Origin of the sequence: Thermoanaerobacter sp. CM-CNRG TB177, assembly GCF_018588165.1 — a bacterium.
GTDB classification, from domain to species: Bacteria; Bacillota; Thermoanaerobacteria; order Thermoanaerobacterales; family Thermoanaerobacteraceae; genus Thermoanaerobacter; species Thermoanaerobacter thermocopriae.
On sequence record NZ_JAFCAC010000018.1, the window covers coordinates 13,538 to 71,208 of the forward strand.

Here is a 57,671-nt window from a genome sequence, read left to right on the forward strand (position 1 = left end):
GTTTTCTTTTTCTGTAATTATGAGGAGTGTGAAGTACTCAGAAGAATTCCCAAGCCCAAAAAAGATTAATAATAAAATGAAAATTCCCTTTTGTTATGGTATAATTTATATAAAAAGACAAGCAGGAGAAGGATATGTTTAAAAAAGCTTTGTGGTTTGTACTGACTTTGTGTATATTTTCCTTGCCAGCTTCTACTTACAATGAAAAATTTACAATGCCAAAAGAAGACATAATTTTTATTCCTCTTGACAGCCGGCCTGTAAATACCCAAAATGTAAGCCTTTTGACAAATATGTGGGGGAAAAACTTGATTTTGCCTCCACAAGATGTACTTGATGACTACACAAAGCCGGGAAACTTTGAAGCGCTTAATGAATGGCTTAATGAGGTTATTCCTAGAAGTAACGTTTATGCTGTTGTAATATCACTGCAACAGTATTTGAATGGAGGCCTTATAGCATCCCGTGATATCAAAAACTATAAAGATTATGAAGAAAGACTTTCGCTCCTTTATAAATTTTTGACAGAGAGTGAAATCAAAAATATAATCATATTTTCAATAATACCTCGCATTACACCTACACAATTTTCCGACTACCAGTATGTAAAATACAGTGACAGACTAAAAGAATTTTCAGAGTTATCTGATAAAGTTGACCTTTTTAATCAAGAAAAGGATAAAGCCAGCCTTGAAAAAATAAAAAAAAGCATACCAGCTGATGTGCTTGCTAAGTACACTGAACTTTTTGAGTTAAATAAAGGAATAAATGAAAAGCTCATTGATTGGACAAAAGAAGGATATATAAAAACATTAGTAATAGGCATTGACGACACACAGAAGTTTAGCATGTCAAATATGGTGGCGCGAAAACTTAACCAATATGCGAAAACACAGCAAATATCGAATAAAGTATACGTACTCCATGGCGCTGATGAAATTGGCATGGAGATAACGGCAAGGCTTGCAAATGAGTACTACAAGCAAATTCCTCGTTTTAATGTCGTTTATGACGTAAAAGACCCTGATAAAGTTATTTTGCCTTATGAAGGAGCAGACCTTAAGAAAATTGTAGAAGAAAAAATTAATTTTATAGGAGGAAAAACCGATTCAAGTGGCGAATGTATATTATATGTCCATACACATGAAAATTTAGGAATAAAAAACGACATACAAAAATATAAAAGTAAAGGACAAATTTTCGGAATAGCAGATGTTGCATATGTTAATATGGCGGATAAAAAGCTAATCAACGTGCTCTTTGACTTAAATCCCTTAAGCTTTCTCTATGCGGGCTGGAATACTCCTAGTAACACAATAGGGACAGTCATATCTGAAATGTCTTTAAAAATGGTCCTTGACAAAAGCGTACTTCCTTCTTACAAAGAAGAAGACGCTATAAAAAGCTTTATAGCTTTCTCCTTTATACGTTATGCGGACGACTTTGCCTATCAAGCTGATGTAAGAAATAAAATGTACAAATGGGCAGAGTCAAACCACATGGCAAAAGATAACATAGACAAAAAAACTGCAGATAAAGAACTTTCAATAAAGATGAAGCCCCTTATTAATACAATAAAGGGAAAATATATTGGAGAACTAGTAAAGGCGGGAAATAGCTCTGTTGGCATAAAAGATATAGAAGTGAAAGTAAGATACCCTTGGAACAGAATGTTTGAAATAGAAGTTTTACCTGATGTAACTTTACAAATCCAAAGATAAAGTTGTGGAGGTTTAAGATGAGAAAAATTAAACAGATTCTACTATTGATTTTAATTTTTACTTTTACCTGCTCTTCTTTTACCCCTGCAAGAGCAGAGCAATTACTTAGCAAAAACTCAAATGTGAGAGTTCTAATTGAAGTAGATGACTATAAACTGTCAAAATATGAGCCTGCAAAAGGTACATATCTTGGAGCTTATGTATATCAAGACACATTAATAAATGGGGACATGAAAAAATTTAATGAGCTTACAGGTAAAAAGCATGCATCCTTTTTCATTTACGTCGGATACAAAAGCCCATTCCCTCAAAAGTGGATTGACCAGTTAAAAGAAGTAGGTGCGGCTGCTCATATAGCATTTGAACCTAATGGTGGCTTAGACCAAGTAAAAGATGATGAATATTTAAGAAGTTTTGCAAAAAAATTAAACGAAGCTGGCATACCAGTATTCTTGCGATTTGCATCTGAAATGAATGGAGACTGGACAGCCTATAGCGGCGATCCTAAAAAATACATAGAAAAATGGCGACTTGTCCATGATGTGATGGAAGAAGAAGCACCAAATGTCATGATGGTGTGGACTGTATTTACATTCCCACAATCAAATATATTGTCATATTATCCAGGGGATGATTATGTAGATTGGGTTGGAGTAAATATATACAACGTAATTTATCACAATGGCAATATAAACCTAAGAGCAGACCAAGAAGACCCGTTGGAGTTATTAGATTATGTTTACGACACATTCAGTGAAAGGAAGCCGATACAGATTTCTGAATTTGGCGCTACCCACTATACCATAACTGACGGGAAATACTATGAAGACTTCGCAATTGAAAAGATAACCCGCATGTACAATGGCTTAAAGACAAAGTATCCGCGGGTTAAATCTATATTTTACTTTGATGTGAATAACTTGGTAAATGCGCCTGAAGGAAGAAAAATAAACAACTATGCTATAACGGACAACGAAAGAATTTTAAAGACCTATTCTAATCTAATCAGTGACCCATACTTTTTAAGTGATGTAGGGCCTAATCTTGAAGGAACTGTAAACAATGAGTTTATGGTGGTAAAAAACGGAATTTTAGTATTAAATGGAAAAGCTTTTGTATCCTCTGTTGTATTGCAAAAATACATGAAAGCGAGAGTATTTTGGGATTCTCAAAACAATAAATTAACTGTTTCAAAGGGTAGTAACGCCATTACAGTTGATATAAAATCCTATAAAGACATAGCGAATGGTCAAAAAGGAGCCTTCCTCTCAAACGGCACCTCCTACTTCCCTTTAACAGAAATAGCTCAACAAATAGGCTATGCAGTGAAATGGGATGGGAATGAAAAATTGATTAAGGTGGAATTCAATAAAGACTCAAAAGAAATGTTAAATTAATATTACAGAAATATTACAAATTGGTAACATTTATTGACTCATTAAATACCTAATGCTATAATATAATCAGGTTGTTTGCCAATGTTGGAAGAATTAACGATATAAAACCATAATATTTCAGGAAGCATCTACAAAATTATTAAAGATTTATTACAGTTTTATTACAAAATAGTAACATTTATTGACTTGTAAACATTGCATTGCTATAATTACTTTGTGAGAGGGAAATAATTCATATGTAGCCTTTCTGATGGCTACAGAAGAAACCTTTTACAAAAAGAGGTTTGTTCTGTGGTCACCTTTCACAGGTTGACTACAGTCTTAAACAAAAGCTATCAAGCAGTTTAATCAAAATAAGGAATCTTAAAAGGGAGGGATGTAAGGGGAAAAGAGGAGGATGATTTTCAAAAACGACAGAATGTGAAAAACTACATAAAAAATAGGAGGTAGAGTAAATGTTAAAGAGAAAGTTATTGGCTTTCGTAATTGTTGTTGCTATGCTTATGAGCATAATGGCACCAGGATTTGCGTTCAATTACGTGACTGCACCTGGTACAACACCATCTTCTTCTAATACTGTGTTTAGCCCTGGAACTACAACGCAAAGTGATTACACAGTAGTTTTTGAGAAAAACACAGCAAAAGTAGGAGATATGGTTTCATTAGTCATTAAAGTTCTTGACAAAGAAGGAAAAGTTGTAACAGATAAGAAAGTGTTAGAAACTATCTATAAGAGTGGACTTACATTAAATGCAGATCCTCGCACATTAGTTTTTGACACCAACAGGAGTGGCTGGATCGATACAAATGATGGTTCTTTAATAAGTGCAACTGTTAATGATGCAGTATATCAGACAGCATATCCTGTAAATAACATTACAACCACTGATATAAGAATTCTACCCAGTTCTGATGTGACAGGCTTTGTAGTTGCATCTCCAGGAACAGTACAATTTGGTTTTATAAGTGCAGGACAGATGTCCTTCTATGTAGCTAATTATGGTAGAGTATGGGTTACTGGTAGCCCGTCAATAATAATAGATGGACAAAGCAAAAGTGTGAACTACGATGATGCAAGACTCTATTTAAGCGGTGCAGCACCAAATGTCAGTTATTTAAGTGGTAATACAAATCCGCTTGAAACATATCCTGAAACTGTATTGATTACTGTACCCGGAGCTAATTACAATTCTGCTGCAAAAGCTGTTTTAACTAAAGATGATAAAGTACTAGCAATAATTGATTTAGTAAATAGCGCTAAAAATATTAACAACGCTAAAGATATTAACAACGATGGTATAGTAGATGGATATAAAGTAGTATTGCCACCAATGTCTGCAGGTCACAAATATGTTTTGACAGTATACAATGAGGTAAATTATTCTAATTGGGAGTTTGGATATGGAAGAAATTACTATTCAGTAGGGGCTGTAAATATTACACCACAAGCTGCTAAATTTGAACTGGTAGCTCCTGCTGATAAGGTACTTGCTGCAGGTATTAGCGATCCTGTAACTTTTACATTAAATGACAAATTACCTAATGGCAATACAAGTGCTGATAATAAGAACCTGGCAGTTGATTTTGCTAAATTTGTAAGATTCACAGTATTAAAATCTGATAATAAAACAAAAGATACAGAGGTAAAATATGTTGACGCCAATGAAAAGATAGCAAATGGTTCATGGTATCTGGTAACTGATGATGGCTTAAAAGCTGTTTCATTAGATACCAATAACAATATTGTGTTAGGCGATCCTGTAGCTAATAGCTATGAGAAGGATTCAGGCAAAATAACTGTAAAAGCTAAAATTCCTAATGGAGATTATCTCAAAATAGAAGCCGCTTATACTGACTATGTAGGTAACTTGTATGAGGTTAAAAAATTGCAAGATTTCGAAGAGACATTTGTAGTGGCTAATTTAGAAGCTAAGCCAGGAACTCTCACAATGGAACCTTCTACAATAAACGCTAATGAATACAGAAATGTCAAATTCACAGTAAAAGATGTACATGGCAATCCGGTATCTGGTGCAGAAATTAAATTCAGCTCACCAATCGTATATCTTGGTGGTACAGGTTCTACAGCAGTTGGTAACGTTGGAACTGCAGTGAAGACTGGTGATGATGGCACAGTAACAGCAACATTGTTCTCAGCATTTCCAACAAGCATAGCAGTTTCAGTAAGTGTACCTGTTGAAAAAACACTCACATTAACAATTAATCCAAGCCAGCAGACTGGTGCAACAGTTGTATTCACAATAGGCTCTGACAAATACACCGTAAATGGTGTAGAGAAGACAATGGATGCAGCTCCATATGTAAAAGATGGAAGAACATTAGTACCTGCAAGATACATTGCTGACGCTATAAATGCTCGGTCATACTATGATCAGGATACAAAAGTAGTAACCTTCGTAAAAGGCGACACAATAGTTAAGTTCACTCTTGGCAGCAACAAGATGCAGGTAATCAAGAATGGAGTAGTAGTTGCAACACAGACAATGGAGACAAAAGCTACAACAGTAGATGCATCTGGTAAGGATGTAGGAAGAACCTTCATACTTGCAAGATACTTAGCAGAAGCATTTGGATATAAAGTAGATTATGCAAAAGATGCATCAGGGGTAGAGACAGTAACAATCTACTAATAATTGTAAAATGAAAAGCCCGACGCCTTTAGCGTCGGGCTTTTCATAAGGAGGGGTAGTTAACTATTGAGACTAAATAAAACTTTTTTGGCATTTGCATTGATTTTTATATTTTCTTTCTCTTTGATAAAAGTAGATGCAGCTAATAGCTTTTCTGATGTACTGGCTGATTCTCCTTATTATAATGCTGTTATGAGACTAAAAAGTCTAGATATCATAAGTGGAAAAACTGAAGGCACTTATGGGGTTAATGATCCTGTTACAAGAGCTATGATGGTAGTATTTATAAACAGGATATCTGGATACAGACAGGAAGCTGAAAAGTACAAATACCTGCCACCTGCCTTTAAAGATGTACCTAAAAATTATTGGGCAATAGGAGATATAAATCTTGCCGCAAAGTTAGGCTTTGCAAGTGGAATAGGAAATGGTCTATTTGACCCTAATAGTAAGGTCACTTATGTGCAGGCCCTTGGCTTTGTGTTAAATGTCCTGGGTTATAAAAACTTAAAATGGCCTGAAGGCGTTTTGGAAAAAGCAAAAGAAATTGGACTTACAGAAGGCATAAATTTAAATCCTAACGACATTATAAAAAGAGGCGATTTAGCTCTTATTCTAAACAAAGCATTGGACTGTCAGCTTGTAACTCCTAAATAAAATCCATCTATTTATTTAAACAGGCTTTATGCCTGTTTTATTTTTTACCCATTGACAAATCAAAATCGGTAGTATATAATCAAAATTAAGCAAAAACAATCACATTTGAGCGGGATAATATTGAATGGATGTGAATGAATATGAGTATATCTGATAGGATGTTTGGTGAGGAGAGACGCTTAAAGATTGCAGAAATTATAAGCAAAGATAAAAGTATCAGTGTTTCTGAGCTTAGCAAACTTTTTAATGTTTCTGAATCTACAATAAGAAGGGATTTACATGTGCTAGAGGAAAAGGGTTTCATACAGAGGACTCACGGTGGAGCGATATTGAATGTTGGCACTCACTATGAGCCTACATTTTTTGAAAAAGAAGATGTAGAACTTGAGGCAAAAAGGAAGATAGGTAAAATTGCTGCATCAATGATAGAAGAAGGAGATTCTATAATTTTAGATGCCGGTACTACTACTCTTGAGATAGCGAGAAATCTTAAGAATATGAAACTTACTGTTGTTACAAATTCTCCTCTTATCGCGATAGAGCTTTCAAAATACGAAGATATTGAGCTTATTGTCACAGGTGGTATACAGAGGTGGAAGACTAAGGCTTTAGTCGGTCCTATTGCTGAAATGGTGATAAGACAGTTTAAAGTGGATAAGGCTTTTATAGGTACAAATGCTATATCTTTTGAGGACGGGCTTATGACCCCAGACTTAATTGAGGCCAATACCAAAAAAGCGATGATTGATGCAGCAACCGAAGTTTATGTAGTGGCTGACCATACTAAATTCGGTAAAAAGTCTTTTGTTAAATTTGCAGATATAAAGGACATTACGGCAATAATAACAGATGATGAAATTGACTATGAGATAGTGAGAAAATACGAACAGGCAAATATAGATATAGTAAGCTTTGGAAAGGATGAAAATAATGATAACGACAGTAACAGCGAATCCGGCGATTGACAGGACAATAATTGTTGAAAACTTAAAAGTCGGTTCTGTAAATAGGGTAATCCGCTCAAGAGTGGATGCTGGGGGAAAAGGTATAAATGTGGCTAAAAACCTTAAAAATTTAGGAGACGATGTTATTGCACTCGGTTTTATAGGACCTAATGCTAAATATATAATCGATTGTTTAGAAGATGAAGGTATAAAAACTGATTTTGTAAAGATAAAAAACGAGACAAGGACAAACATAAAAATTTCTGATATTTCAAGGGGAGAAGTCACAGATTTAAATGAATATGGTCCTCATGTAAGCGAAGAAGAAATAGAGCTACTTAAAAAAAGTATATTTAAATATGCTAAAGAGTCAAAAGTGCTTGTGCTCTCAGGAAGTTTACCACAAGGAGTGCCAAAGACTTTTTACAAAGACATAATTAGAGAAGTAAAAAGCGGTGATTTGAAAATAATTCTTGATGCTGACAAAGAAGCGCTTTTGTATGGTATAGAAGAAAAGCCTTACATGATAAAACCTAATGTGCAGGAGTTAGAAGATGCAGTAGGCAAAAAGCTTGAAAGTTTAGAAGAGGTTATTGAAGAAGGGAAAAAGTTGAAGGATTCAGGCATAGAAATAGTTGCGATTTCTATGGGAGGCCGCGGTAGTGTTGTGATAACAAAGGAAGGGATATATAGGGTAAAGCCTGTAAAAGTTGAAGTAAAAGGTACAGTTGGGGCAGGAGATGCCTTTGTTGCAGGCTTTGCCCATGGAATATATAAAGGACTTCCGATTGAGGAGACTATAAAAATAGCTGCAACTTTAGCTACATCAGTTGTAATGAAAGAAGGGACAAGGGCAGGCACTATTGAGGAAGTAAATGCATTAAAAGATAAGATTGAAATAGAGAGGATAGAAAGGTGAGGGAAATGGAAATAAAAGATGTATTGGATGAAAAAATGATGGTTTTTGACCTAAAAGCAAAGGACAAAAATGGGGTATTAAAAGAGTTAGTAGGTGTTTTAAAAGAAAATGGAGTTGTAGAGGATGAAGAAGGATTTTTAGAAGTGGTGAAAAGAAGAGAAGAAGAGTTTTCTACAGGTATAGGCTATGGGGTGGCAATACCACATGGTAAAAGTAGGCTGATAAAAAAGGTCTCAATTGTATTTGGCAAATCTCGTGAAGGAATTGATTATAACTCAATGGATGGTAAACCGGCACATTTATTTTTCTTAATTGCTGTGCCAGACAATTCTGATGAGCTGCACCTTAAAGTTTTGGCTGAGCTTTCAAGGTCATTAATGCATAAGGAGGTGAGAGAGGAGTTAGAAAAAGCTTCGACACCTGAGGAAGTCATAAACGCTTTTAGAAAATAATTTTTAAAGAAAGGGGATTAGTTATGAAAAAGGTAGTTGCTGTTACGGCCTGCCCTACAGGTATTGCCCATACCTATATGGCAGCGGAAAATCTTCAGATGGCAGCCAAAGAGATGGGAGTAGACATAAAGGTAGAGACGCAAGGTTCAATAGGTGCAGAAAATCAGCTTACTGAGGAAGATATAAAAGCTGCAGATGCTGTAATAATAGCAGCGGCAACTAAAGTTGACAAATCGAGATTTGCAGGAAAACCTATACTTGAGGTACCTGTCGAAGAGGCTATAAAGAATGCGAAAGGACTTATTGAAAAAGCTCTGAAGATGGAAAAACCAAAAGACTATGTGGAAAAAGTAGAAGAAATTCATAGAGAGAGGTCAGCTCAAAGAACAGGCGCATACAAACACTTGATGACAGGCGTTTCTTATATGATACCTTTTGTAGTTGCAGGCGGTATTTTAATTGCGCTTTCTTTCTTCTGGGGATATAAAGCCTTTGAGGTGGAAGGAACTCTTCCTTGGGCTTTGATGAAAATTGGCGGCGGCTCAGCCTTTGCATTGATGGTTCCGATTTTGTCAGGTTATATAGCATTTTCTATAGCAGATAGACCTGGCCTTGTACCCGGTATGGTAGGCGGTATGCTAGCAGTATCTACTGGAGCAGGATTTTTAGGCGGCATAATTTCAGGATTTTTAGCAGGATATACGATAGTTTATCTGAAAAGGTTAATAAAGCTTCCTAAAACATTAGAAGGTTTAATGCCAATACTCATATTGCCGGTATTATCGACTTTGATAGTAGGATTACTAATGATATATGTAATTGGTTCTCCAATGAAAGCTATAATGACATCTTTGACTGCCTGGCTTACAGGAATGAGCTCTACAAATGCAGTTATTTTTGGAGCAATATTAGGACTTATGATGGCTTTTGATATGGGTGGTCCTGTAAACAAGACAGCTTATACTTTCGCAACGGGTCTTTTAGCATCAAATGTTTTTGCTCCAATGGCAGCAGTAATGGCAGCTGGTATGACTCCTCCACTTGGACTTGCTCTTGCAACAGTTCTTTTTAGGGATAGATTTACAAAGGAAGAGATAGAAGCAGGTAAAGCAGCATGGGTTTTGGGTGCTTCCTTTATAACAGAAGGTGCTATACCATTTGCAGCGGCAGACCCCTTAAGAGTGATACCTTCTATAATGGTGGGTTCTGCTGTAACAGGTGCTCTTTCAATGCTTTTCCACATTGAACTTCGAGCTCCTCACGGAGGTATATTTGTAATACCAATAGCCGTGTCAAACCCCCTTCTTTACATTGGAGCAATAGCAGTAGGAACTGTGGTTACTGCTCTTATGATAGCCTTGCTTAAAAAGAAAGTTCAATAAAAAATAAAAGATTAAGGGGTAAGCAAGAGCTTGCCCCTTAATTTTTTATTTGCATACAGTTTAGGTATCGCTATGATAAGCATTAAGCAAGATATAAAAATAAAAAACTTAGAAAGAAAGTCAAGCTTGGCCAAGTGCGGTGGTGGAAAAATAGGAATACTCAAAAGTCATTGCCTAAGGAAAATGGATTTTGTACTTTTACTTTGCTAAAATACAGGCCTGAATTTAAATCTTCGCTCCATATTATATTACAATCCAGGTTGATTGCACTAACGATTATAAGCGAATCCCAGAAAGAAATCATGTAGCGTTGTGAAACTTTAATTGCGTCAAGTATATCTTCAAAATCTATTATATTTAGTTTCCAACTCTTAAAAGCTGAAATAATTTCTGCTGCTTCAGCTGGAATCAAAGGTTTTTTTACTTTTCTTGTAATTGTTACATAAAATTCTTGAAGCACTTGTGTGCTTAAGCATCCATTTCTTTCGTACCATAATTCTTTTAGTAGTTCTTTTGCAATTTCATGTTTTTTACCAGCAGATACATCATGAGCGTAAACTAAAATATTTGTATCTATGAACTGCAAATTTCTATTATCTTTCATATAAATCTTCTCTCCTCCAGGTAACTTTTCCCTGTGTACCTAAATCAAAACCTTTTTCTAATATTTTTATATGATATAACCTGGCATTTTCATAAGAGTCTTCTTTTTTTACTATTTCTTCTAACGTTTCTGTTAAAAGCCTAGATACAGATGTATTTTTATCTATAGCTATATGTTTTATCCTTTGTAATAAATTTTTAGGTAAAGACAATGTGATGTTCTGTGTTTCTATTTTTTGCCTTTCTCTATTCATAATATCACCTCCACGTAATTTAGTATAACACATTTTTACGTGTAAATCAATTGTTATGTTAACAAATGCATAGATATGGCCAAGGAAAATTTATATGGTAAAGAACGTGAAATTTTGCTAGGTACAATGATAGAGAATGACAAAGAAAGCAAATAGAAATAAAGAAATTGGGTAAAAACTTACCCAATTTCTTATTCTATATCTATTTTTCTTCCCTTTGGCTTACTTGGATGTAATTTTGGCATTGTGATTTTTAGAATGCCATTTTCAAATTTAGCAGTAGTTCTTTCAGGGTCTACTTCCGCAGGTAGTTCTATTCTTCTGGCAAAACTTCCGTAATATCTTTCTCTCATGTAATAATTTTTATTTTCTCTTTCTTCATCTACTGTGGTTTGTCCTTTTATTTCCAATATGTTGTCATAAACATTTATTTCAATGTCTTTTTTGTCAACGCCTGGTAGTTCAGCTGTTGCGACTATTTCTGTTTCAGATTCGGTGATGTCTACTCTTGGCCGAGAAAATAGACCTGAAATAGAGGGGAAGTTTACATCAAAAATGCTTGGCAAATTTCTAATATTAAAATCAAATGGCCAATCCCACCAGTCACGTCCTCGCCTCATTAAACTCATTTACATCACCTCCATATTTTTCTATTATTTATTATATCACATTGATTAAGTTTTGCAATTATTAGGTTTCTCAAAATCTTCACATTTAATTCTTACTTTTTTATTCTTTTTATGTTAAAATTTATAAGAGTGAGACTGACGATGTCAAAAAGGAAGTGATTGGATGCGTCCAGATGAAAAAGATGTAAGTAAGTTGTACTTTTTTGTCATGTTACTTTTCATAACAGTGGGATATTTGGTGCAAAAGGCTTCTTTATATATAGGTATAGTCATCACAGAATTTTTTCTTGTTTTACTGCCTGTTATTCTTTATCTTTTTTTAAAAAAATACGATGTAAAATATGTTTTAAGGTTAAATCCTATAAAAGGGGAACAAGTTTTTTTAGTGATAATAATAGCTATTTTAGGCTGGATAGTATCGGGTTTTTTTGCACTTTTGACAAATTATTTTCTATCTAAATTGGGTAAAATTCCCGTTATTCCTATACCTGCAGCTTCCAATATACAAGAACTTTTTATTCAAATTTTAATATTTGGAGCTGTAGCTGCCTGCTGTGAAGAAATATTTATGCGGGGACTTGTTATGAGAAGTTTTGAAATGAGGGGTTCTATAAAGAGTATTTTTATAACCGCTATATTCTTTGCAATGCTTCATTTAAATGTACAAAATTTTTTGAGTATACTTTTTCTCGGTAGTTTATTGGGATATGTGGTGTATAGAACTAATTCCATATATGGGGGAATGATAGGCCATTTCACAAATAACACTATTTCTGTTTTGCTGTCCTATTTCATAGCACAACAAAAGTTAGGAAAAACAACTTCATTACAACAGGTAGATATTCCATTTATTGTTGTTATTAGTTATGGGATTTTTGCATTATTTGCTGCTATTCTTTTGTATGTGCAATTAAGATATTTGAGGAAAGTAACTGACCCATATGTTATCCGCGGTACTATAAAGTTAAAAGAAGACTTACATATTTTCTTGCATTGGCCTGTACTTTTATCAGTGTTAGTATTTTTGTATAGAATTACTGAGCAGATATTAAAAATAGCTGGGGTTATGTAAGGAATGCTTAAAAGAAAATGAAAACTGTTGACGTAAATAAAAGAATAGTATAGAATAATAGATAGAAAAGATGCAATCGGTTTCATTTTGAAGGTGGTGGTATAATGAATGTTACGATTAAAGATGTGGCAAAAAGGGCAAATGTTGCTCCTTCTACTGTTTCAAGGGTTATTGCGGATAATCCTCGTATAAGCAAAGAGACAAAAGAAAGAGTTTGGAAGGCAATGGAGGAATTGGGGTATTATCCAAACGCCATTGCCAGAAGCCTTGCAAGTAAAGTGACAAATACTTTGGGACTTATAATGCCTCGCTCGACAGAAGAAGCTTTTTCGAATCCTTTTTTCCCTGAAGTTATGAGGGGAATAAGTGTTGTTGCCCATAAAGAAAAGTATGATTTGCTTTTGTCGACATCTGGAAATCAAGAAGAGGAAAAAGAAGCGGTTATAAATATGGTAAAGGGCAAACGAGTAGATGGAATAATTCTTTTATCTTCTCGTACAACCGATGAACTTATACCTTGGTTGAGAGATGAGAAATTTCCTTTTGTAGTTATAGGTAAACCTTTGGATGCCAAAGGTGTGTATTGGGTCGATAATGACAATATAGGGGCTTCTAAACTTGCTACTAATTACCTTATTAAACATGGGCATAAAAAAATTGCTTTTATAAGTGGTTCATTGGAATATGTAGTGAGTTTAGACAGATTAGACGGTTATAAACTTGCACTTGAAGAAAATGGGATATCTTTTAATAGAAAGTTGGCGGAACAGGATGATTTTTCAGAAGACGGTGGATACAGGGCGATGATGAGAATTTTGGATAGAGAAAAACCTACTGCGGTTGTTGTCACTGATGATATTATGGCATTTGGTGTTATAAGGGCTGCAATAGATAAAGGATATAGAGTTCCTGAGGATATATCGATAGTAGGGTTTAACAACATCCCCTTGTCAGCTTTTGCAAATCCGCCTCTTACCACAATAGATATTTCTACATTTGATTTGGGTATTAAGTCTGCAGAGCTTTTGATTGCTAGGTTAAAGCAAAAAGAAATTGACACAGACCACATCATTGTACCTGTAAAGCTTGTAGAAAGGAAATCTTGTGTTGCAAGATAAAAAGAGCAGACTTCTCAAGTTGAAGTCTGCTTTTAAAAAAATTTATAAGGAGGTGTTTTTTATGATTGGGACTACCAAACTCAATATTGAGGAAATTTATAAAAATGAAATAGAAAAAATAAAAAATCAGATTATTAAACAGTTTAATCCAGAAAAAATAATTTTATTTGGTTCCTGTGCTGCAAATATGATAAAGTTTGATAGCGATATAGATTTATGTATTGTTATTGATACCGAAAATAAAAGAAAAATTAAAACAGAACTATATGGTATTGAACACAGTATTCCACTAGATGTAGTAGTTTACACACCGGAAGAATGGAATAAACACATAAAGAGCAAGCAAAGTTTTGCTTATATAATAAATTCAGAAGGGGTTGTTTTATATGACAGACAGTAAATATTATCAGGATTGGTTTAAAAAAGCAGAACAAGACCTGAGAGCTGCTGATATTCTTCTAAGATTTGAGGATATATATGATACAGTAGCATTTCATTGCCAACAGGCTGTAGAAAAATACTTAAAAGGATATTTGATATTTTGTGGTTCTTCTATTAAAAAGACACATGATTTAACTGTGTTATGTAATATGTGTACTAATTATAATGAGGGTTTTAAAGATTTTTTTGACGACTGCAAATTTCTAACTGTTTTTTATAATGAAATTAAATATCCACCTGCTGAAACTTATGAAGAAGTTACAAAAGAGGAGGCACAAAAAGCATTTGAAATAGCTCAAAAGATTAGAGGCTTTGTATTAGAACAAATTAATAGTTAGATATATAAAATTAAACAAAATGATTTCACCTTACTAGAAGTAATTAGTGAAATCATTTTGAATGAATTCCGTATTTTTACATTCCTACAGCTTTTTTATAGTCTTTTAGGAACATTTCTCCTACTTCGTAGATATTTCCTGCTCCAATTGTTAATACTAAATCGCCTGCTTTTGCATTTTTGTTTAAATACTCCATTATAGAGTCGAAGTCTTTTAAGTACAAAACATCCTTCCCTTTTTGAGAGATTAGTTCCACTAAATCTTTAGAAGAAACAATTCCTGTATCTTTTTCTCTTGCGGCGTATATGTCCGCTATTATTATTTTATCTGCATTGTCAAAGGATTCCGCAAACTCATTGAGCAAGGCTTTAGTTCTAGAGTAAGTGTGGGGCTGGAATATACAGATAATTCTTTTGTGAGGATAGTTTTTTGCTGCTTCTAAAGTCGCTTTTATTTCAGCAGGGTGGTGAGCATAGTCATCCACAATTGTTATGCCGTCTACTATTCCTTTTATTTCGAATCTTCTATGAGTGCCTTTGAATTCAGTTAAATAATGAGAAGCTTTTTTTATGTCGATTCCTACAAGGTGACTTACTGCCAAAGCTGCTAAAGCGTTGTAAACATTATGTTTTCCGGGTATTGACAATTTGAAATTGCCCATATATTCCTCTTTATAATAAACGTCAAAAATAGCACAGCCTTTATCATCAAACCTTATGTTTTTTGCTTTCCAATCACTATCTTTGTAAATACCATAAGTAACAATATTTTTATTTAGCCCATTTACAACATACATAGTGTTTGCATCGTCTTTACAGGCTACTACGTATCCATCTGGTGGAACTAAACTGGCGAATTGTCTAAAAGATTGTTTTATGTTGTCGATATTTTTGAAATAATCTAAGTGGTCTGAGTCAACGTTTAGGATGACAGCTATGTAAGGACAAAATTTTAAGAAACTATCTGTATATTCACAGGCTTCTGTGACAAAATATTCACTGTTTCCAACTCTCACATTTCCTCCTATTACATCTACTTCTCCACCTACTAAAACTGTAGGGTCATATCCCATACCATCGAATATTACGGATATTAAAGATGTAGTAGTTGTCTTTCCATGACTTCCAGAAACAGCAATGCCGTATTTGTATTTTTTCATAATGAGGCCTAAAAGGGTAGCCCTGTCTATAGTAGGTATATTTAATTCTTTAGCTTTTTGATATTCAGGATTGTCTTCATGGATAGCAGCCGTATACACTACTAAATCGGCACCTATGACACTGTTTTCATTATGAGGTATTGTTATAACTGCTCCTTCCTGTCTTAATTTTTCAATTATATGAGAATTTTTTATATCCGAGCCTGTTACTGCATGACCGTTATTCAAAAGTATATGAGCTAAACCGCTCATACTTATACCGCCAATTCCTATAAAATGTACTCTTTTGAAGTTCTCAAGGTTTATATTCATAATTAATCGCCTCTCTCAGTTCTTATTAACTATTATTGCCTTTTCATGGTTAAAATATGATTAAAGCTTGTCAAAGGGAACAAATATTTTATAAAAAAATTATATCACATATTGCAGAAAAATGAACTTTTAAATATAATTTTGGTATAAAATTTGTATGTGTGGAGGTTATTTTTTATGGATAAGTACAAACGGTATGAGCGATTGGCAGCAATCGTTAAGATATTTAGTGAAAATCCCAATACCCTCATAAATTTAGAATATTTTATGAATTTTTTTGGCATAGCCAAATCTACTGCCTCTGAAGATATCGATATTTTAAAGAATGTGATAGAAAAATTTAATTTTGGCAAATTAATTACATTGCCTGGAGCTGGTGGTGGAGTAAAGTACATTCCTATATCTGATATTAAAAGTTATTTGCCCTTTGTAGAAGAAATAAAGGAAAAGTTAAAAGACCCTTCTAGAATAATTCCCGGTGGGTTTCTATATACTGCCGATTTAATTTATTCTCCCAATATTGTAACAAAAATTGGTGAGATTTTAGTGCTTCCTTTTTTGGATAAGGAAGTTGATGCAATTGTAACTGTGGAGACCAAGGGTATACCTATTGCCTTAATGTGTGCAAGGACGCTTAATGTTCCACTTGTAATAATTAGAAAAGATAGTAGAGTTACAGAAGGATCTTTTGTGTCTATTAATTATATTTCTGGTTCTCAAAGGCACATACGCTCTATGTCTTTGGCTAGAAGGTCTTTACAGAAAGGTTCTAAAGTATTATTGATAGATGACTTTATGAAAGCAGGTGGGACGATTAAAGGTATGATGGAGCTTATGGAGGAATTTGACGCTGAAGTGGTTGGTGCAGGAGTTATGATTTCGACGGAAAAACCGGAGAATAAGCTGGTAGATAATTACATTTCAGTTTTCGTGTTAAAAAATATGGAAGAAGACAAAAATATAATTGATATTGAAATAAGTGATTGGATATTGAAAGGTTAAAAGGAATAAAAATTTTTTAAAAATTTTTCAGGATTTTAGTTTTTGCTGAAGGAAATTTTAATTTTGTGGCGAATATTTATAAAGTAAAAGGTTTTAATGTAGGTGGTGGACACGCCGAAATTACGCTTGTGGAGATTGCAAAAAAGATAAGCGATCGATGAAACAAGAAGCTCAAGAATTAGAGCAGTTCCACAATGCTAACATAGGTTTTAACTTCAGGAAGGTGGTGAGCTTATGGAAATTACAGACGTAAGGGTGAGAAAACTTAATGAGGAAGGCAAAATGAAGGCTGTAGTTTCTGTAACCTTTGACAATGAATTTGTAGTTCACGATATAAAGGTTATAGAAGGCCAAGATGGGTTGTTTATTGCTATGCCCAGCAGAAAGACTCCTGGAGGGGAGTTTAAGGATATTGCTCACCCTATAAATTCAGATACAAGAAATAAGTTGCAAAGCGCTATACTTAAAGAATATGAAAAGGCAAAAGAACAGGGAGCTGCACATAAGGAATAAAAAGGAGCTTGTCTCCTTTTTATTTTTTTTGTTGAACTTTGTTGCAATTATAGTTAAAATAGTATAGGATATCAGAATTAAATTTAAGAGGGTGTGGAAAAATTGGAAGGGCTAGTGACGCTTATTTTAGCTGCAGGGCTAGGGAAAAGGATGAAATCTAAGCATCCTAAGGTGGTTCATAAAGTTTGTGGCAAACCGATGATAGAATGGGTAGTAGATGCGGTAGAAGAAATAGGAAGTAGCGAAGTGATTGTAGTAGTCGGACACAAAGCAGAAGAAGTTAAGGAAGTTTTAAAAGAAAGAGTGAAGTATGCTTATCAACAAGTGCAGTTAGGGACGGGCCATGCCGTAATGATGGCGGAGGACTTACTCCCTGATGAAGGGAATGTAATGATTTTGACAGGAGATACTCCTCTTATTACCTCCAATACCTTAAAAGAATTAATAAATTTTCATATTAAAGAGGGCAACAGTGTTACTATTTTGTCTTCAGTATTAGAAGACCCAACCGGTTATGGGAGAATAATAAGGGATGGAAGTGGAAACGTTATAAAAATTGTGGAAGATAAAGATGCAACAGAAGAAGAAAAACGCATCCATGAGATAAATTCTGCCATGTACGTTATGGATATACCCAAACTGAAGAAGGCATTAAGGAGAATAACCAATAATAACGCACAGGGTGAATATTATCTGACGGATGCTGTGGAAATTATAAGAGATATGGGTGGAAAAATTGGAGCTTTTACTGTATCATCAGAAGAGATAACGGGAGTAAATTCAAGGGTGCAACTTTTTGAAGCAGAAAAAATAATGAGAAAACGGATTAATTATCGTCACATGGAAAATGGAGTAACAATAGTGGACCCCGAGACCACTTATATAGGAGCTGATGTGGAGATTGGAGCAGATACTATAATAATGCCTGGTTGTGTTATAGAAGGGAAAACTAAAATAGGGAGTGATTGTGAAATAGGGCCTAATTGTAGGATTGTTGATTCAGAAATTGGTGATGGATGTAGTATAATGTATTCTGTAATACTCTCTTCAAAAATAAAAAATAATGTTAAAATCGGGCCTTTTGCTCACATAAGGCCAGAAACTGTGATACAAAGTAATGTCAAAATAGGGGATTTTGTAGAGATAAAGAAATCTATAATTGATGAAGGAAGTAAAGTTCCTCATCTTACCTATGTAGGAGACGCGGAAATTGGTAAAAATGTCAATATGGGATGTGGATCTATTACAGTCAACTATGATGGGAAACAAAAGCACAAGACAATAATAGGAGATAATGTTTTTGTGGGGTGTAATGTAAATCTTGTAGCGCCAGTGAAGATTGGAAGTAATGCTTATGTCGCTGCTGGCTCAACTATAACAGAGAATGTTCCCGAAGGAGCCCTTGCCATAGCCAGAAGTAGGCAAACCAATAAAGAAGGTTGGGTTCAGGAAAGAATAAAAAAAGGGAGGCTTTAAATTAAATGGCAAGATATACTAATTCTCTCAAGATTTTTACTGGAAATTCAAATCCTAAGTTAGCCAATGAAATAGCAGAGCATTTGGGGCTTAAGCTTTGTGACTCAGAAGTAGGGACTTTTAGTGATGGCGAGATTAGTGTAAAGATCGGCGAAAGTGTAAGAGGGGCAAGTGTTTTTGTGATACAGTCAACTTGCGCACCTGTCAATAACAACTTAATGGAATTATTGATAATGATTGATGCTTTTAAAAGGGCGTCTGCAGCTGAAATTAATGCAGTTATACCTTACTATGGTTATGCAAGACAAGATAGAAAAGCAAAGCCGAGGGACCCAATTAGTGCTAAGCTTGTAGCCGACCTTATAACTGCAGCAGGAGCTCACAGAGTTGTTACAATGGACCTGCATGCTCCGCAGATACAAGGGTACTTTAATATTCCTGTTGACCATCTTTTAGGAGGGCCAATACTTGCGAAATATTTTCTTGAAAAAGATTTGGGAGATGATGTTGTAGTTGTTTCACCAGACCATGGCAGTGTGACAAGAGCTAGATATTTTGCAGAGAAACTTAATGCTCCTCTTGCAATTATTGACAAAAGAAGGCCAAAAGCCAACGTAGCAGAGATAATGAATATAATAGGTGATGTTAGAGGGAAAAAGGTTATTTTGGTAGATGACCTTATTGATACTGCTGGTACGTTGGTACAAGGGGCGGAAGCCCTTATTGATAATGGTGCTACTGAAGTTTATGCTTGTGCAACCCATGGGGTGTTGTCAGGACCTGCCATTGAGAGATTGAAAGAATCGCCAATAAAAGAATTGGTTATTACCGATACAATTCCTCTTACCGAAGAGAAAAAAATTGAAAAAATTAAAGTGAGGTCTGTAGCTCCTTTGTTTGCAGAAGCAATTTTGCGAATCCACGAGGGCATGTCTGTCAGTAAATTGTTCGAATAGGCACTTATGGTGCCTTTTTTATTATTATCCTTAAATTTTATGATATAATTTAAGCAAGGAAACTCGGCATAGAGGGTGGTTTTGTGGGAGAGAATCCAAAGATTTATGTAGTGGATGATGACAAGAATATATGTGAAATAGTGTCTTTGTACCTTGAAAAAGAGGGATTTGAAGTAGAACAAATATACGATGGACAAACAGCCTTAAAGAAGATCCAAACTAATCCACCAAGGCTCGTCATACTTGACATAATGTTACCAGGGATTGATGGTATTGCTCTTTGCAGAGAAGTCAGAAAATTTTCAAAGGTGCCTATAATAATGCTTACTGCAAAAGGGGATACTCTTGATAAGGTATTGGCTTTAGAGATTGGCGCTGATGACTACATTGTAAAGCCCTTTGATGGGAAAGAATTAATAGCAAGAGTTAAAGCGGTTTTAAGAAGGTATGAGCCGGAAAGCGATGAAAGGCGGGCTGTTTCTTACCCAGACCTTTATGTAAGTTTGAGCGAATATAAGGTTGTTTATAAAGGGCAAAATGTGGATTTGACTCCCAAGGAGTTAGAACTTTTATATTTTTTATGTACGCATCCTAACAGGGTTTTCACAAGAGACCAGCTGTTAGAAAATGTATGGGGTTATGATTATATGGGAGATAGTCGCACGGTAGATGTTCATATAAAACGACTTAGAGAAAAAATAGGAGATGGCATTAATTGGAAACTTACCACTGTATGGGGTGTAGGTTATAAATTTGAGGTGAACTAAATTTGACCAAAAATAGTCTTTTTAAAAAACTTTTTATAAGCAACATAATTATAATCCTTATTACTTTGTCTATTCTTTCAGGAATGTTTTATCTGATGTTTCAAAACTATTACTTTGCTGACAAAGAAAAAATAATGTTAGAAGAGGCTCAAGAAATAAATGCAATTTTAAATGAATTTGCGGTAGGAGACATAAACATAGATAAATGGAATCAAGAATTAGATGTTGTCACTAGGTTGATTAATGCTACTGTATGGATTGTAGATAAAGAAGGGTTAATTTACAGTCAATCGCATAAACATGGCAAAGCTTGGACGGGGGTAAGCCTCAGTAAAGATGAAATAAAAAGTATTTTAGATGGACAATCTGTTGTAAAAAAAGGATATTTTGGTGGAAGATTTAATCAACCTGTTTTAACAGTGGGAGTGCCTCTTGTCATAAAGGGCCGGATTGAAGGGGCCATATTTATGCATGCTCCTTTGACAGAAATGAATAAAACTATTATTAACATCTTTCTTTTAATGCTTTTATCTGGAGGAGTAGCTCTTATAATAGGTTTTGTGCTCATTTCTTATACTTCCAGCAAAATATCTCAGCCTCTTAAAGAGATGAGTTTAGCCGTTCAGCAATTAGCCAAAGGGAATTTTTCTGCAAGGGTACAGCATAGAGAAGAAGATGAGATAGGGGAGTTGGCTAAGTCCTTTAATGTTATGGCAAAAGAGTTAGAACAGTTAGAAGACATGAGAAAAGATTTTGTGGCAAATGTTTCCCACGAATTGAGGTCTCCATTAACTTCTATACAGGGATATATAGACGGAATATTAGACGGTACTATTCCGGTAGAAAAAGCTTGCGATTATCTTAAAATAGTGCAAAAAGAAACGAGGAGAATGTCTCGACTCATAGACGATTTTCTTGAAATGACTAAACTTGAGTCAGGGCAATTTCCACTACACAAGACGGAATTTGATATAAATGAACTTATAAGACTTGCAGTTATAAAATTTGAAAAAAGAATAGTGGAAAAAGATCTCACCGTTAAAGTTGATTTTGAAGAAGACCGACGAATAGTAATAGCTGATAAGGACAAGATAGAGCAAGTTTTGTCAAATCTTATAGATAATGCAATAAAGTTTTCCAAAGAAAAAGGTATAATCCACATTTTTACTGAAACAAAAGATGACAAGGTATTTATTACTATAAAAGATAATGGAATAGGTATCTCTCCTGAAGACCAAGAGCATATATGGGACAGATTTTATAAAGCGGACAAGTCGAGGGGAAAAGATGGTGCAGGTCTTGGGCTTTATATCGTAAAGCGTATTATAAATGCTCATAACGAGGAAATATGGGTAGAAAGCAAAATAGGCAGAGGTGCTGCCTTTACTTTTACTTTGCCGGTGAAAAAGTTTTAAAAAATTGCAACAAAATATTTACACTTTATTAACACTTTATTCATAAATAAAGGATATAATAATATTTAAAAGTGACAAATGCCTCTCCTTGACCTCCCTTTTCAGCGGTCCAAGCGAATACTTGGGCCGCACTTTATTTATAAAAAGCAGTGCAAAAAATTTTTTAATAAAAATTACTTAAAATCTTTACATCGTGTTCATAATTTGTTAATAAAAGAAGGTTATAATTAAAAAAAAGAACAAAAGGAGGGGTAATATGGATTACGAAAAAGACTTTGAAAATAAAATTGAGAAAAATGATACTGAACATGATATGACTTTACCAGAAAATAAACTAGAAGAGACTTCCAACGAGGAAAAAATGTACCAAGAAATAATTGAGGAGCAGCAACCTTATGAGAAGTTTGAAACTTCTATGATACCTTCTAACGTAAAATTTAGAAACAATAAAAAGAGCCTTGGCAAAATGGTTAAAAGATTTAGAAGAAGGATGCTAGCTTATTTTATCGCAGTAGCGTTAGTGGCAGCTTTAATCGGCGGAGGAATTACGGGGGCTGTAATGAAATACTATGGAAGCCAAAATAATGCGTCAGCTCAAGTTGTTACAAGATATTTACCTCTAAATACTACTTCGTCAGACGAAAGCGGCATTTTAAATCTGATACCCAACATTTACAAAATAGTGAGTCCAGCAGTTGTAGAAATTGATACAAGTGCTGCTTATACCAATGGTTATAGAACAGGATATGTTCCAAAAGGTAGCGGCTCTGGTTTTATAATAAGTTCGGATGGATATATTGTTACCAATAACCATGTAATTGATGGAGCATCAAAAATTACAGTAAAACTTTTAGATGGAAGAAGTGCTGATGCAAAACTTATAGGAAAAGATGAAAGAACAGACCTCGCAGTAGTTAAAATAAATCTTTCTAATTTACCTGTTGTAGAATTAGGTGATTCTTCAAAGCTTCAACCGGGTGAACTGGCTATTGCTATAGGAAATCCTTTGGGAAGTTCTTTTGCAGGTTCGGTCACTGCTGGTATAATAAGCGGGCTTAACAGAAACCTCCAAAGTGATTATGGACCTGTCAAACTTATACAAACAGATGCAGCTATTAATCCTGGCAACAGTGGAGGACCCCTTGTAAATAGTAAAGCAGAAGTCATAGGTATAACAAGTGTTAAGCTTACTTCACTAGGGTCAAGTATTCAGGACCCGTTTGGAATGTTTCAAAGCCAAGGGACTCCTATTGAGGGTATGGGTTTTGCAATTCCAATAAACGAAGCTAAACCTATAATTGACCAAATAATAAAATATGGTTATGTAGAAAGACCTATGATGGGTATAGGTGCTCAAACCATTACAGAACAAGATGCACAACGATATAATTTGCCTGTAGGGGTATATGTAGTTCAGGTTCAGCCAAATAGTGGAGCAGAACAAGCTGGAATTCAACCAGGAGATGTGATAATAAAGGTTGACGGTAAAGACATTACTTCCTTTGAGGATTTACAAGGAATACTAGATGACCACAAAGTTGGAGATGTAATAAAGGTGACAATTTGGAGAAATGGCAGAACATTTACAGTTAATGTAAAATTACAAAGCAGTGCAAACTTTCAATAAATGAAATAAAGGCCTCCTTCGTACAAAAGATTACCGGCAAGTGACTTGCCGGTAATCTTTTGTGCATGTTATAGCTTTTTTTTGCTTAATCATGTATAATTAATTTGATAAGGAAGGGTGGTTGTATGTTCATAATTGCAGGTTTAGGAAATCCTGGTATAGAATATGAACAAACGCGACACAATATAGGATTTATGGTAATAGATGAATTGGCTAAAAAGTTAGGCATAAATGTAACAAAATTAAAGTTTAAATCCCTTATGGGGGAAGATTATTTTAAAGGAGAAAAAATAATTCTTTTAAAACCGCAGACATTTATGAATTCAAGTGGTGAAGCTTTATATGAGGCTGTAAATTTTTATAAAATTCCACTTGAAAATGTAATTGTAATTTATGATGACAAAGATTTGGATGTGGGTAAAATAAGGATAAGAAAAAAAGGCAGTTCAGGTGGTCACAATGGAATGAATTCTATCATATATCTTTTAAATAGCGAAGAGTTTCCACGAGTTAGAATTGGAATTGGAAAACCACAAAAGGATTTAGTAAGTCATGTATTAGGAAAGTTTGAAGAGTCAGAGAAAAAACTAATTGATGAAGCTGTTATAAAAGCAGCAGATGCGGTGATAGATATTATAGAAAATGGGATAGAACATGCTATGAGCAAGTTTAACGGTTTGCAAAAAGGCAATTGAAGGAGAAAAAAGAACATATGTGGCTATTGTCTGGAATTGCTGGTGTAATCTTAGCGTATTTTCTGAATAAGATGGCAGTAAATAAATACAACAAAAAAGCTATAATTTATCTTGTACCAGTCATTGAAGAAACCTGTAAGACAGTTGTAGGGTATTTGACCTCCTCTATTCTTTTGTCTCATTTGATATTTGGGGTTACAGAGGCAGTAAATGATTACATAAAAGCTTCCTATGAAATCAATTTAAGGGCTTCTATTTTGAGTATTTTAAGCCACGGCTTTTTTGGCATAACCTCTTACATATTAGTAATGCAAACAAATATTTTTTGGGCTATTATTGTAACTTCTTTAATACACGGCTTATGGAATAGGCTTATGTTGAGGTGATGAACATGTTTACTCGCCAAATAGAAGAATTAAAAGAAATAAAAACAATAGAAGAATTTTTAAAACAAGGGAAAGGCCCCCTTTTAGCTTATGGGCTTACAGATTCTCAAAAAGCTCATGTTGCTCATTATATAATGAGCAAGTTTAATAAAAAAGTGTTAGTTATTGCTCCTGATGATATAGAAGCGAGAAAAATATACGAAGATTTGTATTCTTTTAGTTTTGGCAATGCCTCTTTATTTCCCAAGAGAGAAGCTTTGTTTTATAAAATAGATGCTGCCAGTCAAGAGATGGTATCTCAGAGGTTAAGAGTAATTAAAAAATTGACAAGGGAAACTCCCCATGCGGTAGTTACTTCTATAGATGCAGCAATAGGCAAACTCATACCCATGAATTTATTTGAAAAGTATCAGATGTTTTTTAAGATAGGTGATATTGTAAATTTACAAGAGGTTATAAAAAATTTTGTGGCAATGGGATATGAAAGAGTTCAAATAGTGGAAGGAAAAGGGCAATTTAGTGTGAGAGGGGGAATAATTGACGTTTTTTCTCCTATTGAAGAATATCCTTATAGAATTGAACTTTTTGACGATGAAATAGATTCCATAAGGACTTTTGATGTGATCACCCAAAGGTCTTTAGAAAATATTGATAAAATAAATATTTTCCCTGCTACAGAGTTTATCGCGGAAGAAAAGCATATTAAAAAAGGGATTTCAGCGGTTTCCAAGTCTTTAAATTCCTATTTATTAAAAATAAAAAAATCAAAAAGCGGAATTGCAGAAAAATTACAGCAAAAATTTGAGGAAATTATGGAGGAGATTACGGAAGCTAAAAGGGTGGAAAATATTCATGAACTTATAGATTATTTTTATGATGAGGTTTATTCTATTGTTGATTATGTGGGAGAAGAGGCAGTTATTATTTTAGACGAGAGCAGCCGTATTAAGCAAAGGGTAAATAACCTTCAAATGGAATTCAATGAAAATTTCAAGGCTTTATTAGAAAAAGGAGAAGTTTTGCCAGAGCAAAGCAGGCTTTTTTTCGATTATGAGGAAATATTAAAAAAGGCAAAAAATAGTTTTTTACTCATAGTAAATACTTTAGCAAAGCCTGACAATGATCTACAGCCGCGAAAAATTGTTAATTTTATATCAAGGTCTATGCATCCTTTTCACGGCAAAATTGATATTTTGATAGATGATTTAAAGTATTATAAAAATGCAGGATATAAAGTTTTGCTTTTAAGTGGGAATCAGGAAAGAGCAAAAATTTTAAAGGATACACTTGAAAGTTTTAATATTGATGCGGCAGTGATTGAAGACAGTGAATACGATATACAAAAAGGGCAAGTAGTGATATATCCTGCCTCTGTCAGCAAGGGATTTGAATATGTGGATGCAAAATTTGCTGTCATAACTGAGGGAGAAATTTTTGGACAGACTAGAAAGAGCAAAAAAACTGTGAAAATTAAAAACGCCGATAAGATAAAGAGCTTTACTGAATTAGAAGTAGGGTCATATGTCGTACATGTAAATTATGGTATAGGAAAGTATGAAGGCATAGAAAAGATAAAAGTAGATGGGATTATAAGGGATTATTTAAAAATAATTTATGCCGGGGGAGATACCCTTTTTGTACCGGTGGAACAATTAGACCTTGTGCAAAAATATGTAGGGCCTACAGACAATCCTCCTAAATTAAATAAATTGGGGGGCAGCGAATGGCTTAAAGCAAAAAGAAAAGCCAAAAAAGCAGTAGAAGACCTTGCTAAGGATTTGTTACAACTTTACGCCAAAAGACAGATAGCTAAAGGACATGCTTTTTCTCCTGATACTCCATGGCAAAGGGAGTTTGAAGAGCAATTTCCCTATGAAGAGACAGAAGACCAGTTAAGGTGTATAAAAGAGATTAAAGAGGACATGGAAAAAGATAAGCCAATGGATAGACTTCTCTGTGGAGATGTGGGGTATGGTAAGACAGAAGTTGCTTTAAGGGCTGCTTTTAAAGCAGTAGCTGATGGAAAGCAAGTTGCTTTTTTGTGCCCTACAACTATCTTGGCTTATCAGCATTATACTAATTTCATGGAAAGGTTTAAGGAATTTCCTGTGAAGATAGAGATGCTTAGTCGTTTTAGGACTCCCAAAGAACAAGCACAAATAATTAAAGGCTTGGCGGAAGGGACTATCGATATTATTGTTGGTACTCATAGGCTTTTACAAAATGACGTGAAATTTAAGGATTTAGGACTTTTAATTATAGATGAAGAGCAGAGGTTTGGAGTTGTTCATAAAGAAAAAATAAAAAAACTCAAAGAAAATATAGACGTTTTGACATTATCAGCAACTCCTATTCCTAGAACTTTACACATGTCTTTAATTGGCATAAGGGATATGAGCGTATTAGAGAATCCTCCTGAAGACAGATTTCCAGTAGAAACTTATGTGGTAGAATTCAATGAAGAGTTAATAAAAGATGCTATTTTGAGGGAAATTGGAAGAGGAGGACAAGTCTATTTTGTTTACAATAGAGTAAATGGCATAGAAAAGATGGCTTCTTTGGTAAAAGATTTGGTTCCCGGTTGCAGGGTAGCTGTGGCTCATGGGCAAATGGAGGAAAGTCAATTAGAAAAAGTGATGATTGACTTTTTAAATGGGGAATACGATGTTTTAGTAAGCACTACAATAATTGAGACAGGGCTTGATATACCAAATGTGAATACCATTATAGTTTATGATGCAGATAAGTTAGGGCTATCTCAATTGTATCAATTAAGAGGAAGAGTGGGTAGGTCAAATAGACTGGCTTATGCCTATTTTACCTATAGAAAGGATAAAGTTTTAAGCGAAGTGGCTGAAAAAAGGTTAGAGGCGATAAAAGAGTTTACTGAATTTGGTTCTGGATTTAAAATTGCCATGAGGGATTTAGAGATAAGAGGTGCAGGTAATCTCCTTGGAGCAGAACAACATGGCCATATTGGCGCAATTGGTTATGACTTGTATTTAAAGCTTTTAGAGGAGGCTATACGGAATTTGAAGGGAGAAGCTCCTAAGGAGGAGATTACTACCACAATAGATATAAAAGTCAATGCTTATATTGACTCTTCCTATATTGAAGACGAGAATTCAAGATTAGAGATGTACAAAAAAATTGCCTCTATAGAATCTAGAGAAGATATGGTGGAAATTTCAGAAGAGCTTGTAGATAGGTTTGGAGATTATCCAAAGCCTGTAGAGGCACTGCTGGAAATTGCTTATTTAAAGGCTATTGCTTCTAAAGCCAATATTACTGAAATAACAGAAAAAGGGAACACTGTTATTTTAAAATTTAAAAACATAGAATCGGTTAAAATGGAGGTTATAGAGAAAATAATAAAAGAATATGGAGGAAATTTAATATTTTCAAATCAACTACAGCCATATCTAACTTATAGGTTCAATAAAAAAGAGACTCTGCAAAAAGAGCTTATTGAATTGGTAGAAAAGATGTCTGCGTAAATAAGCTACAAAATTTTGACATGCACGAAAAAATAAAAAATTTGCAGTTAGGATAAATATGATATATAATAAAGCTATACCTATGTAAACTTTTTAAAGTCAGGAGGATGTCATTTTGAAAAGAAAAATAGCTTTAATTTTGTCTTTTGGCTTTATAGTATTTTTGCTAGTATCTTGCTCTGCCAAAAAAGAGGTTGTTGCAACTGTTAATGGGGAAAACATTACTAATGCCGAATATAGAAAAGCTTTTGACCAAGTAAAGGCTCAAATTGAAAGTAGTCCGCAATATACAAAAGACATATGGAATCAGGATTACGAAGGGAAAAAGTTTTTAGATGTGGTAAAAGAAAATGTACTTGATAGTTTGATTGCTCAAAAATTGCTGTTACAAGAAGCTCTAAAAAATAATATTACAGTTTCAGATAAAGAAATAGAGGAAGAGTATCAAAGAGAGAAAGAATTTAATAAAGATATTACAAAAGAAGATGTAAAAAATTATCTTTTAATAAATAAGCTTTTTGAGGAATATACAAAAGATGTAAAAATTACAGAGGAAGAGTTGAAAAAATACTATGAGGATAATAAAGACCAATTCGAAACAGTAAAGGCAAGTCATATATTAGTGTCTGATGAAAAAATAGCCCAGGATATATACAACCGCCTTATGAAGGGTGAAGATTTTGCCACATTAGCAAAAGAGTATTCTGTTGATACGGCTACAAAAGACCAAGGAGGAGATCTGGGAGAATTTCCTCATGGCGTTATGGTTCCAGAGTTTGACCAAGTAGTTTTTTCACTTAAGAAAGGTGAAATATCAAAACCTGTTAAGACTGATTATGGATACCATATAATAAAGTCAGATGGTGTTATAATAAAACCTTTTGATGAAGTAAAAGATACTATAGAAAGTTATTTGTTAGATGATAAGAAAAATCAAGTTATTATAGAAAAATATGATGCCCTTGAGAAAGCAGCAAAAATACAAAAGTTTCCTCAAAACATAAAAGTAACAGTAGGATAAAAGTAACAGTAGGATAAAAAAGCCGGCAATTTAGTTGCCGGTCTTTTTTTTGCGAATAAATTTATGGAAAAATATAAATACTAATCTTGAGCTAAAAATTTTAGGAAATGGAGGTATTTACTTTGAAGGCTACAGGAATTGTACGCAGAATAGATGATTTAGGGAGAGTTGTTATTCCTAAAGAAATCCGAAGAACATTAAGAATCAAGGAAGGAGACCCTTTGGAAATTTTTACAGATAGAGAAGGAGAGATAATTTTAAAGAAATATTCTCCAATAAGTGAATTAAGCGATTTTGCGCAAGAATACGCTGATAGCATATATCAATCTACCAAACACCCTGTATGTATTACAGATACAGATAATGTAATAGCTGTTTCCGGAGTTGCAAAAAAAGAATTAATTGATAAACCAATAAGTCAAGAATTAGAAAAATATTTGGAAGCAAAAAAGACGATAATGCTTGGAACAGGGAAAGATAAAGGACCGATTAAAATAGCAGATGGACAGGAATTTAACATTACATCTCAAGTTATAGTTCCTATTATTTCAAGAGGAGATACAATAGGAAGTGTGGTGATTTTTACTAAAGAAGCCGGTGAAGCAGTTACAGAAGTTGAAGCAAAAATCGCTGAAACGGCTGCTGCTTTTTTGGGTAAACAGATGGAAGAATAAATTTATATACACCTATATATACCCCTCTGCATATTATAAACTATAAATTAAGCTGCGCAGGGGGGTTAATTTATGGCTTTTCGCATTAATGACATTGTAATGAGAAAGTCTTATGGCTCTGACATTTTGTTTAGAGTCATTAATGTTATAGATAATAAAGGAGTAAGACATTATCTTTTACACGGTTTAAACATGAGAATAATTGCAGATGCACCAGAAGATGACCTTATAGAGGTTTCTCGCGCCAAAATTGCGGAATATGATAGGCCTTATAAAGAAAAGGCAGAATACCTTTTAAAAAAAATTGCTTCTTCAAAAAGCCTTCAGCGAAAAAAAGGGATGGTACGTGCAAGTCGGCAAGAGCCTTACGGAAGGCCAGGAAAAGTCCTTCACATAGACGGAGATGAAGAATATTTAAATATATGTCTTGATGCCTATAAAAAGGTGGGTATGGAAGTCGTAGGAGTAGTAGTAAAGGAAGAAGAACAACCAGATAAGGTGTATGACCTTTTAGAAAAATATAGGCCGGATATATTGGTTCTTACAGGTCATGATAGTATAAGAAGCAATAGTAGGGATTATGGCGATATAAATAACTACAGAAATTCTAAATATTTTGTGGAAGCGGTTAAAAATGCAAGGAAATACGAACCTGCACTTGACAATTTAGTGATTTTTGCAGGAGCTTGTCAATCAAATTACGAAGCTCTTATAAAGGCGGGAGCTAATTATGCCAGCTCTCCAGAAAGGGTTTTAATACACTGCCTTGATCCAGTCTTGGTAAGTGAAAAAGTAGCTTTTTCCCATATAAATGAGCTTGTAAAAATTGAAGAATTAATAGAAAACACTATAACGGGAGCACCAGGAATTGGAGGATTGCAGACAATAGGAAAATTTAGATATGGCATTCCAAAAGGCAAATATTAAATTAATTTACTCCTTAAGCTAAAAATTATTGATTAAATGCAAATATCTCTGAGATTTGCATATTTTTTTTGTTTTTTGTATAAAAATCATTATTGACAAGTAGGCAGGTGCACTGATATAATATTATACCCTTGACATTGTCTGAAAATTGTGGTACAATATTCACAGCATGTGTTAAGGAGTTGATAGTGGTGGCAGATAGATCAACCCTTGATGAAATAAAAAAACAATTGGATAAACATATAGGTGCTCGAGTTCGCCTTAAAACAAATGGTGGCAGAAAAAAGACCATAATAAAAGAGGGATTATTAGAAAAGACATATCCGAGCATTTTTATTGTGGTATTAGATGGACAAGGAGCGACCCGGAGGGTTTCTTACAGTTATTCAGATATTTTGACAGATACAGTAGAGTTGACAGTGATGGAAGGAAATAAAAAAATCCAGTGTCTCCAATGACCGAAGATATTCGGTCTTATTTTTTTGGCATAATTTTACCTCAATAACTATATATTATATTAGCATATCTTATTGTGAAGGACTATTATTTTAAGGAGGTAAAAGCATGCCACAGGTGTATAAAGATATTTTAGAGTTTGATTCTGTATCGGGTACATATGATACTCAACTTCTGGTAGAGAGTGATATAATTGTTCCTGAGAATGAACCGGACGTGCTGGTACTTTTGGCATTAAATCCTCGGACATATATTAATGAAGTTTTTGTGACAGAAGGAAAAGTTCAGTTTGAAGGTAAATTAGCATTAGATATTTTGTATTTGGGCGAAAAAAATGGAGAGCTTGAAAGGATTGAAAAAGAAATTGACTATTCACATGTAATTGAGGATGAAGGTATTGATAAGAGGAGCAGATGTATGTTAGTTGCAAATGTTGAAAATGTTGACTACAAGTTGGTAAACAGTAGAAAAATAAGTATGAGAGCTGTAATAAAGATACAATGTAGGTTAGTAGTATCTGATAAAAAAGAAGTAGTAATAGGAGCTGAAGATTCGATAAAAGTGGAATCCCTAAAGAAAAAAGTGAAGTTAATGCATACAGTGGGGCAAAATAGTGTAGAAGTCTTTGTAAAAGATAAAATAAAAGTTCCTGAGGGGGAAGCCCCTATTCAAAAAGTCGTAAAAACAGATGTGGCGGTAAAACCGGAGGAAATTAAAGTCACTGATAACAAAGTAATAGTTCAAGGAAGTGTACAATGTAATATTTTATATATTTCACAGGAAGGAGAATTTGGAAATTTAGAAACAGATTTAAATTATGCAAATTTTGTAGATATTCCTGGGGCTTTAAGTTATATGTCGGCTAAAACTCAAGAGGAACTCATGGAGGTAATTACAACCGCAGTGGAGGATGAAAAGGGAGAAAATACTATTTTAGATATAGAAGTCACAATAAGGGTAAAAGTTCAAGTGTTTGAGACGGAGGATAGAGAGCTTCCTGTTGATGCCTATGGTACAAAAGCTTATATTCAACCCATGAAAGAAAATTTAACTGTGATAGAGGAATTACAATCTTATAAATCTCAATTTGTAGTCAAAACTAATGTAGAATTACCTTCTCTCTTAAAAAGATTTATAGATGTTGTGGTTATTCCTATTATATCTGACTACAGTGTAGATGTAGATAAATTGGTTTTAGAAGGAATATTAGATTATACTATTTTATATTTGTCTGAAGAAGGTAGTGTAAAGTCTTATAGAGATGAATATCCTTTTAAGACTTTTGTTGAGATAAGTCAAGTTAAAGGACCCATGTTGGTTGATATAAAAATTTCTCATGTTTCCTATGAAATAATAGCCATGAAAGAAATTGAATTAAAGTTTGCAATTGATAATACAGTTGATTTACTTGCAGAGAAAGAAATAGAGGTTATTGTAGACCTTAAAGAAATCGAAGCCCCAAGAGAAATCGATAATAAACACAGCATTGTTGTTTACATGATTCAAAAAGGTGAAACCTTGTGGGATATCGCTAAAAGGTATAGAGTAGGCCTTGAAGAATTAATTTCTGCCAATGGTTTAGAAGAAGAAAAAGTTTCAGAGGGAATGAAATTAATAATACCTATGGAAGAATGATACGCAGGAGACTGCGTATTTTTTTTACAGAAAATTTATTGTATAATGTATAATATATAACTATAATATTATTGAAAGAGCGTGGATGGGATGGAGAAATGAAAAAAATCAAAGTAAAGGCCTATGCTAAAATTAATTTATCTTTAGATGTATTAGGAAAGAGAGAAGATGGGTATCATGAAATTTCTACAATAATGCAATCAATTGATTTGGCTGATATTTTAGAGTTTGAAAAAAGCGAAATAGTCAAGGTTTTTTGCAATGACCATAGAGTACCTTTAGGAGAAGATAATTTAATAGTGAAGGTCATTAACCTTCTAAAAGAAAAATACCAAATGGAAGAAGGGGTGTTAGTCAAGCTTGACAAGAGAATCCCTTTAGCTGCCGGCCTTGCTGGGGGAAGTGCTGATGCTGCTGCTACAATTGTTGCATTAGACAAATTATGGAATTTAAATATGTCAAAAGAAGAAAAAAAAGAAATTGCTCTGAAAGTCGGAGCAGATGTTCCTTTCTGTCTGGAAGGTGGGACAAAGCTTGCGAAAGGCATAGGGGAAATTTTTGAGGATTTAAAAATTACATCTATGAATTTACTTCTTGTAAAACCTGATATTGAAATTTCCACAAAAGAAATTTATGATAAATGGGATAGGCTTAATTTTAAAAGTCATCATGCTACTGTTCCAGTAGTCCAAGCTATACAAGAAGGAAACATATACAAAATTGCAGAAAATATAAAAAATGATTTAGAATTAGTGACTTCTCAGAAATATGGAATTATTAATAAAATAAAAGAGGAATTGCTTAAAAAAGGCGCATTAGGATGTGCTATGTCAGGTAGTGGTCCCACTGTTTATGGAATTTTTGACGATTTAGAAAAGCTTAGAAAAGCTTATGAGGATTTAAAAGAAGTTTACAGTTTTGTGTTTTTTTCAAAAACTATAGATAAGGGGTTAGAATTGTATGAATGATTTTCTTCCATTGGAAAATTATAAACCGTTAAGAGATGTAGTTTTTGATTACATGAAGGATGCCATAATTACAGGTAAGTTAAAACCTGGAGAGAGACTTATGGAAGTTCAACTGGCAGAAAAGCTGGGCGTAAGCAGAACTCCAGTAAGAGAAGCGATTAGGAAATTGGAGCTTGAGGGGCTAGTTGTTATGGTTCCTCGAAAGGGAGCTTATGTGGCAGATTTGGATGCAAAGGACCTTTTGAATGTTTTAGAAGTAAGAAGTTCGTTAGAAGGATTAGCTGCTTCCCTAGCTGCTGAAAGAATAACGGAGGAGGAAATTGATAAATTAAAAAAAATTATAGAAGAATTTCAAAAAAAAATAGAAGAAGGTGATAATGAAGGGCTAGTAAAATTGGACAAGGAGTTTCATGATTTAATTTTTACTGCTTCACGAAATGACAAATTAATTCAAATAATGAATAATTTACAAGAACATGTACACAGATTTAGAGTCAGATATATAAATGAAGAGAAAAAAGCGAAAAAAATACATCAAGAACATAAAAAAATTACAGAGGCTATCGAAGCAAGAGATACGGATGCTGCACGAAAATGGGCAGAGAAACACATACGCAATTTCCAGACAGAGGTTGTAAAAGACATAAAGTATTTTAGTTACAAGGAGTGAGTTAGGTGAATGCCATAATTTTGGCCGGCAGTACTAAAGAGGATAAGTTGCCTGATAAAGCCTTTATAGAAATAAAAGGGAAATATATGATCTCTTATGTAATTGAGGCTTTAAGAGGTTGTGATAAAATAGATAAAATTGCAGTAGTTGGAGATCCTGAAAAACTTAAAAAAGTAGTAGGTATAGATGTTATCATTGAGCAAGCTGATAATATAATGGATAATGTTTTAAAAGGAGTAGAACTTTTTAAAAATGACAAAAGAGTTTTGATTCTTACTTGTGATATTCCTATGTTGACTAAAGAAGCTGTTTGTGATTTTATTGAAAAGTCAGAAGCTACAGGAGCGGACTTGTGTTATCCTATTGTTAGAAAAGAAGATAACTTAAAAAAGTTTCCTGAGGCTAAAAGGACTTATGCACGGGTAAAGGAAGGAGTTTTTACAGGTGGTAATATTTTTTATGTTAATCCTGGAATCATAGATAGATTAATTAAAGATGCGAAACAATTTATAGCTTATAGAAAAAGACCATGGAAATTAGGGAAATTATTAGGAGGAAAGATATTATTTTTATTTTTAATAGGAAGACTTTCAATTTCTCATATTGAGAAAAAAGCAGAAGAGTTATTTAACATAAATGGAAAGGCTATCATATCCGAATATCCAGAGATAGGTAACGATGTTGATAAAGAAGAAGATGTAGTAATGGCAACTAAATATCTCAGTCGAAAATAGGCATAGGCCTATTTTTTTTTGTATATTTTTTTTCTGAGTGCAAAATATATATTCAGAAGGTGATGGTATGTATAGTTTACTGCATTTTGTAAGACAATACTTTACAGTTTATATGTTTGCTAATGTATTCATTGTAGGGATTTATGAAGCTTTTATTGAGCCTAAATTTTTAGAGAGAAAAGGACTGGATAGGGATGCTAAGCTGTGTAGGTGGATTGGATTGTTTTATGTTTTTATTGGGATAGTTGCTATTATTTTACGAACCTTTTTTCCTATGTAAGGAGGAGAATATGAGATTTTTTGATAAGATATTTGGCAAAAAAAACGATAAAAAGGAAGCGAAAAATGGTACACTAGCTTCAAATAGTCTTAAGGTAAATTTAGATTATATAAAAAATAAATTAAAAGATTGTGATGATGTAATATATAGAGATATTTGGGTGGGGGAAAACCAGCAATATAATCTTGCAATTGTATTTATAGATGGGCTTGTAGACAAAGACCTCATAAATGACCATGTACTCCACTCTTTGCTTTTGGATTCAAGACAAGCAGCCCCTTCTATTGAGAAGATAAAAGGTAATTTATATGAGGTTATAAAAAAAGGGACTATAACTGGAGGGGACATAAAACAGATTACAGACTTGGATAAATGTATTTTATCAATATTGAGTGGAGACACTGCATTATTGTTTGAAGGCTCACCTGAAATAGTCATTATTTCTAGTAAAGGTTGGCAAATGAGGTCAATTTCTTCTCCTGAAGCAGAGACAGTTATAAGAGGTCCCCGGGAAGGTTTTACTGAGACAATAAGGGTAAATACTGCCCTTGTAAGAAGACGGATAAGGGACCCTAATTTGAAAATAAAACAAATACAGATTGGGGAAAGAACTCATACAGACGTAGCAGTGCTTTATATCGAGGATATTGTTGATAGAAATGTGTTGGATAAAGTGATGAAAAGACTTAAAAATATAAAAATAGATGGAGTGTTTGAAAGTGGATACATAGAACAATTGATTGAAGAGGATTGGCATTCACCATTTCCTCAAGTTTTGAGCACAGAAAGGCCTGACAAGGTTGCGGCTTCCCTTTTGGAGGGAAGAGTGGCAATTTTGACAGATAATACTCCTTTTGCTCTCATAATACCTACTACTCTCGCCACTCTTTTTCAATCGCCTGAAGATTATTATGAAAGGTGGATGATATCTTCCCTTTTAAGAATTTTAAGGTTTCTTGCAGCAATTGTAGCATTGGTTTCACCAGCAGTTTACATAGCTTTTACGGCTTATCATCCTGGCCTTATACCGACTAAATTAACTTTATATGTTGCAGCAACACGACAAGGTATTCCCTTTCCTGCTTTTTTTGAAGCTTTAATTATGGAAGCGACTTTTGAGCTTTTAAGAGAGGCGGGAGTTAGGCTTCCTGTACCTATAGGGCAAACTATTGGCATTGTGGGTGGTCTCATTATAGGGCAAGCTGCTGTCGAAGCGGGTATTGTAAGTCCTCTCATGGTAATAGTAGTAGCTGTTACAGCTGTAGCTTCTTTTGCAATACCCAGTTACAGCGCTGCCATTGCTTTTAGAATGCTTAGGTTTATATTTATGCTTCTTGCTGCTGTCTTTGGCTTATATGGCATAATGCTTGGGTTTATGGTGGTTCTCACTCACTTGGTTGTTTTAAAAAGTTTTGGAGTTCCTTATCTTTCTCCATTTGTGGAAATAGACATAAGCGACCTTGCGGATACTTTGATAAAGGCTCCTTTGATGTATTTTAAAAACAGGCCGGAGATTTTAGATACCCCTGATAGAAAAAAGATGAAGGATTTAAGAGAAGAAAAAATAGAAAGCATAGAAGATGATAGGAGAGACAACAATGATAAAAAACAATGACAAAATCTCTGCGAATCAAGTTGCTATAATACTTTTTACTACCATGGTAGGAGCTGGAATATTAAGTCTTCCTGCAGATGTTTCAAAAGAGGTAGGGCCTAATGGGCTTATAGCTATTTTAGGAGGAGGAATTGCTTCTCTTTTTTTTGCAAGGCTGATACTTTATTTATCTTCTAAATTTCCTACAGAAACTTTTGTTGAATATGCCGGTAAACTTATAACAAGACCTATTTCTATTGTTATAAGTGCTGTGCTGGTGTTTTACTTTGTAATGTTTGTAAGCCTTGATGCAAGAATTTTTGGGGAAGTTTTAAAAATATATCTGTTACCTAGTACTCCTATTGAAATTATAATTCTTACTATGCTTTTTAGTTCTGCTTATTTGGTAAGATATGGACTTGAACCAATTGCACGAATGTCAGAAATTTTGTTTCCTATAATGGTGATACCCCTTGTATTACTTTTTTTGACGGCTTTAACTGATGTAGACTTAAGCAATTTTCTTCCGTTTATGAGAGTTTCATTAATTAAGTTTTTTAAAGGAATGCTTATGACTACATATAGTTTTGTTGGTTTTGAGATATTGTACTTGCTTTTTCCATATGTAATTGATAGGGACAAATTAAAAAGAAGTGTCAATTCAGCAATGTTCTCTACGATGTTGTTTTACATGTATATAACTTTTTTTGTAATCGGCATATTTGGATACAAGGAAACAAGGGAACAGTTGTGGCCTTTTTTGACCCTCATTAAATCTATTAATTTCCCTGTATTTTTCATTGAAAATGTAGAGGGAATTATAATGGGAATATGGACATTCACCATTTTTACTACCATTTATTCTTTTCACTATTTTGCCACTTTGATTCTTTCAAAACTTTTAAAGGCAAGAGAACATTCTTATTTTGTATTGCCGGCAGTTCCAATAATATATTTGATATCCTTAATCCCTGATTCTATTGTGACAGTTTATAAATATGCGGGTTATGTTTCTCAGTACATGTCAGTGTTTTTTATTGCTATATTGCCAATACTGCTGTATATCATTTTAAAAGTTAAAAGATTAGGTGGTAAAGATGAAGAGAAAACTTAAAATAGTGATATTATGGGTTTTAATTCTTCTCATGTTGACAGGCTGTTGGGATAAAATTGAAATAGAAGATAGAGCTTTTGTGATGGCAATTGGCATAGATTTATCTTCTTCGAATAAAAGATATGTTGTGACTTTTCAATTTCCTAATGCTGCCCAAATAACAAAAGGTACCAGCGGTGGTGGAGGAGGAAGTGAAAAGCCAAGTTTTGCTGTTTCTGAAGTAGCTGATACAATTTTTTCTGCATCAAGGCATATAAGTACAAGAATTGATAAAGCGTTGTATTTAGGTCATACACAAGCTATTATTTTTGGCAAAGACGTAGTGGAAAACAAGGATAAATTTCAACAAGTTTTAGATTCTCTTGACAGGAGTTATGAATTGAGCCGTAAAGTTTATCTTCTTGTAACTCCGCAAAAAGCTCAGGATATTCTTCTAAAAAAATATGAGATGGAACCAAATACAGGAGCTTATATTCGAGATATATTCAAACATTACAACAGGACATCAAGATTTCCAACAATTGACTATAATAAAATCACTAAGTCTCTTCATGAGACAAATGGTAATGCGATAATTCCAAAAATAATTGCAGGAAAAGATGAAATTAAAATAGCGGGTTCAGCAATTATCAAAAATTACAAATTGGCGGGTTGGCTGGGAGATGAGGAAAACATGGGGTACATGTGGCTTGCTGGCCTTGTTAGAGGAGGAGATGTTGATGTTAGTGTGCCTAGTGGTGATGGAAAAATAGTGATTCCTTTTAATATTTCAAATGTTAGGAGAAGGCGGTCTGTTAAAGAAGAAAATGGAAAAATTATTTATAGAGTTGAACTTCAAGTGGAAGGAGATATAACAGAATATACTTTTGAAAAGCATGGAGAAATGATGAAAGGTGATTTGTTAAACGTCATAGAAAGAAAAACTAGTGACGAAATAAAGAAGATGACACAAAAAGCTATAAATAGATTTCAAAAAGAATTGAAAGTAGACATGCTAGGTATAGGAGATTATATTGAAAAATATCATCCGAGTTTATGGGAAAAGGTGGGGAAAGACTGGGATAAAATTTTCCCGGAAGTAGAGATAAAAGTAGATGTTACTTCTCATGTCCGAAGGATAGGGCTTTTCAGGTAGAAGGGTATATTTTTTAATATATTTGGCAATACTTTAGTTAGACTAAAGATTTGTAATGGAGGATAAGACATGAAACGGTTAATTGCGTTGTTGGTATTAGCAATTATTATAGCAGTAAATTTTTATGGGGCTAAATCTTCCAATTTGCAAAAAGAAGACTTATCCCGTAAATTAATAAGGTTTCATGTGATTGCTAACAGCGATTCCGAAGAAGACCAGGAATTAAAACTTAAGGTGAGAGATGCTATACTTGTTGATTTAACGCCTAAATTTGAAAAAGTAAAAGATTTAAAAGATTCGGAAAGGATTATAAAACAAAGTATTGAGGAGATTAAAAAGGTTGCTGAGGAAGTAATTCGTAAAGAGGGTAAGAATTATGGTGTGAAAGTTGCCTATGGCACCTTTGATTTTCCTACACGGTATTATGGAACTATTACTCTTCCTGCGGGGAATTATAATGCGCTTAAAGTAGTTATCGGAAACGGAGAAGGTAAAAATTGGTGGTGTGTAATATTTCCTCCCCTTTGTTTTATTGATGTTACCCACGGGTTTACAGATACACAAACTGCAGAGGAAGTGGCCAAATACCTTTCTCAAGATGAAATGGACCTTATCAGAAAACAAAAACCTGAAGTTAAATTTAAAATAGTTGAAATTTTAGAGGAATATTATAATAAATTTAAAATGGCATGGATGGCGCCTTAAAGGGCGCTTTAATTTTTTTAGGTTAAAATCGGCGTATAATACTTTTACTACTACAAAAAATATTTACGAATACTAAAGAAAAGGAGGTTCAAAATGAGAAAAGATTTTATTCTCCGCATCAAAATTATAATAACAATTTTGATTATTTTTATAACAGTGGTTTTTGAATATGCGGCTTATGATTTAACAAAAACAGCTATGTCTAACCTTTATTGGGGGAATACAGGTAGTGATGTTGCCAAAGTGCAAGCACGGCTTAAAGACTGGGGATATTATACGGGAGCTGTAGATGGATTTTTTGGGGTTAGAACGTGGCTGGCAGTTCGAAAATTTCAAGCATATAATGGCCTTAGAGTTACTGGCATTGTAGATGATGATACAAAAGTAGCTCTAGGTTTTACGACTACTGCACAGGATTTAGCGGCTTATTACGCTTCTTCTTCTGTTACTACAAATGACGATGTCTATCTTTTGGCAATGCTTATAAATGGAGAAGCCAGAGGGGAACCTTACATTGGAAAAGTTGCAGTTGGAGCTGTGGTGATGAATAGAGTAAGAGACCCGAGGTTTCCAAAAACTATAGCAGGTGTTATATTTCAACCTGGGGCTTTTTCAGCAGTAGATGATGGTCAAATGTGGCTACCTCCTACAAATGACAGCATAAGGGCGGCAAGAGATGCGATTGCTGGATGGGACCCTACTGGTGGTGCATTGTATTATTACAACGCTGCGAGAGTGACAAGTTATTGGATATTTAACAGGCCAATTATAACCCAAATAGGCAGCCATATCTTTGCAAGGTGAGGTGAAAAAATGTTAAAACGGGGCTTGACGGCTTTTGCTTTAATTTTAATATTAATCCTCGGAGCATGGGGATATAGACAATATATTGAAAAAATTTCTTATCACAGGTATTTACAAGCACAATATGATAGGTCTTTTTATCAATTGGTGTCTAACGTAGAGAACATCGAAACTTCTATGGGAAAACTAATGGTAGCTTCTTCAGATAAAACTACTATTCCAATTTTAGATGAAATATGGAGAGAAGCTTTTTCAGGGCAAGAGCACTTAAATCAACTTCCTATAGGGCAGCCTGAAATAGATAATACTTCAAAGTTTTTGACACAAATTGGCGATTACGCTTACAGTCTTACAAAAAAAGTTGCTTCAGGGCAAAAATTATCACAACAAGATTTAGAAACCCTTACGAAATTACAGAATTATGCGGTATTTTTAGGTAAAAACTTACAAGACTTAAGAAAAAAAATTCAAGGTGGATATGAACTTGGAAACTTACGTCAAAAAGGTACACAAAAAATGGGAGAGATTGATAGAAAGATTTTAAATGTAAAAATGAGTAATGTCAATCAGACTATGACAAATTACCCTACTTTGATATATGACGGCCCTTTTTCTGAAAGTTTAGCAAAGACTACACCTAAAGGTTTAGTTGGGAAAGAAGTTTCTTACGATAGAGCTTTACAAATAGCAAAAGATTTTTATGGAAAGCCTGTAGAATCACAAAACAAGTATAGTCCTAACAATGGAAAAATAAAAGCCTATGGCGTAGAATTAAAATCTCCAGGTAAATTACCTGTTTATATAAATGTCAGTCAAAAAGGTGGATATGTTGTATGGATGATGGATCAGAGAAGTGTGAATAAAATAAATATTTCTCAATCACAAGCTTTGCAGTATGCTAAAAAATTTTTAGAAAAACACGGTTTCAAAAACGTGGAAAGTACTTATTCTATGAAGGCAGATGGTAGTGTACAGTTTAATTTTGTTCCTGTACAAGATGAGGTATATTTGTATCCAGACATTGTCAAAGTGAAAGTGGCACTTGACAATGGTGACATAATCGGATTTGACGCTACAGCTTACTACATGAATCATACGGAAAGAAAATTAGAAAAACCAAAACTTACGGAAAAAGAAGCGGAACAAAAAGTAAATAAAAATTTAAAAATAGAAGGAAGGAAATTAACACTTATTCCTTTAGAAAGCGGGAAAGAAGTATTAGCTTATGAATTTAAGGGGACCTACAAAGGAGATACTTTTTACGTCTATATAAATGCATTAAATGGAAATGAAGAAAAAATTTTAAAGGTTATAAAAACAGAACATGGAGATTTGACCATGTAGTCCATAACATAAAAGTGCTTTTAAAGTGCAAAATAATTGTAGGGCAAAAGAAGGAGGGGATAAAAATGGGTAGACGCAGAGGCTTAATGTCTGACCAACTTAAATATGAGTTGGCTAAAGAACTCGGCGTTTACGACACAGTAATGAAGGAAGGTTGGGGAAGTGTTTCTTCTAGAAATTGCGGTAATCTTGTAAAACTTGCAATCGAAAAAGCAGAAAAAATGCTTGTGGGAAATTATAACAACGGAAATACCACCTTCTAAATGCCCACCAAGCTGGGGAAGAAACATCTTCTTTCCCGGCTTTAAATTTATAAAATAAAATTTTTCTTGAATACATATTCTTAAAAGAGTAGAATAAAGATAATGTAAGAAAAATTAGTGGAGTGTGAGAGAATGGAAAAGAAGAAAATAGCTGTTTTATTTGGCGGACAATCAGGAGAACATGAAGTTTCTTTAATGTCTGCAAAGTCTATAATAAACAACCTTGATAAAGATAAATACGAGATTTACATGGTAGGTATTACAAAAAAAGGAGAATGGTATCTGTATAGAGGAGATGTGGGGAAAATAGAAACTGGAGAATGGGAAAAAGAAGGAATTCCTGCAATTATGGGAGCTTCTACAAAGTATAGAGGAATAATAACTTTCGAAGATGGAGAAAACGGTTTTTATCCTATAGACGTGGTATTTCCTGTTTTACATGGTCCTAATGGAGAAGATGGGACTATACAAGGGCTTTTAGAACTATTAGACATGCCTTATGTAGGTGCTAATGTGCTTTCTTCTGCTTTATGCATGGATAAAGTTTTTACAAAAAGGATTTTTAAGGAAGCGGGGCTACCTACACCTGATTTTGTAGTAGTATATAGAAAAGAGATTGAAGACTTAGAAGCTATAAAGAAAAAAATTGAACACTTAGGATATCCTTGTTTTGTAAAACCTGCTAATTTGGGGTCGAGTGTTGGCATTACTAAAGTCCACAACGAGGAAGAACTTCCTGGGGCCTTGAAATTAGCTGCGAAATATGATAGAAAATTATTAATAGAAAGAGGAATAGATGCCAGAGAGATTGAATGCTCTGTTTTGGGTAATGAAAATCCGCAAGCCTCTATTGCAGGAGAAATTGTTCCTTCTAATGAATTCTATGATTATAATGCTAAATATTTTGATGGGGGTAAATCTCTTCTCTTAATACCTGCACCACTTCCAGATGAAAAAATGGAAGAGGTAAGACAATTGGCTATAAAAGCATATAAGGCGTTGGATTTGAGAGGTATGGCGCGAGTAGACTTTTTGATGGATAGAAACACAGGTACCCTTTATCTAAATGAAGTTAATACCATTCCTGGGTTTACAAAAATAAGCATGTATCCCAAATTATGGGAATCAAGTGGAAAGTCTTATTCAACATTATTGGATGAGCTTATAAACTTAGCAGTAGAGAGCCATAATGAAAAATGTAGGGAATGGTGAGAAATAAGGGAAGAAGGGGAGAGGTAATTGAAAAAAGCGATTATATCTGTAAAAGGTACTCAAAAAAACGATCAAAATGAATCTGATACAATAGAACTTATTACAGAGGGTAGTTTCTATATTAAAGGCAATACTTTTTATGTAGTATATGAAGAAAGTGAACTATCAGGAATGGATGGAACTACTACTACTTTAAAAATTACAGAAGACAAAGTTACATTATTGCGATTTGGCACTAACAAATCTAAAATGGTTTTTGAAAAAAATAAAAGATACGAGTCTGACTATGATACCCCTTATGGAAAAATTCTTTTGGGAATACTGCCAACAGATGTAAAAGTGGCTATGTCCGAAGCTGGTGGTGAGATTACTATAAAATATGCCCTTGACCTTAATAACAAGACTGTGAGCGATAATGAACTATACTTAAAAGTGCGGGAGGTAAACTGATTTGGAAAACATTATACAAAAAGTAAAAGATGAAATAAAAGACATGGTGACTACCGCTATAGAGAATTCTGTAAAAGAAGGTTTGATGAATATAGAGGTTATTCCAGAGATAGAAATAGAGGAGCCAAAAGAAAAACAACATGGTGACCTTGCAATAAACACAGCGATGGTAATAGCAAAGCAGGCTAAAATGCCCCCTAAGAAAATTGCAGAAATCATTGTTTCAAAAGTGGACCCTTCAAATACTTTTATAGAAAAGATTGAAATTGCAGGACCTGGCTTTATCAATTTCTTTTTGAAGGATAAATTTTTGGAAGAAACTTTAAAGCTCGTTTATGAACGAGGAAAAGATTATGGACGTGTAAATATAGGAAATGGCAAGAAAGTGCAAGTGGAATTTGTATCGGCAAATCCGACGGGTCCTATGCATATGGGAAACGCAAGAGGTGGTGCTTTGGGAGATGCCTTGGCGGCAGTACTTGACTATGCAGGATACGATGTTACAAGGGAATTTTATATAAACGACGCAGGAAATCAGATAGAGAAGTTTGGATATTCACTTGAGGCAAGATACCTGCAATTATTGGGTATACCGGCTGAAGTGCCTGAAGGGGGCTACCACGGAGAGGACATAATAGATAGAGCGAGAGAGTTTTTAGAAATATACGGAGATAAATATAAAGATGTGCCATCAGAAGAGAGAAGAAAGGCACTCATAGATTATGGACTTAAGAAAAATTTAGAAAAAATAAAAGAGGATTTAGCTCTTTACGGGATAGAATATGACGTGTGGTTTTCTGAGCAATCTCTTTATGACAGCGGAGAAGTGTATAAAGTAATTGAAGAGCTTAAGCAAAAAGGGTATACTTACGAAAAAGACGGGGCTTTGTGGTTTAAAATGACATTATTTGGCGCAGAAAAAGACGATGTATTAGTTAGGTCTAATGGATTTCCTACCTATTTGGCTTCTGACATAGCCTATCACAAAAATAAATTTATAACTCGCGGATTTGATTGGGTTATAAATGTTTGGGGTGCGGATCACCATGGCCATGTTGCTCCTATGAAAGGAGCGATGCAGGCACTTGGCATAGACCCTGACAGGCTTGACGTTGTTTTAATGCAGCTTGTGAAACTCATAGAAGGCGGTCAAGTTGTTAAAATGTCCAAAAGGACAGGCAGAATGGTGACACTACGAGATTTGATAGATGAAGTAGGAAAAGATGCAGCAAGATTCTTTTTCAACTTAAGGTCTGCAGACAGTCCCATTGATTTTGACCTTGACTTGGCTAAAGAGCAATCGAATGAAAATCCAGTATTTTATGTGCAGTATGCCCATGCGAGGATTTGCTCCATAATAAGGCAGTTAGAAGAAGAGGGTGTAAAGATAGATAATATAGATGAAGTAGATTTAAGCCTTTTAAAAGAAGAAGAGGAAAAAGAATTAATTAAAAAATTGGCATATTTCCCTGAAGAAATTACTATTGCTGCAAAGACATTGGCACCCCACAGAATTACGAGGTACATACTTGATGTAGCATCGCTTTTCCATTCTTTTTATAACAGCCATAGAGTAAAAGGCGTAGAAGAAGATTTGATGAAAGCAAGGTTTGTGCTCATATTAGCAGTAAAGACTGTTATAAAGAACGCTTTAGATATATTGAAAATAACAGCACCAGAGAGAATGTAAAAGGCGGTTTTTCCGCCTTTATTTTGTGGTATAATATGGATAGGAGGTGTTAATTTATGAATATAAAGTGGTTGGGTCATTCCTGTTTTAAATTGACATCTGAGAAGGGCACGGTTATTGTTACAGACCCTTTTGATGAATCAGTTGGGTACCCTATGCCAAATGTGAAGGCAGACATTGTGACATCTTCTCATTCCCATTTTGACCACAATTATTTTAAGGCGGTAAAGGGAAACTTTGATATTGTTGACACAGTAGGAGAACATAATATAAAAGGTATCAACATAAAAGGTGTAAATACATTTCACGATGACGAGCATGGTGCAAAAAGAGGTAAAAATATAGTTTTTGTCTTTGATATTGATGGAATCAGAGTCTGTCACATGGGAGATTTGGGACATGTTTTAACAGAAAAACAAGTTGAAGAAATAGGTTCTGTTGATGTACTACTAATTCCTGTTGGAGGCTATTATACAATTGATGCAAAACAAGCGGTAGAAGTGATGAACCAGTTAAAGCCTAAAATAACTATACCAATGCACTATAAAACGGAGTTTATTAATTTCCCTATTGATACTGTGGATAACTTTTTGGATATGACAGGTGGCAAAAAGATTTTATCCACAGAAATGGGTATTACTAAGAAAGATCTAGAAAGTGAGCCAAAAGTAATTGCTTTAAATTATCAATATTCTGTATAATTTAAAATGAAGTACAGTTCCTTTGTTCTCACTAAGAGCTTTAGCTTAAACCAAAAAAGTGGGTATCTCATTCCTTTTTAAATTTTTTTAAAAACAAATGAATATAAAAAGACAAAAAGGGCAATATAATAGTGTAAGGTTCGTAATGGTCGAGCCAAGATCATCACAGGACGCAAGTTCTGTGATGGTCGGCCAAAGATTGGTATTCGATCAAAAGGTCGGATGCCAGTCGGCGGGCAGATTATAATATGTCCATGTAAAGCCTAAATTTTTAGGCTAAAAAGGATGTATTATAGTCGAGCTAAGACTATTATAGGTTCCGCAGGTCGAAGTACGTTATGTACTTAGACTGGAGGTCTTATGCAAAGTGCATAAGGTTTCTAAGGTATCTATAATAGTCGAGCATAGGTCAGTATGGGTTTTGCAATACCTTGCCTTTTAAGTGAGGTATGAAGAGATTTGTACTGGCTGAAGCGAAGACCATTACGAGCCTTACTTTTTTCCTGACAAGGGGACGGTTCTTCTGTCCCAGACAGAAGAACCGTCCGAGATTGCTGGAAAAAGCCCTATTTTTATGCAGAGATGTTTAACAAATTTATTCTTGTAGTTGAAAAACTACTTTTTGTTCCCATAATATAGAAAAAAGTTTTAAAATAAGAGGATACCAGGTTGGCTATCCTCTTTAAATTTACCGCCTTTTTTTCTCTTAACATGTTCTTTTTTTACTGTATGATTGCCTTCCATGCAAAACCATTGGTCTGAATCTTTGTTATATGTATATTTGCTTTCGTCCATTTTGTAAGCAGATGGACTTACTGGTATATGTCAAGCATATTATACCCTGTTTTGGTTTTGAGGTCTGTGTAAAAAACCTTTGATACTCCCATCTTTCCTCTTTAGCTCACTTCAAAAAATCTTGTAAGTAAAATTATAATCGTTTTTTGTAGATTAGTGAATAGCTTATTTTTACTCAAAAGTCCACAAAATTTTTAAACTTTCTTGACAGCTGCTTTATCAAAACGATAATATATTGAAAAAGGCAGTGTGAAAGTCAACAAAGGTGGTTTTGAAGATGGTACTAATTGTTGATAATTTCGACTCTTTTACATACAATCTGTATAACTATTTCTTAAGACTTGGTGCAAAGACCATTGTGAAAAACAGAGACGAGATTGATATTGATTATATCAAAAAATTTAATCCGTCGCACATTGTTCTATCACCTGGTCCTGGAAGACCTACTGATGATAAGATACTTTTTGAAATAATAGATAATTTTAAAGATACAAAAAAGATCCTTGGCGTATGTCTTGGGCATCAAGCAATTGGGATGTACTTTGGAGCAAGGCTTATAAAGGCAAGAAAGCCTATACATGGGATTGTAGATACAATAGAGCATGATGGACAGGGTATATTTAAGGGATTAAAAAGTCCTTTAGAAGTTACAAGATACCATTCTCTTATCTTGGAGAAAGATAGTATGAATGTAAGAGAACTGATTATTAGCGCTATTACAAAAAATGATGAGGTAATGGGAATAAGGCATAGATTTTATCAAATTGAAGGTGTTCAGTTTCATCCAGAATCGATTGCAACAGAAGACGGGCTTTTGATGATAGAAAACTTTTTAAGAGGGTGAAGTTTTTTGAAGATGGTTGTGTATGATAGTCTTTTAAATCCTTTTGATGTGTTTTGCTATCTGAATGATAAATTTTCAATACTACTTGAGAGCAATCTATTTAACAAAAACTTTGGAAGATATTCTTTCTTGTTTGTAAACCCCAAAGATGTGTTTATTTGCAATGATGAAGATGATGTGTCTGAGTTTCTGCAAAGGCTTTCGGAAGAGGTTTTAAAAAGAAGAGAAGATTCAGAATTTATTTTCAATGGTGGTTTTGCAGGATACTTTTCTTACAATTTTGGAGTGGACCTTTACAATGTTAAAAGAAAGAAAGATGTGTCATCAGTTTATAAAGCTTTCTTTGGGTACTACGAGGATTTCATTGTTCTTGACCATCTTGAAAAAAAGATGTATGTAAGTCTATCTTCAAAAGAGCATTTAGAAAAGATTGATAAGCTTTTAAAAAGTCCAAGCTCTTTTGTGATGGAATTTAAAAGACCAGTTGTTGAAGAATTTGTTACCAACTTTGAAAAGAAAGAATACAAAGCGTGTATAAAAAAGATCAAAAATTACATATATGAAGGGGATGTTTATCAAGTAAACTTGTCCCAGCGCTTTGTGTTCAAAGGCAGCTTTGACCCAGATTATGTATATTCAACTTTAAGGTCAAAAAACTATGGTGCATACCATGCATATATAAAGCTACCAAAAGCAAGTATTATCTCAACATCACCTGAGCTTTTCTTGAGAAAAAGAGGTAAAACCATAATAACAAAGCCTATCAAAGGGACAATCAGAAGGGGTAAGGATGAGGAAGAAGACAAGAGATTGAAAGAGATTCTTTTAAATGATGAGAAATGCCGTGCAGAGCTTTTGATGATAGTTGACCTTGAGAGAAATGATTTTGCAAAGATATGTACACCACATACAATCACTTTGGAAAAACTTTTTGAGGTTGAGGAGTACTCAAGTGTGTTTCATCTTGTTTCAACAATCAAAGGCGACTTGAAAGAGGGAGTGGAGCTTGATAGCATAATAAAAGCAACATTTCCGGGCGGTTCTATCACAGGTGCCCCAAAGTTAAATGCAATTAAGATAATCGAAGAGTTAGAAAAGGACCCAAGAGGTATATACACAGGTTCAATAGGGTATATTTCAAACAACTTCAACATGGATTTCAATATTGCAATCAGGACCTTAGTGATAGAAGGCAATACTGCTTATTTTAATGTTGGCGGCGGGATTGTATGGGATTCTACTGAAGAAGATGAGTATGAAGAGACACTCCACAAAGGAAAACCTATTTTTGATATTTTGATAGGCAAAAACATGTGAAATTTTTGAAATAGGGGGACGATTATAAATTGTTTTTTGAAGATGATTTTGATAGCTTTAATCTTGGGCTTGTTCCTTTTGACACAATATATTATAAAAATGGAGATGCTCATTTTTTGGCTGAACATTATAAGAGACTAAAAAGAGGTTCTTGGGTTCTATGTTTGAATTTTGAAATTTCATATGATGAGTTTAAGTATAGGATAAGAGAATATGTTTGTAGAAAAAATGAACGTTTTGGCGCAATTAGGGTGGTATATTTTAAAAATCAGCTTTTAATATTTGAAAAAAGAATCAGATATACAAATGATTTATTCAAAAAAGGGCTTGATTTGACAGTGTCAAAAGTAAAAAAAGACCCAATCAACATTTTAAACTATATAAAGACTTTCAACATGGGAATAAACCAGATAGAAGAGGCAAGGGCAAAAGAAAAAGGATATGATAGCTGCCTCTTTTTGAACAAAAAAGGGCATATATGCGAGGCGGCATTTTCAAATATATTCTTTAGAAGAGGCAATGAAATTTTCACACCACATCTTTCTTGCGGGCTTTTGCCGGGTGTGATGAGAAAAAAGGTGTGTGAGGTTGCAAAAGATTTAGGATATGTTGTAAAAAAAGAATTTTTAACTTTAAATGATCTTACCTCAATGGATGAATGTTTCATAACAAGCAGTGTTGCAGGGGTTTTTCCTGTTCAGAAGATTGGCAAGCTTGAGTTTAAAAGCAGAACCTTTGCCCAAATTGTTGGGCAGATGGAGTATTTCAAAAGACCATGGGTGGAGTAAAAGAAAGAGAGTGCACCTGTGAATTTTATGGGACACTCCCTAATTTTCTTAAGTTTACAATTATACTAATTTTGTGAAGTTTGTGAACATTCGATCCTTGCCTTGTTTAGAGCATCTTCAACAGCCATGATTATTCCATAAGACGTCCTTGTTGTACCAGAGATTATATCAACATTGGTTGATTGAGTTTGGATAATCTCCTGTGGAATTATCTCAAAAGGAAGCTGGGCAAAACTTGGTGTTTCATTGTGTGAGACTATCTCAATCTTTGTTGTTACACTTTTAGTCATGTTTGGAATTCCTGGTGTTAAACCAATTCCGATCGTTGGTTTATCTGCTTTGCTTTCCTTTGGAATCAATGACTTTGTGAAATACCTTTTTTAAGAAGACATGGATAACTTTTGAGTATTTCTAAAGCCGCCTTTTAAAGCGGCTTTTTTGGAGGATATATACGGGAGGAAAGGAGAACATATATGTCGTTCATCGCCCAGTTTAAATTTTTGCCCAAAGAAGTAAAACGTTTTATAGCAACTGAAGCCTTATTGGGTATAGGAATGGGGATTTTTGGTTTAGTATTAAATTTGCATTTGCTTGCTTTAAACGTTTCTCCTGAACAAATAGGAGCTCTTAATTCTGTAGGAACTTTAGTGATGGGGGCAGCTGCTATTCCAGCAGGTTTTTTTGCTAATTATATTGGGAGAAAACGAATTTTTATATCAGGAATAACTCTTACAGGGATAGGATATGGGCTTTTTGGATTAGGGGAATCTATAGGAGTTTTTTATTTGGCACAGATTATACAATTTATAGGAATTTCCTTTTTGATTACAACAGAAATACAGCTTTTATTTTCATATGCTGAGACAAATGAATTGGAAACTGTAAGTTATAGCCTTTTATTTGCTGTTTTTACTCTATTTAGTGGAGTAGGTACGCTTTTGGGAGGCTTTATACCCAATTGGTTTCCATATGGTAATACAAAATATCAAAGTTCTGTGTATATATCAGCCGTGTTAATTTTAGTGGCGGCTTTATTAAGAGGGATTTTGTTGCCATGCGTAAACAATAGTTTTGATAAAGGTAAGAGTAAGTTGTTATTGTCAAATATTAGAATTTACCAAGTTTTTGATAAAAAAATTCTTTTAATTATTTTTTATCTTTTTTTGGCGGGTATGGCTTTTTCTACGATAATTCCTTTCCAAAACGTGATTGTGAAATTTCGGATGGGTTGGAGCGATGAATATGTCTCCTATTTGCTTACAATAAATGGGCTAATTTTGTTTTTTGCTTCTATGATAATGCCATGGATAATAAATAAATTTGGAACCATTAAAGCTTATTACTATGTATATGGGATGAATTTATTGTTTGCACTTATATTAGCCTTTAATAATATTTCTGTAACGATGTTTTCAACAATATTTTTACTAAGAAGTGGTAGTTTTACGCTTTTGAATAATATGATAGAAAGTCAAACAATGTCTGTTGTAGAGGAAGAAAAAAGGGATTTTTTTGCTGGAGTAAAATCACTTTTAAGGAGTATAGGATCAGCAATAGCCAGCTATTTAGCTGGCTATATCCTAGAAAATCAAAATTATACTTATCCCTTTCTAATTACGTTTGTAATACTATTAGTAAGTCTTTTGTATTTTGCTATATTTATTAAACCGATTTTTATTGAGAAGCTAAACAATAGTAACTTTTCTTTTGAAGAAGAAATTCAAAAAGATGTGGAAGGCATCTAGCTATACCAAATGGCAAGCTACGAAATGCCCTCCTCCTACATCTTTGTATTCTGGTACTTGTTCTCTACAAATGTCTTTAGCAAGTGGGCATCTTGTGTGGAATTTGCATCCTTTTGGTGGATTCGCAGGGCTTGGGATATCTCCTTCTAAGATTATTCTTTCTCTTTTTAAGTCTGGGTCTGGAATTGGAACGGCAGACAAAAGGGCTTGTGTATAGGGGTGAAGTGGATGGGCAAAAAGTTCGTCTCGTGCTGCCATTTCAACTATAGACCCAAGATACATTACAGCAACTCTTGTGCTTATGTGTTCTACCACGCTCAAATCGTGAGAGATAAACAAATAAGTCAATCCTTTTTGCTCTTGCAAATCCATGAGCAAATTGATTATCTGGGCTTGTATTGATACGTCCAGAGAAGATACAGGCTCATCCAACACAATAAATTCAGGGTCCAGAATGAGTGCACGGGCTATGCCAATTCTTTGACGTTGACCTCCTGAGAATTCATGAGGATAACGGTCAATATGATACGAAGCTAAACCGCATATCTCCATTGTTTCTATGACTTTATCCCGCAATTCATTTTTAGAAATAAGGCCATGGTCTAAAAGAGCTTCTCCTATGGCATCTCCTACTCTAAGGCGTGGGTTTAAAGAGCTAAAGGGGTCTTGGAAAACCAATTGCATTTTAGGTCTTAGTTTTCTAAGCTCGCTTTTTTTGAGACTGTGAATAGGAATAGATTTGTAAAAAACTTCTCCGTCAGTTTTATCATACAACCTTATTATAGTACGCCCGACTGTGCTTTTACCACAACCAGATTCGCCAACAAGACTTAAAGTTTCACCTTTATTTATAGTGAATGTCACTCCATCTACTGCTTTTACATATCCTATCGTCCTTTGTAAAATACCGCCTCGTATTGGGAAGTATTTTTTAAGGTTTTTTACTTCTATTAAAGGTTCACTCATTTTTTCCACTCTCCTTCATAGAGCCAGCAGGCGACTTTGTGCCCATTTTCGTCAGCTGCAAGTTGAGGTATCTTTTGGCGGCAAATGTCCATTGCATATTCGCACCTATCGCTAAAATAACAATAGTCTCCCAAACCAATAGGGTTAGGCACTTGCCCTGGGATTGTGTATAGTCTTTCTTGCCTTTGACCAATTATTGGTTTTGCCTTTAAAAGACCTCTTGTATATGGGTGTTTAGGGTTTTTGAAAAGTTCTCTTACAGGAGCTTCTTCAATAACTTTTCCAGCATACATAACTACTACGTAGTCAGCTATTTCAGCAACAATTCCAAGGTCATGGGTTATAAGCATTAAAGCCATATTTCTTTCCTGCTTTATTTTTCTCAAAAGGTTAAGAATTTGGGCTTGAATTGTAACATCAAGAGCGGTGGTTGGTTCGTCAGCTATGAGGAGTTTCGGGTCACAACTTAAAGCGATTGCAATCATTATACGCTGTCTCATGCCACCACTTAACTCATGAGGATAACTTGTCATTATCTGTTCAGCTCTTGGGATTCCAACTTGTTTTATAAGTTCAACAGCCTTATTCCAAGCCTCTTTTTTATTCATGAGTTTATGCACCATCAAAGGCTCCATTATTTGTTCTCCAATTGTTAACACAGGGTTTAAAGAAGTCATGGGTTCTTGAAATACCATGCCTATTTCATTACCGCGTATTTTTCTCATTTCTGTTTCACTTAATTTAAGCACATCCCGTCCATCAAAGATTATTTCTCCCCCTTCAATTTTTCCCGGAGGTGATTGAATTAACCTCATTAAAGACAAAGCAGTTACACTTTTTCCACAGCCAGATTCACCAACTACACACACCGTTTCCCCTTCTCGTATAGAAAAACTAACGTCATTTACTGCTTTTACAACACCCTCTGATGTATAGAAAAAAGTTTTGAGGTTACGGAACTCCACTAAGTTTTTTGCCATTTTGATTCCTCCTAAATTTTTTGTCTAGGATCAAAAGCGTCTCTTAAGACATCGCCAATAAAGTTTATAGCTACAACAGACAGCATTATGGCGACACCCGGTGGAATCCAAAGCCAAGGACGCTTCACAAAATCGATCATGTTGTTTGCGGCAGAGAGCATATAACCCCATGAAGGTGTTGGAGGGACTACTCCAAGTCCTAAGAAACTTAAAGCAGATTCTAATAATATTGCGTTAGCTACTCCTAGCGTTGCAGCAACGATGACAGTTGGTAAAACGTTGGGGAAAAGGTGTTTTATTATTTTTTTACTATCTCTTAAACCCAAAACTTCTGTTGCCAGCATAAATTCTTGCTCTTTTAAACTTAGTATCTGACTTCTTACAAGTCTTGCAAGTCCTACCCACGATATAAATCCTAAAATGAACATGACATAATATATTCTTTGCGAAGGTGGAATTTTTAAATCAGACATTATTGCACCTAGCATGATTAAAATAGGAAGACCTGGCATAGCATAAATGATATCTGCTAATCTCATTATTATGACATCTAACCAACCTCCGTAATATCCTGCGATGGAGCCTAATGTTCCACCAATTAAAACAATTATTAAAGTAGCAGCAATCCCTATTGTAAGGGAAATTCTACCTGCAAGCATAAGCCTTAAAAGTACATCTCTTCCTAGATTATCTGTACCAAGCCAATGTTCTGCACTGGGTGGTTGATTTCCTTTTGATACGTCTATTTTTGCATCCAGATAAGGCGAAAAATAAGGCCCTACAAATGAGAACAGTAACATAAAAGTCAAAATTACCAGTCCCAATATGGCGTATTTATTTTTTAAAAATCTATGAAAAGCGTCTTTCCAAATCGAAGGTGCTTTTTTTAAATTATTTTTCTTTTTATAGTCAAGAGGTTTGAGTTGTTCCAAGCTCTATCCCCCCTATTTAAGTCTTACACGTGGATCAGCAATGCCATACAAAACGTCAGCTAAAATATTTGCTAAAATTGTAAGAACAGTTATGAGCATTGTGTATCCCAAAAATAACGGATAATCCCTTATATAAATTCCTTCTAAAACTACTTTACCAATACCTGGCCAATTATATATTCTTTCTGTTATCATTGCACCTGCAAATAAGCTAGGTAATTCTAAAGTAAACAAAGTGATCAAAGGTAGAAGAGCATTTCTTAAAGCATGTTTAAAAATAACAGTTCTTTCCTTCAAGCCTTTAGCTCTGGCAGTCCTTATATAGTCTTGCTTTATGACTTCTAGCATATTCGCCCTAAAATAGCGGCTTAAGCCCCCTACACTTATTAAAGTTAGAGTAGCAACAGGAAGTACCATATGTTTTGCGACGTCAAATATATGAGCCCCTCCAGTATAGTTAGAACCAGTTGTTATCATCCCTCCCAGTGGGAACCACCTGAGGTCTACTGCGAAGATTTTAAGCATAACAAGACCTAAGAAGAAAGAAGGTAAAGAGTAAAGGATAAATACAAGAAGGGTAGCTATAGTGTCAAATACAGAATACTGCCGTATAGCAGAATAGATACCTACTATAGAGGCAATTAACCATTCAAAAAACATTATGGCTACTCCCAATATAAATGAATTCCATATAAAATCATTTATTACTTGTATAACAGGTTTTTTAAACATTAAAGAGTCGCCCAAATCACCTTTTAAAACACCGCTTGCCCAAGAAATATACCTTTGCGGTAATGGTTTGTCCAATCCATAAAGGGCCCTTAATTGTGCGGCCCTTTCCTCAGTCATCTTAGGATTTTGAAGTTGAGAGGTGACGTAGTCACCAGGTGCCATTGCAAAAATTAAAAATATTATTATAGAAGCTCCAATTAATGTAGGAATACTCTGCAATAGTCTGCGTATAATAAACTGAGTCATTTTATCCCTCCTAATAGATGAAAAGCCCGGCCCTTAACAGTCCGGGCTTTTTAAGTTTAAATTAGTACTGAAGAATTTCTGCTTGATATAGGGATTCTGTGAAATCTCTGAAGGATGAAATCTGGAATCCTACTACTCTGCAGTTCTTTGCATTGAGGTCATTTCTCTGATACAGGAAGATATATGGCAAGTCATCGTTTAATACTTTGTAAAGTTCATGATAAATTTCTTTGCGCTTATTAATATCTGTTTCTTCACGGCCCTTTAGGATAAGTTCATCAACTTTTGGATTTGCATATCCTATTTTATTCTGAGACCCTTTTGAGAAGAATGTAGTATAAGGATCTGGTTCAGGAGTTAATCCCCGAGCCATGAAGTACATTTCAAAATCGCCTTTATTGACCTTTTCAATTATGGCGTTGAAATCAAGAGGTTCTGCCACAAATTCTATACCCAATTCTTTATAATTTTCTACTGCCATTGGCACTAATGCATCATTTACTGGATTAGGTGATGAAGCTAGGAAGTGAATAGTAAATTTCTGACCATCTTTATAACGATAACCATCAGGGCCAACTTTCCAACCAGCTTCATCTAAAAGCTGCTTAGCCTTTTCTGGGTTATAGTCATAATGTATTATGTCTTTTTCATCTGGATATGCCCATGATACTTTAGACTGTGGCACATCTCTTACTTCTGCTAAACCTGGATATACAGCATCGACTATAGCTTGGCGGTTAAGACCATAGGCTAATGCTTTACGCACTCTTACATCTTGGAATTTTGGCAGTTTGTGATTGAAAGCTATATAGCCATAACCATTAGTTGGAAGTAAGCTATAATCAACAAATCCAAGGCTTTCTAGCAACTCTACGTTATCTTTCTTTGCTGTGATGTTTGAGGTCTCATAGTCTGTTTCACCGGTTTGTAACATTTGAACAGCTGTTTCCTCTGTTGTAGTTTTAAAAATCAAGTGTTTAATTTTTGGAGCACCTTTCCAGTAATTCTCATTTGCTACTAAGCGAACTTCTTGACCAGGAACAAATTTTTCAAATACATATGGCCCTGATCCAAGTGGTTGTTGTTCAAGAGCCTTTACTCCATCTAATTTGCCTTTAGCAAAGTCTTTTCCATAATAGTGCTGAGGAATAACTGGAATGTTAAGGTCTGATAAAGAAGTTCCTAAAACTTTTTCTAATTGAATCTGTATTGTATGGTCATCTATTACTTTTATCCCTTCAATTTTGTCTGCATTTCCTTCATTATATTCTTTAAACCCTTTGATTCCTGCTGCAGATAAAGCAATTGGCCCATCGTAAGTAGGATCAGCTAGTACATAATAAGAAAATTCTACATCCTTAGCTGTCAAAGGTGTTCCATCACTAAATTTCACGTCATCTCTTAAATGGAATGTGATAGTATTATTATCTTTGTCTATATCCCAACTCTTTGCAAGAGATGGAATGTATGTTCCATCGAAGTCTACCTCTAGTAGACTATTAAACATAGCGCTGTTTACGTAAATGTCGTATGATGTTTCAGCATAAAGAGGATTAAAAACCCCTT

At 34.4% G+C, this 57,671-nt stretch carries 56 protein-coding genes (1 of these 56 cut by a window edge); 46 read left to right on the forward strand and 10 right to left on the reverse strand.

Features of this window, described 5'->3' with window-relative positions:
- The first annotated feature begins 134 nt into the window (after positions 1-134).
- From I4N53_RS01140 to I4N53_RS01175, 8 genes are all read left to right on the forward strand, one after another.
- Positions 135-1,721, forward strand: a complete 1,587-nt coding sequence (locus tag I4N53_RS01140) for a DUF4127 family protein (protein ID WP_214495384.1) — start codon at positions 135-137, stop codon at positions 1,719-1,721.
- A gap of 17 nt (positions 1,722-1,738) precedes the next feature.
- Positions 1,739-3,118 carry a stalk domain-containing protein gene (locus tag I4N53_RS01145; RefSeq protein ID WP_074592563.1) on the forward strand — a complete coding sequence of 460 codons (1,380 nt, stop codon included), beginning with the start codon at positions 1,739-1,741 and terminating at the stop codon, positions 3,116-3,118.
- 455 nt (positions 3,119-3,573) lie between these two features.
- Complete coding sequence (locus I4N53_RS01150; protein WP_051421919.1) at positions 3,574-5,769, forward strand: stalk domain-containing protein; 2,196 nt, start codon at positions 3,574-3,576, stop codon at positions 5,767-5,769.
- A 66-nt stretch (positions 5,770-5,835) separates the two neighbouring features.
- On the forward strand, positions 5,836-6,426 hold the full coding sequence (locus I4N53_RS01155) for an S-layer homology domain-containing protein (protein WP_028992288.1): 591 nt from the start codon (positions 5,836-5,838) through the stop codon (positions 6,424-6,426).
- A 134-nt stretch (positions 6,427-6,560) separates the two neighbouring features.
- Complete coding sequence (locus I4N53_RS01160; protein ID WP_214495385.1) at positions 6,561-7,391, forward strand: DeoR/GlpR family DNA-binding transcription regulator; 831 nt, start codon at positions 6,561-6,563, stop codon at positions 7,389-7,391.
- A complete protein-coding gene (gene pfkB, locus I4N53_RS01165) occupies positions 7,357-8,289 on the forward strand; it encodes a 1-phosphofructokinase (protein WP_214495386.1) in 933 nt (310 codons plus the stop codon). Before I4N53_RS01160 ends, pfkB begins: the two co-directional genes overlap by 35 nt.
- Before the next feature lie 5 nt (positions 8,290-8,294).
- Entirely contained in the window at positions 8,295-8,741 is a 447-nt protein-coding gene (locus tag I4N53_RS01170) for a PTS sugar transporter subunit IIA (RefSeq protein ID WP_038002095.1), read from the forward strand.
- A 23-nt stretch (positions 8,742-8,764) separates the two neighbouring features.
- Positions 8,765-10,123: a PTS fructose transporter subunit IIC gene (locus I4N53_RS01175; RefSeq protein WP_028992291.1), complete on the forward strand. Its 1,359-nt coding sequence runs from the start codon at positions 8,765-8,767 to the stop codon at positions 10,121-10,123.
- A gap of 160 nt (positions 10,124-10,283) precedes the next feature.
- Here I4N53_RS01175 and I4N53_RS01180 read toward each other — a convergent pair whose 3' ends face one another.
- From I4N53_RS01180 to I4N53_RS01190, 3 genes are all read right to left on the reverse strand, one after another.
- Positions 10,284-10,727, reverse strand: coding sequence for a PIN domain-containing protein (locus I4N53_RS01180; RefSeq protein WP_214495387.1), 444 nt, complete (start codon positions 10,725-10,727; stop codon positions 10,284-10,286).
- Positions 10,717-10,980: a DUF6364 family protein gene (locus tag I4N53_RS01185; RefSeq protein ID WP_012996149.1), complete on the reverse strand. Its 264-nt coding sequence runs from the start codon at positions 10,978-10,980 to the stop codon at positions 10,717-10,719. Before I4N53_RS01185 ends, I4N53_RS01180 begins: the two co-directional genes overlap by 11 nt.
- Positions 10,981-11,171: 191 nt before the next feature.
- Positions 11,172-11,609, reverse strand: a complete 438-nt coding sequence (locus tag I4N53_RS01190; RefSeq protein WP_012996148.1) for an Hsp20/alpha crystallin family protein — start codon at positions 11,607-11,609, stop codon at positions 11,172-11,174.
- A 163-nt stretch (positions 11,610-11,772) separates the two neighbouring features.
- Here I4N53_RS01190 and I4N53_RS01195 point away from each other — a divergent pair, with 163 nt between their 5' ends.
- The 4 genes from I4N53_RS01195 to I4N53_RS01210 all read left to right on the forward strand — a co-directional run bounded on the left by I4N53_RS01195 (position 11,773) and on the right by I4N53_RS01210 (position 14,578).
- On the forward strand, positions 11,773-12,681 hold the full coding sequence (locus tag I4N53_RS01195) for a CPBP family intramembrane glutamic endopeptidase (protein WP_214495388.1): 909 nt from the start codon (positions 11,773-11,775) through the stop codon (positions 12,679-12,681).
- Between the two features lie 104 nt (positions 12,682-12,785).
- Positions 12,786-13,799, forward strand: a complete 1,014-nt coding sequence (locus I4N53_RS01200; protein ID WP_012996146.1) for a LacI family DNA-binding transcriptional regulator — start codon at positions 12,786-12,788, stop codon at positions 13,797-13,799.
- A gap of 61 nt (positions 13,800-13,860) precedes the next feature.
- Positions 13,861-14,199: a nucleotidyltransferase domain-containing protein gene (locus tag I4N53_RS01205; protein ID WP_214495389.1), complete on the forward strand. Its 339-nt coding sequence runs from the start codon at positions 13,861-13,863 to the stop codon at positions 14,197-14,199.
- Positions 14,186-14,578, forward strand: a complete 393-nt coding sequence (locus I4N53_RS01210; protein WP_214495390.1) for a HEPN domain-containing protein — start codon at positions 14,186-14,188, stop codon at positions 14,576-14,578. Before I4N53_RS01205 ends, I4N53_RS01210 begins: the two co-directional genes overlap by 14 nt.
- A 76-nt stretch (positions 14,579-14,654) precedes the next feature.
- On the opposite strand, the gene murC is transcribed toward I4N53_RS01210, so the two are convergent.
- Positions 14,655-16,049 carry a UDP-N-acetylmuramate--L-alanine ligase gene (gene murC, locus I4N53_RS01215; protein ID WP_214495391.1) on the reverse strand — a complete coding sequence of 465 codons (1,395 nt, stop codon included), beginning with the start codon at positions 16,047-16,049 and terminating at the stop codon, positions 14,655-14,657.
- Positions 16,050-16,226: 177 nt separating this feature from the next.
- Between murC and purR the strand changes: the two genes are divergently transcribed.
- From purR to I4N53_RS01380, 33 genes are all read left to right on the forward strand, one after another.
- The gene (gene purR / locus I4N53_RS01220; RefSeq protein ID WP_012996142.1) at positions 16,227-17,051 is read left to right on the forward strand and encodes a pur operon repressor; all 825 of its coding nucleotides are present in this window, start codon (positions 16,227-16,229) and stop codon (positions 17,049-17,051) included.
- A gap of 234 nt (positions 17,052-17,285) precedes the next feature.
- On the forward strand, positions 17,286-17,564 hold the full coding sequence (gene spoVG, locus I4N53_RS01225) for a septation regulator SpoVG (RefSeq protein WP_012996141.1): 279 nt from the start codon (positions 17,286-17,288) through the stop codon (positions 17,562-17,564).
- Positions 17,565-17,666: 102 nt separating this feature from the next.
- Positions 17,667-19,040 (forward strand): bifunctional UDP-N-acetylglucosamine diphosphorylase/glucosamine-1-phosphate N-acetyltransferase GlmU, encoded by a 1,374-nt coding sequence (gene glmU / locus I4N53_RS01230; protein ID WP_214495392.1) that lies wholly within the window; start codon positions 17,667-17,669, stop codon positions 19,038-19,040.
- A gap of 5 nt (positions 19,041-19,045) precedes the next feature.
- On the forward strand, positions 19,046-19,996 hold the full coding sequence (locus I4N53_RS01235; RefSeq protein WP_012996139.1) for a ribose-phosphate diphosphokinase: 951 nt from the start codon (positions 19,046-19,048) through the stop codon (positions 19,994-19,996).
- A gap of 83 nt (positions 19,997-20,079) precedes the next feature.
- Positions 20,080-20,763 carry a response regulator gene (locus tag I4N53_RS01240; RefSeq protein ID WP_214495393.1) on the forward strand — a complete coding sequence of 228 codons (684 nt, stop codon included), beginning with the start codon at positions 20,080-20,082 and terminating at the stop codon, positions 20,761-20,763.
- A gap of 2 nt (positions 20,764-20,765) precedes the next feature.
- Positions 20,766-22,178 carry a cell wall metabolism sensor histidine kinase WalK gene (locus tag I4N53_RS01245; RefSeq protein ID WP_214495394.1) on the forward strand — a complete coding sequence of 471 codons (1,413 nt, stop codon included), beginning with the start codon at positions 20,766-20,768 and terminating at the stop codon, positions 22,176-22,178.
- 415 nt (positions 22,179-22,593) lie between these two features.
- Complete coding sequence (locus tag I4N53_RS01250; RefSeq protein WP_370591021.1) at positions 22,594-23,805, forward strand: S1C family serine protease; 1,212 nt, start codon at positions 22,594-22,596, stop codon at positions 23,803-23,805.
- A 125-nt stretch (positions 23,806-23,930) separates the two neighbouring features.
- Positions 23,931-24,500, forward strand: a complete 570-nt coding sequence (gene pth / locus I4N53_RS01255) for an aminoacyl-tRNA hydrolase (protein WP_012996135.1) — start codon at positions 23,931-23,933, stop codon at positions 24,498-24,500.
- 17 nt (positions 24,501-24,517) lie between these two features.
- Complete coding sequence (locus tag I4N53_RS01260; RefSeq protein ID WP_012996134.1) at positions 24,518-24,886, forward strand: hypothetical protein; 369 nt, start codon at positions 24,518-24,520, stop codon at positions 24,884-24,886.
- Between the two features lie 5 nt (positions 24,887-24,891).
- Positions 24,892-28,383, forward strand: coding sequence for a transcription-repair coupling factor (gene mfd / locus I4N53_RS01265; RefSeq protein WP_013150955.1), 3,492 nt, complete (start codon positions 24,892-24,894; stop codon positions 28,381-28,383).
- A gap of 115 nt (positions 28,384-28,498) precedes the next feature.
- The gene (locus tag I4N53_RS01270; protein WP_214495396.1) at positions 28,499-29,404 is read left to right on the forward strand and encodes a peptidylprolyl isomerase; all 906 of its coding nucleotides are present in this window, start codon (positions 28,499-28,501) and stop codon (positions 29,402-29,404) included.
- A gap of 122 nt (positions 29,405-29,526) precedes the next feature.
- Positions 29,527-30,078 (forward strand): stage V sporulation protein T, encoded by a 552-nt coding sequence (gene spoVT / locus I4N53_RS01275; protein ID WP_003867613.1) that lies wholly within the window; start codon positions 29,527-29,529, stop codon positions 30,076-30,078.
- A gap of 72 nt (positions 30,079-30,150) precedes the next feature.
- Complete coding sequence (yabG, locus tag I4N53_RS01280) at positions 30,151-31,005, forward strand: sporulation peptidase YabG (protein WP_214495397.1); 855 nt, start codon at positions 30,151-30,153, stop codon at positions 31,003-31,005.
- A gap of 188 nt (positions 31,006-31,193) precedes the next feature.
- Complete coding sequence (locus tag I4N53_RS01285; RefSeq protein ID WP_003867615.1) at positions 31,194-31,463, forward strand: Veg family protein; 270 nt, start codon at positions 31,194-31,196, stop codon at positions 31,461-31,463.
- Between the two features lie 106 nt (positions 31,464-31,569).
- Positions 31,570-33,096 carry an SPOCS domain-containing protein gene (locus I4N53_RS01290; RefSeq protein ID WP_214495398.1) on the forward strand — a complete coding sequence of 509 codons (1,527 nt, stop codon included), beginning with the start codon at positions 31,570-31,572 and terminating at the stop codon, positions 33,094-33,096.
- A gap of 98 nt (positions 33,097-33,194) precedes the next feature.
- Positions 33,195-34,064, forward strand: coding sequence for a 4-(cytidine 5'-diphospho)-2-C-methyl-D-erythritol kinase (gene ispE, locus I4N53_RS01295; RefSeq protein WP_012268910.1), 870 nt, complete (start codon positions 33,195-33,197; stop codon positions 34,062-34,064).
- Positions 34,057-34,734, forward strand: a complete 678-nt coding sequence (locus I4N53_RS01300; protein WP_214495399.1) for a GntR family transcriptional regulator — start codon at positions 34,057-34,059, stop codon at positions 34,732-34,734. Before ispE ends, I4N53_RS01300 begins: the two co-directional genes overlap by 8 nt.
- A gap of 5 nt (positions 34,735-34,739) precedes the next feature.
- The gene (locus I4N53_RS01305; RefSeq protein ID WP_214495400.1) at positions 34,740-35,468 is read left to right on the forward strand and encodes an NTP transferase domain-containing protein; all 729 of its coding nucleotides are present in this window, start codon (positions 34,740-34,742) and stop codon (positions 35,466-35,468) included.
- A gap of 67 nt (positions 35,469-35,535) precedes the next feature.
- Positions 35,536-35,748, forward strand: a complete 213-nt coding sequence (locus I4N53_RS01310) for a CLC_0170 family protein (protein WP_003867622.1) — start codon at positions 35,536-35,538, stop codon at positions 35,746-35,748.
- A 10-nt stretch (positions 35,749-35,758) separates the two neighbouring features.
- Positions 35,759-37,363: a spore germination protein gene (locus I4N53_RS01315; RefSeq protein WP_009052131.1), complete on the forward strand. Its 1,605-nt coding sequence runs from the start codon at positions 35,759-35,761 to the stop codon at positions 37,361-37,363.
- Positions 37,347-38,456: an endospore germination permease gene (locus I4N53_RS01320; RefSeq protein WP_214495401.1), complete on the forward strand. Its 1,110-nt coding sequence runs from the start codon at positions 37,347-37,349 to the stop codon at positions 38,454-38,456. Before I4N53_RS01315 ends, I4N53_RS01320 begins: the two co-directional genes overlap by 17 nt.
- On the forward strand, positions 38,440-39,591 hold the full coding sequence (locus tag I4N53_RS01325) for a Ger(x)C family spore germination protein (protein WP_214495402.1): 1,152 nt from the start codon (positions 38,440-38,442) through the stop codon (positions 39,589-39,591). The genes I4N53_RS01320 and I4N53_RS01325 overlap by 17 nt, the downstream gene beginning before the upstream one ends.
- Before the next feature lie 69 nt (positions 39,592-39,660).
- Complete coding sequence (gene spoIIR, locus I4N53_RS01330; protein WP_214495403.1) at positions 39,661-40,296, forward strand: stage II sporulation protein R; 636 nt, start codon at positions 39,661-39,663, stop codon at positions 40,294-40,296.
- A gap of 93 nt (positions 40,297-40,389) precedes the next feature.
- Positions 40,390-41,100: a spore cortex-lytic enzyme gene (gene sleB, locus I4N53_RS01335; protein WP_214495404.1), complete on the forward strand. Its 711-nt coding sequence runs from the start codon at positions 40,390-40,392 to the stop codon at positions 41,098-41,100.
- A 9-nt stretch (positions 41,101-41,109) separates the two neighbouring features.
- Positions 41,110-42,444, forward strand: coding sequence for a germination protein YpeB (gene ypeB / locus I4N53_RS01340; protein WP_009052134.1), 1,335 nt, complete (start codon positions 41,110-41,112; stop codon positions 42,442-42,444).
- Positions 42,445-42,509: 65 nt separating this feature from the next.
- Positions 42,510-42,707 carry a small, acid-soluble spore protein, alpha/beta type gene (locus I4N53_RS01345; RefSeq protein WP_009052135.1) on the forward strand — a complete coding sequence of 66 codons (198 nt, stop codon included), beginning with the start codon at positions 42,510-42,512 and terminating at the stop codon, positions 42,705-42,707.
- Positions 42,708-42,839: 132 nt separating this feature from the next.
- Positions 42,840-43,919 carry a D-alanine--D-alanine ligase family protein gene (locus tag I4N53_RS01350; protein WP_214495405.1) on the forward strand — a complete coding sequence of 360 codons (1,080 nt, stop codon included), beginning with the start codon at positions 42,840-42,842 and terminating at the stop codon, positions 43,917-43,919.
- 27 nt (positions 43,920-43,946) lie between these two features.
- Complete coding sequence (locus I4N53_RS01355; RefSeq protein ID WP_214495406.1) at positions 43,947-44,369, forward strand: DUF1934 domain-containing protein; 423 nt, start codon at positions 43,947-43,949, stop codon at positions 44,367-44,369.
- Between the two features lies 1 nt (position 44,370).
- Positions 44,371-46,059, forward strand: coding sequence for an arginine--tRNA ligase (gene argS, locus I4N53_RS01360; protein ID WP_214495407.1), 1,689 nt, complete (start codon positions 44,371-44,373; stop codon positions 46,057-46,059).
- Positions 46,060-46,115: 56 nt separating this feature from the next.
- Entirely contained in the window at positions 46,116-46,760 is a 645-nt protein-coding gene (locus I4N53_RS01365; RefSeq protein WP_003867634.1) for an MBL fold metallo-hydrolase, read from the forward strand.
- Between the two features lie 1,072 nt (positions 46,761-47,832).
- Entirely contained in the window at positions 47,833-48,399 is a 567-nt protein-coding gene (locus I4N53_RS01370; protein ID WP_003867635.1) for an aminodeoxychorismate/anthranilate synthase component II, read from the forward strand.
- A 6-nt stretch (positions 48,400-48,405) separates the two neighbouring features.
- The gene (gene pabB, locus I4N53_RS01375; protein ID WP_009052140.1) at positions 48,406-49,716 is read left to right on the forward strand and encodes an aminodeoxychorismate synthase component I; all 1,311 of its coding nucleotides are present in this window, start codon (positions 48,406-48,408) and stop codon (positions 49,714-49,716) included.
- A gap of 29 nt (positions 49,717-49,745) precedes the next feature.
- Entirely contained in the window at positions 49,746-50,504 is a 759-nt protein-coding gene (locus tag I4N53_RS01380; RefSeq protein WP_003867637.1) for an aminotransferase class IV, read from the forward strand.
- Positions 50,505-50,569: 65 nt separating this feature from the next.
- Here I4N53_RS01380 and I4N53_RS01385 read toward each other — a convergent pair whose 3' ends face one another.
- A complete protein-coding gene (locus tag I4N53_RS01385) occupies positions 50,570-50,863 on the reverse strand; it encodes an FMN-binding protein (RefSeq protein WP_029689352.1) in 294 nt (97 codons plus the stop codon).
- Between the two features lie 114 nt (positions 50,864-50,977).
- Between I4N53_RS01385 and I4N53_RS01390 the strand changes: the two genes are divergently transcribed.
- Complete coding sequence (locus I4N53_RS01390; RefSeq protein WP_214495408.1) at positions 50,978-52,249, forward strand: MFS transporter; 1,272 nt, start codon at positions 50,978-50,980, stop codon at positions 52,247-52,249.
- On the opposite strand, the gene I4N53_RS01395 is transcribed toward I4N53_RS01390, so the two are convergent.
- The 5 genes from I4N53_RS01395 to I4N53_RS01415 all read right to left on the reverse strand — a co-directional run.
- Entirely contained in the window at positions 52,250-53,215 is a 966-nt protein-coding gene (locus I4N53_RS01395) for an ABC transporter ATP-binding protein (protein WP_214495409.1), read from the reverse strand.
- Positions 53,212-54,195, reverse strand: coding sequence for an ABC transporter ATP-binding protein (locus I4N53_RS01400; protein WP_214495410.1), 984 nt, complete (start codon positions 54,193-54,195; stop codon positions 53,212-53,214). Before I4N53_RS01400 ends, I4N53_RS01395 begins: the two co-directional genes overlap by 4 nt.
- A gap of 11 nt (positions 54,196-54,206) precedes the next feature.
- Positions 54,207-55,127: an oligopeptide ABC transporter permease gene (gene opp4C, locus I4N53_RS01405; protein WP_214495411.1), complete on the reverse strand. Its 921-nt coding sequence runs from the start codon at positions 55,125-55,127 to the stop codon at positions 54,207-54,209.
- A gap of 12 nt (positions 55,128-55,139) precedes the next feature.
- Positions 55,140-56,105, reverse strand: coding sequence for an ABC transporter permease (locus I4N53_RS01410; RefSeq protein ID WP_013150941.1), 966 nt, complete (start codon positions 56,103-56,105; stop codon positions 55,140-55,142).
- A 61-nt stretch (positions 56,106-56,166) separates the two neighbouring features.
- A protein-coding gene (locus tag I4N53_RS01415; RefSeq protein WP_214495412.1) for an ABC transporter substrate-binding protein crosses the window boundary here: on the reverse strand, positions 56,167-57,671 show its 3' portion. The gene runs 238 nt beyond the window's last position; only the last 1,505 of its 1,743 coding nucleotides appear in the window; its start codon lies off the right edge, out of view; the stop codon is at positions 56,167-56,169.

Coding starts and splice junctions, on each gene's coding strand:
- I4N53_RS01140 (WP_214495384.1), top strand. CDS start 135: ATGTTTAAAAAAGCTTTGTGGTTTGTACTGACTTTGTGTATATTTTCC.
- I4N53_RS01145 (WP_074592563.1), top strand. CDS start 1,739: ATGAGAAAAATTAAACAGATTCTACTATTGATTTTAATTTTTACTTTT.
- I4N53_RS01150 (WP_051421919.1), top strand. CDS start 3,574: ATGTTAAAGAGAAAGTTATTGGCTTTCGTAATTGTTGTTGCTATGCTT.
- I4N53_RS01160 (WP_214495385.1), top strand. CDS start 6,561: ATGAATATGAGTATATCTGATAGGATGTTTGGTGAGGAGAGACGCTTA.
- pfkB (WP_214495386.1), top strand. CDS start 7,357: ATGATAACGACAGTAACAGCGAATCCGGCGATTGACAGGACAATAATT.
- I4N53_RS01170 (WP_038002095.1), top strand. CDS start 8,295: ATGGAAATAAAAGATGTATTGGATGAAAAAATGATGGTTTTTGACCTA.
- I4N53_RS01175 (WP_028992291.1), top strand. CDS start 8,765: ATGAAAAAGGTAGTTGCTGTTACGGCCTGCCCTACAGGTATTGCCCAT.
- I4N53_RS01180 (WP_214495387.1), bottom strand. CDS start 10,727: ATGAAAGATAATAGAAATTTGCAGTTCATAGATACAAATATTTTAGTT.
- I4N53_RS01185 (WP_012996149.1), bottom strand. CDS start 10,980: ATGAATAGAGAAAGGCAAAAAATAGAAACACAGAACATCACATTGTCT.
- I4N53_RS01190 (WP_012996148.1), bottom strand. CDS start 11,609: ATGAGTTTAATGAGGCGAGGACGTGACTGGTGGGATTGGCCATTTGAT.
- I4N53_RS01195 (WP_214495388.1), top strand. CDS start 11,773: ATGCGTCCAGATGAAAAAGATGTAAGTAAGTTGTACTTTTTTGTCATG.
- I4N53_RS01200 (WP_012996146.1), top strand. CDS start 12,786: ATGAATGTTACGATTAAAGATGTGGCAAAAAGGGCAAATGTTGCTCCT.
- I4N53_RS01205 (WP_214495389.1), top strand. CDS start 13,861: ATGATTGGGACTACCAAACTCAATATTGAGGAAATTTATAAAAATGAA.
- I4N53_RS01210 (WP_214495390.1), top strand. CDS start 14,186: ATGACAGACAGTAAATATTATCAGGATTGGTTTAAAAAAGCAGAACAA.
- murC (WP_214495391.1), bottom strand. CDS start 16,049: ATGAATATAAACCTTGAGAACTTCAAAAGAGTACATTTTATAGGAATT.
- purR (WP_012996142.1), top strand. CDS start 16,227: ATGGATAAGTACAAACGGTATGAGCGATTGGCAGCAATCGTTAAGATA.
- spoVG (WP_012996141.1), top strand. CDS start 17,286: ATGGAAATTACAGACGTAAGGGTGAGAAAACTTAATGAGGAAGGCAAA.
- I4N53_RS01235 (WP_012996139.1), top strand. CDS start 19,046: ATGGCAAGATATACTAATTCTCTCAAGATTTTTACTGGAAATTCAAAT.
- I4N53_RS01250 (WP_370591021.1), top strand. CDS start 22,594: ATGATACCTTCTAACGTAAAATTTAGAAACAATAAAAAGAGCCTTGGC.
- pth (WP_012996135.1), top strand. CDS start 23,931: ATGTTCATAATTGCAGGTTTAGGAAATCCTGGTATAGAATATGAACAA.
- I4N53_RS01260 (WP_012996134.1), top strand. CDS start 24,518: ATGTGGCTATTGTCTGGAATTGCTGGTGTAATCTTAGCGTATTTTCTG.
- mfd (WP_013150955.1), top strand. CDS start 24,892: ATGTTTACTCGCCAAATAGAAGAATTAAAAGAAATAAAAACAATAGAA.
- yabG (WP_214495397.1), top strand. CDS start 30,151: ATGGCTTTTCGCATTAATGACATTGTAATGAGAAAGTCTTATGGCTCT.
- I4N53_RS01290 (WP_214495398.1), top strand. CDS start 31,570: ATGCCACAGGTGTATAAAGATATTTTAGAGTTTGATTCTGTATCGGGT.
- ispE (WP_012268910.1), top strand. CDS start 33,195: ATGAAAAAAATCAAAGTAAAGGCCTATGCTAAAATTAATTTATCTTTA.
- I4N53_RS01300 (WP_214495399.1), top strand. CDS start 34,057: ATGAATGATTTTCTTCCATTGGAAAATTATAAACCGTTAAGAGATGTA.
- I4N53_RS01310 (WP_003867622.1), top strand. CDS start 35,536: ATGTATAGTTTACTGCATTTTGTAAGACAATACTTTACAGTTTATATG.
- I4N53_RS01315 (WP_009052131.1), top strand. CDS start 35,759: ATGAGATTTTTTGATAAGATATTTGGCAAAAAAAACGATAAAAAGGAA.
- I4N53_RS01320 (WP_214495401.1), top strand. CDS start 37,347: ATGATAAAAAACAATGACAAAATCTCTGCGAATCAAGTTGCTATAATA.
- I4N53_RS01325 (WP_214495402.1), top strand. CDS start 38,440: ATGAAGAGAAAACTTAAAATAGTGATATTATGGGTTTTAATTCTTCTC.
- spoIIR (WP_214495403.1), top strand. CDS start 39,661: ATGAAACGGTTAATTGCGTTGTTGGTATTAGCAATTATTATAGCAGTA.
- sleB (WP_214495404.1), top strand. CDS start 40,390: ATGAGAAAAGATTTTATTCTCCGCATCAAAATTATAATAACAATTTTG.
- ypeB (WP_009052134.1), top strand. CDS start 41,110: ATGTTAAAACGGGGCTTGACGGCTTTTGCTTTAATTTTAATATTAATC.
- I4N53_RS01345 (WP_009052135.1), top strand. CDS start 42,510: ATGGGTAGACGCAGAGGCTTAATGTCTGACCAACTTAAATATGAGTTG.
- I4N53_RS01350 (WP_214495405.1), top strand. CDS start 42,840: ATGGAAAAGAAGAAAATAGCTGTTTTATTTGGCGGACAATCAGGAGAA.
- I4N53_RS01365 (WP_003867634.1), top strand. CDS start 46,116: ATGAATATAAAGTGGTTGGGTCATTCCTGTTTTAAATTGACATCTGAG.
- I4N53_RS01370 (WP_003867635.1), top strand. CDS start 47,833: ATGGTACTAATTGTTGATAATTTCGACTCTTTTACATACAATCTGTAT.
- I4N53_RS01390 (WP_214495408.1), top strand. CDS start 50,978: ATGTCGTTCATCGCCCAGTTTAAATTTTTGCCCAAAGAAGTAAAACGT.
- I4N53_RS01395 (WP_214495409.1), bottom strand. CDS start 53,215: ATGAGTGAACCTTTAATAGAAGTAAAAAACCTTAAAAAATACTTCCCA.
- I4N53_RS01400 (WP_214495410.1), bottom strand. CDS start 54,195: ATGGCAAAAAACTTAGTGGAGTTCCGTAACCTCAAAACTTTTTTCTAT.
- I4N53_RS01410 (WP_013150941.1), bottom strand. CDS start 56,105: ATGACTCAGTTTATTATACGCAGACTATTGCAGAGTATTCCTACATTA.